Annotated in this window: 55 protein-coding genes and 2 pseudogenes (2 of these 57 only partly in view); 29 read left to right on the top strand and 28 right to left on the bottom strand. The window is 71.6% G+C overall.

The features are described from left to right. Together GD880_RS12175 and GD880_RS12170 are read right to left on the bottom strand one after the other, a co-directional pair. A protein-coding gene (locus tag GD880_RS12175; RefSeq protein ID WP_152231883.1) for an MFS transporter crosses the window boundary here: on the bottom strand, nt 1-695 show its 5' portion. 616 nt of this gene lie to the left of the window's left edge; the window shows 695 of its 1,311 coding nt (coding positions 1-695); its start codon is at nt 693-695; its stop codon lies beyond the left edge, outside the window. Nucleotides 696-864: 169 nt separating this feature from the next. Then, a complete protein-coding gene (locus tag GD880_RS12170; protein ID WP_152231882.1) occupies nt 865-1,965 on the bottom strand; it encodes a DUF4236 domain-containing protein in 1,101 nt (366 codons plus the stop codon). Between the two features lie 125 nt (nt 1,966-2,090). On the opposite strand from GD880_RS12170, the gene GD880_RS12165 reads away from it, so the two are divergent. Further along, complete coding sequence (locus GD880_RS12165; RefSeq protein ID WP_152231881.1) at nt 2,091-2,867, top strand: hypothetical protein; 777 nt, start codon at nt 2,091-2,093, stop codon at nt 2,865-2,867. Between the two features lie 111 nt (nt 2,868-2,978). On the opposite strand, the gene GD880_RS12160 is transcribed toward GD880_RS12165, so the two are convergent. Further along, on the bottom strand, nt 2,979-3,569 hold the full coding sequence (locus GD880_RS12160; RefSeq protein ID WP_152231880.1) for a GNAT family N-acetyltransferase: 591 nt from the start codon (nt 3,567-3,569) through the stop codon (nt 2,979-2,981). Between the two features lie 98 nt (nt 3,570-3,667). Beyond that, nucleotides 3,668-4,354 (bottom strand): winged helix-turn-helix transcriptional regulator, encoded by a 687-nt coding sequence (locus GD880_RS12155; RefSeq protein ID WP_152231879.1) that lies wholly within the window; start codon nt 4,352-4,354, stop codon nt 3,668-3,670. Nucleotides 4,355-4,507: 153 nt separating this feature from the next. On the opposite strand from GD880_RS12155, the gene GD880_RS12150 reads away from it, so the two are divergent. From GD880_RS12150 to GD880_RS12140, 3 genes are all read left to right on the top strand, one after another. Then, complete coding sequence (locus GD880_RS12150) at nt 4,508-5,401, top strand: class I SAM-dependent methyltransferase (RefSeq protein ID WP_152231878.1); 894 nt, start codon at nt 4,508-4,510, stop codon at nt 5,399-5,401. 143 nt (nt 5,402-5,544) lie between these two features. Next, nucleotides 5,545-5,904 carry a DUF732 domain-containing protein gene (locus GD880_RS12145; protein ID WP_152231877.1) on the top strand — a complete coding sequence of 120 codons (360 nt, stop codon included), beginning with the start codon at nt 5,545-5,547 and terminating at the stop codon, nt 5,902-5,904. Nucleotides 5,905-5,964: 60 nt separating this feature from the next. Then, nucleotides 5,965-6,795, top strand: coding sequence for a hypothetical protein (locus GD880_RS12140; RefSeq protein WP_226909610.1), 831 nt, complete (start codon nt 5,965-5,967; stop codon nt 6,793-6,795). Nucleotides 6,796-6,806: 11 nt separating this feature from the next. On the opposite strand, the gene GD880_RS12135 is transcribed toward GD880_RS12140, so the two are convergent. Next, complete coding sequence (locus tag GD880_RS12135; RefSeq protein ID WP_152231876.1) at nt 6,807-7,535, bottom strand: competence/damage-inducible protein A; 729 nt, start codon at nt 7,533-7,535, stop codon at nt 6,807-6,809. Nucleotides 7,536-7,953: 418 nt separating this feature from the next. Beyond that, nucleotides 7,954-8,301: an iron chaperone gene (locus GD880_RS12125; RefSeq protein ID WP_152231875.1), complete on the bottom strand. Its 348-nt coding sequence runs from the start codon at nt 8,299-8,301 to the stop codon at nt 7,954-7,956. A gap of 163 nt (nt 8,302-8,464) precedes the next feature. Here GD880_RS12125 and GD880_RS12120 point away from each other — a divergent pair, with 163 nt between their 5' ends. Beyond that, on the top strand, nt 8,465-9,469 hold the full coding sequence (locus GD880_RS12120; protein WP_152231874.1) for an endonuclease/exonuclease/phosphatase family protein: 1,005 nt from the start codon (nt 8,465-8,467) through the stop codon (nt 9,467-9,469). Nucleotides 9,470-9,548: 79 nt separating this feature from the next. Here GD880_RS12120 and GD880_RS12115 read toward each other — a convergent pair whose 3' ends face one another. Further along, on the bottom strand, nt 9,549-9,947 hold the full coding sequence (locus GD880_RS12115) for a YybH family protein (RefSeq protein WP_152231873.1): 399 nt from the start codon (nt 9,945-9,947) through the stop codon (nt 9,549-9,551). 168 nt (nt 9,948-10,115) lie between these two features. Here GD880_RS12115 and GD880_RS12110 point away from each other — a divergent pair, with 168 nt between their 5' ends. After that, complete coding sequence (locus GD880_RS12110; RefSeq protein WP_152231872.1) at nt 10,116-10,658, top strand: dihydrofolate reductase family protein; 543 nt, start codon at nt 10,116-10,118, stop codon at nt 10,656-10,658. A 93-nt stretch (nt 10,659-10,751) separates the two neighbouring features. Then, nucleotides 10,752-10,877, top strand: a complete 126-nt coding sequence (locus tag GD880_RS21035; RefSeq protein ID WP_264372282.1) for a hypothetical protein — start codon at nt 10,752-10,754, stop codon at nt 10,875-10,877. Between the two features lie 93 nt (nt 10,878-10,970). Here GD880_RS21035 and GD880_RS20740 read toward each other — a convergent pair. Beyond that, nucleotides 10,971-11,115: pseudogene (locus GD880_RS20740) on the bottom strand (Txe/YoeB family addiction module toxin); the annotation flags it as partial. Between GD880_RS20740 and GD880_RS12095 the strand changes: the two are divergent. Beyond that, nucleotides 11,111-11,587: a rhodanese-like domain-containing protein gene (locus GD880_RS12095; RefSeq protein ID WP_193314478.1), complete on the top strand. Its 477-nt coding sequence runs from the start codon at nt 11,111-11,113 to the stop codon at nt 11,585-11,587. The pseudogene GD880_RS20740 and the gene GD880_RS12095 sit on opposite strands and share 5 nt — an antisense overlap. Before the next feature lie 85 nt (nt 11,588-11,672). On the opposite strand, the gene GD880_RS12090 is transcribed toward GD880_RS12095, so the two are convergent. The 3 genes from GD880_RS12090 to GD880_RS12080 form a co-directional block, all read right to left on the bottom strand. Further along, the gene (locus GD880_RS12090) at nt 11,673-13,211 is read right to left on the bottom strand and encodes an MFS transporter (RefSeq protein ID WP_226909608.1); all 1,539 of its coding nucleotides are present in this window, start codon (nt 13,209-13,211) and stop codon (nt 11,673-11,675) included. Nucleotides 13,212-13,419: 208 nt separating this feature from the next. Beyond that, entirely contained in the window at nt 13,420-14,091 is a 672-nt protein-coding gene (locus GD880_RS12085) for a response regulator (RefSeq protein ID WP_152231869.1), read from the bottom strand. After that, complete coding sequence (locus GD880_RS12080) at nt 14,088-15,851, bottom strand: sensor histidine kinase (RefSeq protein ID WP_152231868.1); 1,764 nt, start codon at nt 15,849-15,851, stop codon at nt 14,088-14,090. The genes GD880_RS12085 and GD880_RS12080 overlap by 4 nt, the downstream gene beginning before the upstream one ends. Nucleotides 15,852-15,939: 88 nt before the next feature. On the opposite strand from GD880_RS12080, the gene GD880_RS12075 reads away from it, so the two are divergent. Continuing rightward, entirely contained in the window at nt 15,940-16,368 is a 429-nt protein-coding gene (locus GD880_RS12075; RefSeq protein ID WP_152231867.1) for a hypothetical protein, read from the top strand. 81 nt (nt 16,369-16,449) lie between these two features. Here GD880_RS12075 and GD880_RS12070 read toward each other — a convergent pair whose 3' ends face one another. The 3 genes from GD880_RS12070 to GD880_RS12060 form a co-directional block, all read right to left on the bottom strand. Then, a complete protein-coding gene (locus GD880_RS12070; RefSeq protein ID WP_193314477.1) occupies nt 16,450-19,890 on the bottom strand; it encodes a BTAD domain-containing putative transcriptional regulator in 3,441 nt (1,146 codons plus the stop codon). A 90-nt stretch (nt 19,891-19,980) separates the two neighbouring features. Continuing rightward, nucleotides 19,981-21,423: an FAD-binding oxidoreductase gene (locus GD880_RS12065; RefSeq protein ID WP_226909607.1), complete on the bottom strand. Its 1,443-nt coding sequence runs from the start codon at nt 21,421-21,423 to the stop codon at nt 19,981-19,983. 115 nt (nt 21,424-21,538) lie between these two features. Beyond that, a complete protein-coding gene (locus GD880_RS12060) occupies nt 21,539-22,300 on the bottom strand; it encodes a DUF554 domain-containing protein (protein ID WP_152231865.1) in 762 nt (253 codons plus the stop codon). 171 nt (nt 22,301-22,471) lie between these two features. Between GD880_RS12060 and GD880_RS12055 the strand changes: the two genes are divergently transcribed. From GD880_RS12055 to GD880_RS12045, 3 genes are all read left to right on the top strand, one after another. Next, complete coding sequence (locus tag GD880_RS12055; protein WP_152231864.1) at nt 22,472-24,376, top strand: DUF2075 domain-containing protein; 1,905 nt, start codon at nt 22,472-22,474, stop codon at nt 24,374-24,376. Nucleotides 24,377-24,527: 151 nt separating this feature from the next. After that, on the top strand, nt 24,528-25,691 hold the full coding sequence (locus tag GD880_RS12050; protein ID WP_152231863.1) for an AAA family ATPase: 1,164 nt from the start codon (nt 24,528-24,530) through the stop codon (nt 25,689-25,691). 44 nt (nt 25,692-25,735) lie between these two features. Continuing rightward, nucleotides 25,736-26,614: a hypothetical protein gene (locus GD880_RS12045; RefSeq protein WP_152231862.1), complete on the top strand. Its 879-nt coding sequence runs from the start codon at nt 25,736-25,738 to the stop codon at nt 26,612-26,614. A gap of 110 nt (nt 26,615-26,724) precedes the next feature. On the opposite strand, the gene GD880_RS12040 is transcribed toward GD880_RS12045, so the two are convergent. Next, nucleotides 26,725-27,633 (bottom strand): aldo/keto reductase, encoded by a 909-nt coding sequence (locus tag GD880_RS12040; RefSeq protein WP_152231861.1) that lies wholly within the window; start codon nt 27,631-27,633, stop codon nt 26,725-26,727. Between GD880_RS12040 and GD880_RS12035 the strand changes: the two genes are divergently transcribed. Further along, nucleotides 27,523-28,128 (top strand): PH domain-containing protein, encoded by a 606-nt coding sequence (locus tag GD880_RS12035; protein WP_452176741.1) that lies wholly within the window; start codon nt 27,523-27,525, stop codon nt 28,126-28,128. The two genes, GD880_RS12040 and GD880_RS12035, sit on opposite strands and share 111 nt — an antisense overlap. A 103-nt stretch (nt 28,129-28,231) precedes the next feature. Here GD880_RS12035 and GD880_RS21030 read toward each other — a convergent pair whose 3' ends face one another. Next, nucleotides 28,232-28,360 (bottom strand): hypothetical protein, encoded by a 129-nt coding sequence (locus GD880_RS21030; RefSeq protein WP_264372281.1) that lies wholly within the window; start codon nt 28,358-28,360, stop codon nt 28,232-28,234. Between the two features lie 231 nt (nt 28,361-28,591). Here GD880_RS21030 and GD880_RS12025 point away from each other — a divergent pair, with 231 nt between their 5' ends. From GD880_RS12025 to GD880_RS12010, 4 genes are all read left to right on the top strand, one after another. Next, nucleotides 28,592-29,638: a substrate-binding domain-containing protein gene (locus tag GD880_RS12025; RefSeq protein WP_152231860.1), complete on the top strand. Its 1,047-nt coding sequence runs from the start codon at nt 28,592-28,594 to the stop codon at nt 29,636-29,638. Between the two features lie 58 nt (nt 29,639-29,696). Further along, entirely contained in the window at nt 29,697-30,689 is a 993-nt protein-coding gene (locus GD880_RS12020) for an ABC transporter permease (protein WP_152231859.1), read from the top strand. Nucleotides 30,690-30,895: 206 nt separating this feature from the next. Then, nucleotides 30,896-31,618, top strand: coding sequence for an ATP-binding cassette domain-containing protein (locus GD880_RS12015; RefSeq protein WP_152199750.1), 723 nt, complete (start codon nt 30,896-30,898; stop codon nt 31,616-31,618). A 133-nt stretch (nt 31,619-31,751) separates the two neighbouring features. After that, nucleotides 31,752-32,222: a PPOX class F420-dependent oxidoreductase gene (locus tag GD880_RS12010; protein WP_152231858.1), complete on the top strand. Its 471-nt coding sequence runs from the start codon at nt 31,752-31,754 to the stop codon at nt 32,220-32,222. Between the two features lie 49 nt (nt 32,223-32,271). Here the strand turns inward: GD880_RS12010 and GD880_RS12005 are convergent, their stop codons facing one another. Then, the gene (locus tag GD880_RS12005) at nt 32,272-32,646 is read right to left on the bottom strand and encodes a DUF2255 family protein (protein ID WP_152231857.1); all 375 of its coding nucleotides are present in this window, start codon (nt 32,644-32,646) and stop codon (nt 32,272-32,274) included. Then, a complete protein-coding gene (locus tag GD880_RS12000; protein WP_152231856.1) occupies nt 32,646-34,052 on the bottom strand; it encodes a DHA2 family efflux MFS transporter permease subunit in 1,407 nt (468 codons plus the stop codon). The genes GD880_RS12005 and GD880_RS12000 overlap by 1 nt, the downstream gene beginning before the upstream one ends. Nucleotides 34,053-34,240: 188 nt before the next feature. Between GD880_RS12000 and GD880_RS11995 the strand changes: the two genes are divergently transcribed. From GD880_RS11995 to GD880_RS11975, 5 genes are all read left to right on the top strand, one after another. Beyond that, complete coding sequence (locus tag GD880_RS11995; RefSeq protein ID WP_152231855.1) at nt 34,241-35,182, top strand: helix-turn-helix domain-containing protein; 942 nt, start codon at nt 34,241-34,243, stop codon at nt 35,180-35,182. A 195-nt stretch (nt 35,183-35,377) separates the two neighbouring features. After that, nucleotides 35,378-36,586, top strand: a complete 1,209-nt coding sequence (locus GD880_RS11990; RefSeq protein WP_152231854.1) for an acyl-CoA dehydrogenase family protein — start codon at nt 35,378-35,380, stop codon at nt 36,584-36,586. 61 nt (nt 36,587-36,647) lie between these two features. Beyond that, on the top strand, nt 36,648-37,229 hold the full coding sequence (locus GD880_RS11985; RefSeq protein ID WP_226909605.1) for a flavin reductase family protein: 582 nt from the start codon (nt 36,648-36,650) through the stop codon (nt 37,227-37,229). Nucleotides 37,230-37,242: 13 nt separating this feature from the next. Further along, a complete protein-coding gene (locus GD880_RS11980) occupies nt 37,243-37,977 on the top strand; it encodes an alpha/beta fold hydrolase (RefSeq protein ID WP_152231853.1) in 735 nt (244 codons plus the stop codon). 164 nt (nt 37,978-38,141) lie between these two features. Further along, complete coding sequence (locus GD880_RS11975; protein ID WP_152231852.1) at nt 38,142-38,945, top strand: isocitrate lyase/PEP mutase family protein; 804 nt, start codon at nt 38,142-38,144, stop codon at nt 38,943-38,945. Nucleotides 38,946-38,988: 43 nt separating this feature from the next. Here GD880_RS11975 and GD880_RS11970 read toward each other — a convergent pair whose 3' ends face one another. The 7 genes from GD880_RS11970 to GD880_RS11940 form a co-directional block, all read right to left on the bottom strand. Further along, a complete protein-coding gene (locus GD880_RS11970; RefSeq protein WP_193314476.1) occupies nt 38,989-40,530 on the bottom strand; it encodes an ABC transporter permease in 1,542 nt (513 codons plus the stop codon). Then, nucleotides 40,527-41,348, bottom strand: coding sequence for an ABC transporter ATP-binding protein (locus tag GD880_RS11965; RefSeq protein ID WP_152231850.1), 822 nt, complete (start codon nt 41,346-41,348; stop codon nt 40,527-40,529). The genes GD880_RS11970 and GD880_RS11965 overlap by 4 nt, the downstream gene beginning before the upstream one ends. Then, nucleotides 41,345-42,100 (bottom strand): 5-formyltetrahydrofolate cyclo-ligase, encoded by a 756-nt coding sequence (locus tag GD880_RS11960; protein ID WP_152231849.1) that lies wholly within the window; start codon nt 42,098-42,100, stop codon nt 41,345-41,347. Before GD880_RS11960 ends, GD880_RS11965 begins: the two co-directional genes overlap by 4 nt. A 4-nt stretch (nt 42,101-42,104) precedes the next feature. After that, nucleotides 42,105-43,043: a 5-formyltetrahydrofolate cyclo-ligase gene (locus tag GD880_RS11955; RefSeq protein WP_152231848.1), complete on the bottom strand. Its 939-nt coding sequence runs from the start codon at nt 43,041-43,043 to the stop codon at nt 42,105-42,107. Continuing rightward, the gene (locus tag GD880_RS11950; RefSeq protein WP_193314475.1) at nt 43,040-44,029 is read right to left on the bottom strand and encodes an ABC transporter substrate-binding protein; all 990 of its coding nucleotides are present in this window, start codon (nt 44,027-44,029) and stop codon (nt 43,040-43,042) included. The genes GD880_RS11955 and GD880_RS11950 overlap by 4 nt, the downstream gene beginning before the upstream one ends. A gap of 195 nt (nt 44,030-44,224) precedes the next feature. Next, nucleotides 44,225-44,596, bottom strand: a complete 372-nt coding sequence (locus tag GD880_RS11945; RefSeq protein WP_226909604.1) for an ArsR/SmtB family transcription factor — start codon at nt 44,594-44,596, stop codon at nt 44,225-44,227. Next, nucleotides 44,586-45,038: an SRPBCC family protein gene (locus GD880_RS11940; RefSeq protein WP_193314474.1), complete on the bottom strand. Its 453-nt coding sequence runs from the start codon at nt 45,036-45,038 to the stop codon at nt 44,586-44,588. The genes GD880_RS11945 and GD880_RS11940 overlap by 11 nt, the downstream gene beginning before the upstream one ends. Nucleotides 45,039-45,249: 211 nt before the next feature. Here GD880_RS11940 and GD880_RS11935 point away from each other — a divergent pair, with 211 nt between their 5' ends. Further along, nucleotides 45,250-45,918 carry a DNA alkylation repair protein gene (locus GD880_RS11935; RefSeq protein ID WP_226909603.1) on the top strand — a complete coding sequence of 223 codons (669 nt, stop codon included), beginning with the start codon at nt 45,250-45,252 and terminating at the stop codon, nt 45,916-45,918. 160 nt (nt 45,919-46,078) lie between these two features. After that, nucleotides 46,079-46,369, top strand: coding sequence for a hypothetical protein (locus GD880_RS11930; protein ID WP_152231845.1), 291 nt, complete (start codon nt 46,079-46,081; stop codon nt 46,367-46,369). Between the two features lie 31 nt (nt 46,370-46,400). Here the strand turns inward: GD880_RS11930 and GD880_RS11925 are convergent, their stop codons facing one another. Then, nucleotides 46,401-46,697 (bottom strand): hypothetical protein, encoded by a 297-nt coding sequence (locus GD880_RS11925; RefSeq protein ID WP_152231844.1) that lies wholly within the window; start codon nt 46,695-46,697, stop codon nt 46,401-46,403. A gap of 302 nt (nt 46,698-46,999) precedes the next feature. Here GD880_RS11925 and GD880_RS11920 point away from each other — a divergent pair, with 302 nt between their 5' ends. Together GD880_RS11920 and GD880_RS11915 are read left to right on the top strand one after the other, a co-directional pair. Continuing rightward, the gene (locus tag GD880_RS11920) at nt 47,000-47,656 is read left to right on the top strand and encodes a hypothetical protein (protein ID WP_152231843.1); all 657 of its coding nucleotides are present in this window, start codon (nt 47,000-47,002) and stop codon (nt 47,654-47,656) included. A 312-nt stretch (nt 47,657-47,968) separates the two neighbouring features. Continuing rightward, entirely contained in the window at nt 47,969-48,778 is an 810-nt protein-coding gene (locus GD880_RS11915) for a hypothetical protein (RefSeq protein WP_152231842.1), read from the top strand. On the opposite strand, the gene GD880_RS11910 is transcribed toward GD880_RS11915, so the two are convergent. Next, nucleotides 48,779-50,152, bottom strand: a complete 1,374-nt coding sequence (locus GD880_RS11910) for a hypothetical protein (protein WP_152231841.1) — start codon at nt 50,150-50,152, stop codon at nt 48,779-48,781. Between the two features lie 498 nt (nt 50,153-50,650). Between GD880_RS11910 and GD880_RS11905 the strand changes: the two genes are divergently transcribed. The 3 genes and pseudogenes from GD880_RS11905 (at nt 50,651) to GD880_RS11895 (ending at nt 53,919) form a co-directional block, all read left to right on the top strand. Beyond that, a complete protein-coding gene (locus tag GD880_RS11905) occupies nt 50,651-51,382 on the top strand; it encodes a hypothetical protein (protein ID WP_152231840.1) in 732 nt (243 codons plus the stop codon). Nucleotides 51,383-51,839: 457 nt separating this feature from the next. After that, nucleotides 51,840-53,501: pseudogene (locus GD880_RS11900) on the top strand (IS1634 family transposase). 73 nt (nt 53,502-53,574) lie between these two features. Next, nucleotides 53,575-53,919: a hypothetical protein gene (locus tag GD880_RS11895; RefSeq protein ID WP_152231839.1), complete on the top strand. Its 345-nt coding sequence runs from the start codon at nt 53,575-53,577 to the stop codon at nt 53,917-53,919. Nucleotides 53,920-54,643: 724 nt separating this feature from the next. Here GD880_RS11895 and GD880_RS11890 read toward each other — a convergent pair. Then, nucleotides 54,644-56,185: the 3' portion of a family 20 glycosylhydrolase gene (locus GD880_RS11890; RefSeq protein WP_193314473.1), read on the bottom strand. It continues 24 nt past the right edge of the window; only the last 1,542 of its 1,566 coding nucleotides appear in the window; its start codon lies beyond the right edge, outside the window; its stop codon occupies nt 54,644-54,646.

Here is a 56,185-nt window from a genome sequence, read left to right as displayed (position 1 = left end):
TAGGCGAAGCCCTCGCGCAGGTCGCCGACCATCGCCCGCATCGGGTGGGTCTTCCCGCCGGCCGGCCTCCGAGGCGTCGCCTCGACCCGCAGCAGGCTGAGGCCGACGACGGCGAGCACCTGCGAGCCCGCGACCGCCACCAGGGCGAAGCCGGGGGAGCCGGCGGCGAGCGCGGCGCTGGCCAGGGCCGGGCCGGCGGCCTGCATGAGCGCCGGGCGCATCATGCCCTCGACGCCGTTGGCGGCCAGGAGCTGGTCGGTCGGCAGGATGGTCGGCAGCATCGCGGTGAAGGCCGGGTAGAAGAACCCGTCGGTCGCGCCCACGACGACGGAGAGCACCACCATGTGCCACAGCTCCAGGTGGCCGGTGAGCGAGAGCCAGGCGGTCGTGCCGATGAGCACGGCCTTGATCGCCTCGACGCCGAGGAGGATCCATCGCTGCGGCACCCGGTCGGCGAGCACGCCGCCGAACAGCACCGCCACCACGGCGCCGAGCGCCGCGCCGGTGGCCACCTGGGACAGCTGGACCGGACCGCCGCCGAGCGCGATGACCTGCCAGACCACGGCGACGAGCCACATGCCGGTGCCCAGCAGCGAGAGCGTCAGGGCGCCGATGAGGGTGCGGTACGCGGGGACGCCGAACGGGCGCAGCGCGCGGGGGAGCTCCCGCCGGCGCGGCGTCTGGGCCTGGGACATGATGCTTCTTTCGTGCGCGCGCCGCGCGGGCGCGTGATCCGGGGGAACCACCAGGGTGCGGCCCGGGCGGTTCGCCCGTCCATGGAATTTTCGGCGACGGCGCCGCCCGCGCCCGGGGCGGGCGAGCCGCGGGGGTGACCTACGGCTGATCGAGCAGCTCGCCCTGGACCTACGGCTGGTCGAGCAGCTCGCCGATGTCGACGGCGGCCAGCAGCGTGGCGAGGTCCTCGTGCCTGCTCGTGTCGATGGCCCCCAGCGCCTTCGTCGCGCCCTCCCTGATGACGAGCTCGTCGGAGGTGTCGGTGACGATGGTCGGCGAGTCGGCGGTAGCCCACTGGACGCCGTCGAGCGCCGCACGCCGGAAGTGCGCGGCCAGGACGACCTCGGTGCGCGGGCGGCCGTAGGCGTCGTCGCCGGTCACCCGGACGGCCGCGACCCGCGCCCCGGCCAGGGCGGGCGCCACCGCGAAGGCCTCCTTGACCGTCACGAGCACGTGCCCGCACACCACCACCTTGTAGAAGTCGGCGGCCTCCCGCTTGGTCAGCTTCTTCAGCGAGAGGTTGCCGGCCGGCGTGGTCGTGGGCCTGCGCTCGGGGACGGCCGCGGTGTCGGGCACCAGCACGAGCAGCGACACCTCGTCGTCGGCGACGCCGACGGCGGCCGCGGCGGCCTCGTTGTCCTCGAACGCCTCGGCGAGGGTGGCCAGCACGACGTCGGGATCGTTCCTCAGGAGGCGCTGCCAGAGGGCATCGAGCTCGCGCTGCTGGGTCTGGCGCTGCTCGGCTCGCTGCCGCTCGAGGGAGACCGCCTCGTGGTCGGCCGCCGCCTCGGCGGCGGCCGTGGCCTGCCTGCGTGCGGCGCGCGCGAACCAGCTGATGCCCTTGGTCGCGGCCTTCCGGTGCCGCCGGCGCAGAGCCTCGCGATCCACCGGCGGCGGGGCCGGCGCGACCGGCGGCTCGGCCGCGGCGAAGTGGGGCCGGTGCAGGTCGCTGATGGCCTGGAACGCGGCCAGCAGCTCACGGGCCTGCTGGGCCTTCTGCGCCGCCGCGAGCGACCGTGTCGCCGTCGTCGTGGAGGTTCGAGGCGACCTCGACCTGGTGGAACCACCTCCGAGCGACGTGTAGAACCCGACGGGGCCGGCACCGGTGGAGAATCCGGTCCGGCCGGCGCCGACGTGGATGCGTGCGGCGCGCGGACCGATGCTCGTGCGGACGCCACGGCTCGAGGCGCGCACCCGGACACCGGGAGCGATTCTGATCGAGAAGCCCATGTCCGAAAAGTACGCCCGAGTGGCGCTCGTGGTGACGGCGTCGCTCATCGGCAACTCGGGGACACGGCGAACCGGCACCGGCATTGTTGGTGCATGGGGGCGCCCGGGCGGATGAGGAGCGAGTCATGTCACTGATGGGGGAACGGACCCTGACCCGTGAGAGGGACGCGGCTCCGCTGTCGTTCGCGCGGACCCTCGCCGCGGGCGCGATCGGTGGCGGGCTCGTCGGTCTCCTCTTCGGTGGTGTGCTGGGGCGGCTGGTCATGCGGCTCCTCGCGGTGACGTCGCCGGCGTCGGTGCAGGGGCGGCTGACCGACGACATCCAACCGGTGGGCCAGGTCTCGTTCGGCGGCACGCTGCAGCTGTGCGTCACCACCGTGGCGCTCGGCGCGATCGCGGGTCTGGTCTACCTGTGGGTCCGGCGGGTGCTGCCGCGCTCGCGGCGGGCCCGGTCGGGGCTTTTCGCCTTGTTCACCGGCAGCATCGGCGGCGCGTTCCTCGTGCACGACCACCCGTCGTTCGACTACTCGGTGCTGCGCCCGGAGTGGCTCGCCGTCGCCTCCTTCGTCGCCATCCCCACCCTGTTCGGACTCCTCGCCCCGCGGGTGATCGACCGGCTGGAAGCGCCCGGCGGCTGGGCGCGGCGCGGGCCCGCCTGGCTGGTGATCGGGGCAGCGGTCGCCGTGCTGAACCTTGCCCTCGTCGTCGTCGCGCTCCCTGCGGCGGCCGCGTTCGGTATCGGCCTCTCGGCCCCGGCCTTTCGGCTCTGGCACAGCTACGCCGTCACCGTGGCGGGCAGGGTCCTGTTCGTCCTCATGGTCGTGTGGGGGTTCTACGGGATCGCCGCGGACGTCGTCTCGATCGCGACGAACACGCCGTCGCCGGCGCCGTTCCACCCCTGACTGGCCCGCCGCGGCGGCGAACTCCGGCCCGTGCGCCGCCCCGGCACCGACCGTCTGACCGGTGCGCCACGGCGGCGGCGGTGACGTCGGCGACGGGCCGCGCCGGAGTGATCAGCGCCGCCGGCGCCACTCGTCGGCCAGCAGGGCGTAGCCCATGCCGTCGACCCACCCCTCGGACCGGTGCAGGGACTCCCGGACGGTGTACAGCTCCCGGCGCATGCCGACGCGCTCCATCAGCCGCCACGACGGCTCGTTGGGGGCGAAGCAGTTGGCCGTCACCCGCCGCAGCGCCAGGTCCTCGAAGCAGAGCCGCAGCAGCTCGCGCACGGCCTCGGTGGCGTACCCGCGGCCGGCGTGCTCCGGGTGGAAGGCCCAGCCCAGCTCGGCCTGCACGCCCCGGGCCTGCTCGGCCACCTCGACCTGGGCCCAGGCGTCCTCGACGGCGACCATGAGGTCCCCGACGACGTCGTCGTCCCGCTCCACGACGAGCGTCTTGGCCAGGGCCGCCGGCGTCGCGAAGTGCCCGCGGTAGTCCGCCAGGGTGAGCGGGGCGCGGGAGAGCCAGCGGTGCACCGGCTCGAGCCGGCGGTACGCCCACGTCGTGACGGCGTCGTCGGGCGTCGCCGGCCGGATCAGCAGGCGGTCGGTGAGCAGGGGCCACGCGACGGACGCGAGCGGGGACCTCTCGCTGGTTTCGGCCATGTGGCACAGCATCGCAGGCCCGCCCGGGTGGATCAGCGGCCACCGCGCCGGCGTGGTCACGCCTGACGTCAGATCCCGATCAGGGCCAGCGCCGCGGGTCACCCGCCGGTCGCCGTCAGGCGCGGGACGGCGGCGAAGCTGCCCTGCCCCACCCACTCGGGTACCTGACGTCGGACCGCCGGCGCGGCGTCGACGCGGACGGTGTCCGTGCGCAGCGCCGCGGGCCAGGAGAGGTCGCCGCGCCAGAGCCGGGTGAGGTCCCGCAGGCTGGTCCGGACGGTCGCGGCGACGTCGTAGCCCGGGTCGACGTCGCACAGGTCGACGGCGCCCTCGGCCACGACGAGCCACCACCGGGCGCCGCGGGACTCGACGCCGTCGAGGTGGAACGCCATGACCGTGCGGGCCCGCGGCCACCGCTCGACGGGCACGGTGCGGCGGATGTCCCACATGAGCAGGTGGGGGTCGAGGTCCTCGTCGCCCAGCTCGCCGATCCACCGCATGCCCCAGTTGCCGAGCGCCTCGACGACCCCGGACAGCTCCCGGCCGGCCGCCGTGAGGTGGTAGCGCGCGTGGCCGTCCGCCTCACGACGGGTCACCACCCCCGCCCGCTCGAGCGTCCGCAGGCGCTTGGAGAGCAGGGCCGGCGACATCCGCGGGAGGCCGCGGCGCAGGTCGTTGAAGCGGGTGCTGCCGGACAGCAGCTCCCGGATCACCAGCAGCGTCCACCGCTCGTCGAGGACCTCCATGGCCTTCGCGACCGGGCAGAACTGGCCGTACGTCGTCATCTCCACCTCCGGGCGGGCACCCCTAGTACACCCCCGACCGGTCCGGTGCACCAGTACAGATCTTGTACCGCGGTCGGTACAGAGCCGGCACTGGAGGCGCCGCGTCCGGGGCCCGACGCTGGAGCTCTCCCCACGACAAGAAGGAGCTCTCCCATGAGCCAGCTCACCGCTGACGACACCGACCGGGCGCTGAAGGCCAAGCACGCCGCCATGTGGGCGCTCGGCGACTACCCGTCCGTCGCGACCGAGGTCATCCCGCAGCTGGGCCAGGCCCTGGTCGACGCCGCCGGGGTGCGGCCCGGCGACCGGGTGCTCGACGTCGCCGCCGGCAGCGGCAACGCCGCCCTCCCCGCCGCCCGCACGGGCGCCGAGGTGGTGGCCACCGACCTGACGCCCGAGCTTCTCGCCGCCGGCCGGCACCAGGCGGAGCGCGAGGGCCTCGCTCTCGCGTGGCGGCAGGCCGACGCCGAGGCGCTGCCGTTCCCCGACGCCTCCTTCGACGTCGCCCTCTCGTGCGTGGGCGTCATGTTCGCCCCGCACCACCAGCGGGTCGCGGACGAGCTGGTCCGGGTGGTCCGGCCCGGTGGCACGATCGCGCTCGCGTCCTGGACCCCCGCGGGCTTCATCGGCCAGATGTTCGCCACCATGAAGCCCTACGCCCCGCCGCCCCCGCCGGGGGCGCAGCCGCCGCCGCTGTGGGGCGACGAGGACCACGTGCGTGAGCTCCTCGCCGGGCGGGCCAGCACCGTCGTCAGCGAGCGGCGTGGCCTGCTCGTGGACCGCTTCGCCGCGCCCGAGGAGTTCCGCGAGTACTTCAAGGCGCGGTACGGCCCCACGATCGCGGTCTACCGCGCGCTCGACGAGGAGCGGTCGGCGCAGCTGGACGGCGCCCTCGACGAGCTCGCCCGCCGGTTCGGCCTGGGCGACGGCGCGTCCCCGTCCGCCACGGGCGCCGGGGTGACGGACGCCGACGGCGCGGGCGCTCATGCGATGGAGTGGGAGTACCTCCTGGTCACGGCAACGGTCCTCGGAGGCCGCAGGGAGTGACGGGCGGCGTCGTGCAGCAGCTGCCGATGGCGCCGTGCACCAGCTGTCGGTGGCGCCGTGCACACGCCGGCGGCAGAGGCGCAGGCGCGTGAGCGAGCCGTCCGCGCGATGATGGTGACACCGGGCGATGGCACCATCGGACCGTGAGCAGAAGTGACGCGCGCCGGCGCTCCCGCCGCGCGGGCGTCCTCTCGCTCACGACGGTGCTCGCGCTGGCCGCGTGCGCCGCCGTCGCGGCCCAGGCGGCCCCGACCCTGCTCCCGCCGTCGGAGGAGCGCTTCCCCGGGCAGGTCCGGCGGATCGCCTCCGGGACGAGCGCCGAGGACCAACCGGACCAAGAGCTGGTCGCCTCCGGCCAGCGGTTGTGCGCCGAGCTCGACGCCGGGGCCACGGCGGCGTCCTTCGCCGCGGCCGCCGACACCTACGACGTCGACCAGGCCGTGTTCGACCGGCTGCTCGAGACCTCGGTGGCGACCTTCTGCCCCGAGCACGCCGGCTTCTGAACGTCCCCGGCGCCCGCGCGGCCTCCGTCGAGGGCCGGGCCGCCACCTAGACTGCCGCTCGTGAACGTGTTCGAGTTCATCGGGAGCTACTGGTGGCTCGTGTTCCCCATCGGCGGGGCGCTGGGCGGCACCATCAACTCCATCGCGCGCAACGCGCGCACCTGGGACGAGCGGCGCCGGCAGGACAAGATCGAGCTCGCCCGGATCAAGTACGGCGCCCGCGCCGCCGCGGCCGAGCAGGCCAAGATCACGCAGAGCGAGATCGATCGCACGCTCGCCCGGCACCAGGCCGCCAACAAGCGGTGGCTGGACTACGAGCTCGACGTCGCCAAGCTCATCGACTACCCGCTCATGACCGACATGCGCGAGCCCCTCACGCTCGACTTCCACCGCGCCAGGCGCGACGCCGACGCCCTGCGGCCCGACGACCCTGACGAGCTGAAGGAGCCCACCCGGCTTACCGAGTACCGCGACGCCGTGCGCCGATACGAGACGGCTTTCGACCTGGCCGAGCAGGAGGCCCGCCGGCGTCGCGCGTCGGACTTCACAGTGGCCGAGCAGCAGGCGCTCATCCGGGCGAAACGGTTCATCGCCCTCGCGGATGACCCGGCGGCCACCTACGCCGAGCGGCAGTCGGCCTACCGGCGCGCGACCCGCGAGCTCGAGGGCCTCGTCGTGCTGCCGACCGCCACCACCGACGCCTTCGAGCAGCGCATCGCGGGGGCCATCGACGCTCCACCACGCCAGGAGGGCACCGGCCGGCGGGCGGCGGACACCGGCCCCGACGCCACGGGCCGGCCGGCGGCGGACACCGCCCCGGACGCCACGGGCCGGCCCGAGGCGGACACCGGCGATGACGGCGCAGCACACCCGAACCCCGGCCGCGGCTGACTGGCTGAGTCTCAGGCCACGGTCGCGCGCAGCTCCTCGAGCCGGGCCACCGCCTCGTCAAGGAGGGCCGGGTCGGTGCCGCGCACGACGATGTTCGTGCCCCGGATCTCGCCGTCGCGGAACGGGTAGGAGCCGATGCTCAGCTGTGGCATCTCCTCGGCGAGCCCGCGCAGCGGCGACGCGATCCGGCCCTCGCCCACCTCGAACCGCACCTCCCGGGACAGGCGCGGGGTGCCCGCCGCGAGCGTCGGCAGCACGATGGCCAGCATCGCCACGAAGATGCTCGGCACCCCGGCCATGACGTGGACGTTGCCGATGCTGAACCCCGGCGCCCCGGAGACGCCGTTGACGATGAGGGCGGCGCCGTCGGGGATGCGGGCCATGCGCAGCTGGTCGGCCGTGGCCACGACCCCGCGGGCGGCGAGCGCCTTCTCGATGAGCGCGCGGGCGTCGTCGCGCACGTCGATGCCCACGCCGAAGGCCGCGGCGACGGCGTCGGCGGTGATGTCGTCGTGGGTGGGCCCGATGCCGCCGGAGGTGAATACGTGGGTGTGGGCCTCGCGCAGCGCGTTGAGGGCTTCGACGATGACGTCGTGGTCGTCCGGCACGACCCGGATCTCGCGCAGGTCGATCCCGACCCGCGCCAGCTCGCCGGCCAGGTGGTACGCGTTGGCCTCGCGGGTGCGTCCGGAGAGGATCTCGTCGCCGATGACGAGGATCGCGGCGGTGGGGTTAGGCATGTCGGCAGCCTAACCACGTCGCGCGGGCGGTCGGGCCATCGGGTCACCGTGCCCATCTCCGCGCTCATCGGGCACGCCTTCGCTAGAGGGCGACGGCTGGTATGGCGACCTGTGGCCGCTCCCGAGGTCCGACGCCGTGGCCGCGGCCGTGGCCGCCACCGGCGCCACGCCGCACCATGCAGCGCCACAACTGGGGCTGGAGTGACGAAAACGGGCTCGCAGCGCTGTCACATGCGCATCATGGGCACCAGTTGTGGCATCTCACGTGCGATCGGGGGCGCCGCACCGCGTCCGTACCCGATATGTCGGGCGCAGCCGACATTCAACGGTCCTCGGCAGGCAGCACCTCCGGCCCGGCCTCCGCCCGCAGCCCGGCCTCCGCCCGCAGCCCGGCCACCACCCGCTGCCCGGTGACCGCCTACGTCCCGGTGATCTCCGCCAGCCGCGCCCGCAGGAGGCGTTCGATGACGCCATCGGGCAGCGGCTGCTCGGCGGAGAAGCGCACCGTGCCCTTGGAGAGCGAGTAGCCCGCCAGGTCTGCGCGCACGGTGTCGATCGCCGCGGAGGAGTACGGGTAGAGGGACAGGTGCTTCGCCGTGGCGACGACGCTGACGAGCGGCTTGCCCCCCACTTTCAGCGCGGGCATGCCGTAGCTCACGCCGTCCTCGGCGTCCGGGGCGAGCCGGAGGGCGATGGCGATGACGTGCTGGAGGGCCTCGCGAGACGGCGAGGGAACCGCGGCGATGGCCTGGTCGACGGTGGTCACGCGTTCATCTTCCTGGACGATCACCATTCCGGAACTGATTTCGCCGGGTGACGAAGGCTCACGACATGCGGTTCTCACGACCAATGACACCGGCCACCAGGGGTTCCTCGGGAGTTGGGTAAACGCTGGTTAACCGTTTACGAGCGCTCCCTACGTTGGGGGCATGACCACAACACTTCGCAGAGTCGCCCTCGCCAGCCTGCTCACCAGTGCGGCTGTCCTCGCCGCCGCCCCCGCGATGGCCACACCGCCCGCCCACGCCGGCAAGCCGACCGACGTCCGCGTCCTGGCCTGGAACATCTACCACGGCGGCCTCGACGACAACTGGGACGACGTCGAGAACCGCCAGGAGGTCATCGACCAGATCGTCGAGGTCAACCCGGACGTGTTCTTCTCCGTCGAGACCTACGGCGCCGGGGACGCCATCGTCGACGGGCTCGAGAAGGCCACCGGCAAGGACTGGGCCGGCGTGCAGATCACGCCGAGCTCGACCGGCAACGACAACCTCTGGCTCTTCACCCACTTCGACGTCGACGAGGTCTTCCCCGCCCCGACCGGCTACCAGGAGACCGGCTCGTTCCACCTCGGCGGCGCCCGGGTGATCGCCGACGACGGCCGGGCGATCAACGCGTTCACCATGTGGAGCAACTACACCAACCCCTGGGTCGGCGACCTCATCGAGACCAACGCCGAGGACGTCGCCGCCGGCCGGGAGCCGTCGGTCCCCGCCCAGGAGATCGTCGACGCCGACCAGCGCCAGACCCGGACCGTCGCCGAGTTCCTCGACTACGTCGACACGCACGCCGCGCCGGGCGAGCCGGTCCTCATGGGCGGTGACCTCAACACCATGCCCGGCGCCGACTGGACCTCGCAGTGGGCCGGCTGCGCGGATCACTTCGGCCTGTCCTACGACCTGGTCGCCACCGACCAGTTCACCGACGCCGGCTTCGTCGACACCTACCGCGCTGCCAACCCCAACGTCTGCCAGGAGCCCGGCATGACGTGGAGCCCGCGGCTGGACATGATCACCCCGGACCGCATCGACTTCATCTTCGCCCGCGGCCAGGTGGTCCAGGTCAAGGACTCGTACACCATCGCCGAGCAGCCCGGCGCCGAGCAGTTCTCCTCCGACCACTCGGCGGTCGTCTCGGACGTGCGCATCAAGTGACCCAGGGGCGCTGAACCGCGCGCCGGCGCCGGGGGCCGGACACCACCACGGGGTGGGTCCGGCCCCCGACGCGTCACGGTCACTCGGCCACGGTGTCCGCGTGCCGATGAGCCACCTTCCAGGTGCCGTCCTCGCGGCGGTACACCTGGGTGGCCCGCAGCGTGTAGCTGCGCGGCCGGCCGTCCATCGAGACGGAGGTGTGCTCGAGCCCGGCCGTGTAGGCCATGTCGCCGTCGACGTCGTAGTCCTGCAGCTCGAACGTGTATGAGGTGCAGTCCGAGAAGGACCGCTCCAGGACGGCGAAGAGCTCCTCCACTTCCTGGCGTCCGTGGGCGTTGCGCAGCGCGCCGAGGATGCTTACGGGCTCCTGCCGGGACCACAGCGCCCGCCGAGGGCCGGCGTCGCCGTTGTGCAGGGCGAGCTCCGCGTCGTAGAGCGCCGTCTTGACCCAGGTGAGGAAGTCCTCGCGCTCACTCATCCGCCCAGGATGCGCCCGGCGGCGCGGCCGGCAAAGACACCCATCGTGGGTACAGGGCTAGGGTGCCGCCGCCCGGGTTCGGGAGGACGACGGCGGCGGGAAATGTCCTTGACGGCACCGGAGCCTATGGGAGCCTGGGCGCTCAACCACCAACGAAGGGGCGGTTCCATGGGCACGATCACGGTGCACGAGTTCATCTCGCTCGACGGGGTGTACGAGGACCCGAGCTGGACGTTCGAGCATGGCTTCGACCCGAGGATGGGTGAGACGCTCGGGGCGATCACGGGCGCGGCGACGGCGATCCTCCTGGGCCGTCGGACCTACGAGATGTTCGCGCCCGCCTGGTCGACCCGCACCGCCGAGGAGGACCCCGGCGCCCCGTTCTTCAACGACACCCACAAGTACGTCGTCGCCTCGCGCGAGCCCAGTACGGACTGGGGGCCCTCGACGACGCTCCCGTACTCCCAGGACGCCATCCGCGGCCTGAAGGAGAGCACCGACGGCACGATCTACGTCTCCGGCAGCGGCACGCTGGTGCGCGCGCTCCTGCGTGACGGCCTCGTCGACGACCTGCACCTGTTCGTCTACCCGGTCGCGCGCGGCACGGGCGCACGGCTGTTCGACGACGGCGGCGCCCCCACCAGCCTGACGCTGAAGGCCCACGACGTCTACGACAACGGCGTGGTGCACCTGGACTACGGCCCCGCCTGACCCTGGTGCTTCTTGGCACAATGCCCGGCATGCTCATGCCCGCCGACGTCGAGCGCCCAGCAGTACCGGAACGCCGCGCGCCGGCTGGCGAGGATGCGCAAGCTCGCGTCCCGGTCGGCGCAAGCCGACGACGTCGACGAGCTCATCGCCACGCTGCGCGCGACGCATCGCCGGCGGCCGCGCCTGCAGCAGGAGTTTGACCGTGCGGGGCTGCCTTGAGCCGACGTCGCTCGCGACCGCTGACCGGGATCCTGCCCGGGGGTGACGTGCTGCCGGGTTGCCCTACCTCGGCCAGCGCCGGTCGGGCCCCCGTCAACGTCCGTAGTGATAGCGGCACGCGGCGATCCGGATCTCGTCGCCCGCCAACGACCTTGTACACGAGGCGGTGCTCATCGGTGATCCGCCGGGACCAGTACCCCTGGAAGCCGTGCTTGAGCGGTTCGGGGGTGCCCATGCCAGAACCCTTCGAGGCGGACCCCCGGGCCACTGTTGCCTCGCGCGGCCACCGGGAGAGGCGCGATGCTGTGCCGGTGGGCATCGACGACGTACTCGCCGTGGCACGTGCCGGCGTCAACCGGCTCGAGCCGCTGGAGGTGATGGCGGCGCTCGCCGCCGGCCGCGCGCTGCTGGTCGACACCCGCACCGAGTCCCAGCGACGCGAGCAGGGTGAGCTGCCGGGGGCGCTGGTGATCGACCGGACCGTGCTGGAGTGGCGCCTGGACCCGGCCTGCCCCTGGCGAATCCCCGAGGCCACCGACTACGACCTGCACGTCGTGGTGGCCTGCCGGCACGGGTTCAGCTCGAGCCTGGCGGCGGCGTCGTTGCGTGCCGTCGGTCTGCACCGCGCCACCGACATGATCGGCGGGGTGGAGGCGTGGCGGGCCGCCGGCCTGCCGATGGGCGAGGGCCCGGCCGACGTCCGCCGGTGACGACGGCCCGGCAACCCCCGAAGGACCTACGGCACCGCCGGGGACAGGGCCGAACCTGGTGCGTGCGCCGTCGTCGACGCCACCGTCAGGGGGCCTCCACCGCCATGGGGCCGTTGCCGGACACCTTCCGGTCGCGCACCGCGGCCACCAGCGAGACCAGCAGGCACACGCAGATCGCCCCGAACGCGGCGGCGAACCCGTGCTCCCACGCGGCCAGCCCGACTACGCCGAAGAAGATGGCGGTGATCATCGCGTTGCCGATCGCGGTGCCGATGCGCTCGGCCGTCGACTTCACCCCGCCGGCCGTGCCGCCGTAGGTGGTGGGCACGTCCTCGAGGGAGAGGGTCTGGTTCGCCGAACCCAGCGCGCCCTGGCCAAGCCCGACGAGCATGAGCGGCAGGGCGAGCCACCCGAAGCCGATCCCGGCCTGCTCGATGAGGACGGCGACCACCACGCTCAGCGCCGAGCCGGTGATCGCGCACACCAGCGCCCCGACGACGATGCTGCGCCCCTTGATCAACGCCCGGCGTCCCGCCCAGGCCGACGAGAAGGCGGAGACGACGGCGTTGGGCAGCCCCACCAGCCCGGTCTCCAGGGCGCTCGCCCCCAGGCCGTTCTGCAGGTACAGCGCGACGACGACGAAGATCGACGTCGACCCGAGGAAGTATGTCCCCGCCACGAGGGTGCCGTTGGAGAACGAGGTGAAGGAGAACAGCTCCAGGTCCACCATCGGCGCCCGGCCGCGCGCCTTGTAGTGCCGCTCCCACATCGCCCACAGGGCCACGAGGACCAGCCCGGCCGGCAGGAGCAACCAGATCGCCCCGCCGGTGCGGGACATGAACGGCAGCATCACGCACAGCACGGCGATGGCGAGGACGACGGCGCCGACCGGGTCGAGGTCGATCCGCTCGCGCACCAGCCCGGGCGTGCCGAGCCGGCCGGGCCCCCGGTTCCGGCGCGCCAGCCGCCGCGCCTCCCGCAGCGCCTTCTTGGCCGCCCGTCGCTGGCGCTCCTTGCCGAAGGGGAACCAGCGCAGCGCCAGGACGCAGCCGATCAGCCCGAGCGGGAAGTTGATGAGGAAGGAGGCGCGCCAGCCGATCTCCGGACCGAACGCCTGGATGATGAACCCGGCCAGCACCGGGCCGATTGCCACGGAGACGGCGACGACCATGCCGAACAGCGCGAAGGCCCGGGCGCGCTCCATGCCGCGCCAGTACTGCTGGATCATCCCCATCGTCTGTGGGTTGTACAGCCCCGCGCCGATGCCTTGGGCGAACCGGGCGACGTTGAGGAACTCCGGGGTCGGCGCCAGCCCGCAGGCCAGCGAGGCGACCGAGAACAGCAGCAGCCCGATGACGAAGAACGCGCCGCGGCCGAGCACGTCGCCGGCGCGGCCGGCGGGCACCAGGCTGATCCCGAAGGTCAGCGCGTAGCCGGAGAGCACCCACTGCAGGTCGGTGTCGGTGGCGCCCAGGCCGCGGGAGATCGACGGCAGGGCGACGTTGATGGACGAGACGGCGACGAGGGCCATCGCGATGGGGATGAGGAGGACGATCAGGATCCGGCCGCGGTGGAAAACACGGTCGGTGCCTTCTACACGGATCAGGTTCGGATCGTCGCTCACTACCGATATTTACGCCGAACCGGGGCAGGTGGTCCAGTTATTGACACGCCGGTCGGCGTGTATGAGACGAGAATCGCACCGCCACGCGTCAGAGGGGTGACCGGCGTCGCTAGCGAGGCGCGTACGAGGAGGCCCAGCAGCGCGGTCGAGTGGCCCGGCAGCGCGGTCGAGGTGGCCCGGCAGCGCCGTCGAGAAGGGGTCGCACCGATCAGGACGGAGCGTCCTCGCCCGGGCGCACGAGGCCCGACTCGTACGCCGCGACTACCGCCTGCACCCGGTCCCGCAGCCCGAGCTTGGCGAGGATGCGCGCCACGTGGGTCTTCACCGTCTGGACGCTGACGTACAGGGTCGCCGCGATCTCGGCGTTCGACAGCCCCTTCGCGACGAGGACGAGGACCTCCGCCTCCCGCTCGGTCAGCGTGTCGTGACCGGGCGGCGGGCCGGTGCGGCTGCGGGTGAACTCCTCGATGAGCCGGCGGGTGATGCTCGGCGCCAGCAGCTCCTCGCCGCGGGCCACCGCCCGGATCCCGCCGACCAGCTGAGTGGCGGGCAGGTCCTTGAGGAGGAACCCGCTCGCCCCGGCCAGCAGGGCGTCGTACACCAGCTGGGAGCGGTCGAAGGTCGTCAGCATCACCACGCGGCTCGACGGGCACTGCGCAGCGATCCGCCGCGTGGCGTCGATCCCGTCGACCCGCGGCATCGCGATGTCCATGAGGACGACGTCGGGCCGCTGCTCCCTGACGAGCGCGACGGCCTCGGCGCCGTCCTGTGCCTCGCCGACGACGGCGAGCCCGGGCTCGGACTCGATGATCATCCGCAGACCGGTGCGGACCAGCTCCTGGTCGTCCACCAGCAGGACGCCGACCTCGGGCTCGCTCATGCGACCACCGCCGCCTCTCTCGCGGGAAGGGGCAGCGACACTCGCAGGCGGAAGCCGCCGTCGGGGTCCGGCCCCGCCGCGACCACGCCGCCGCGCGCCCCGAACGCCTCGGCCAGGCCGGCGAGGCCGGTGCCCGTCCCGGTGACCACCGGGGCCGACGGCGCGACCGGGCCCTGGTCGGTGACCTCCACCTGGACCCGGTCGCGCCCGGCGGTCAGCTCGACCCGAGCGGGGGAGCCGGGGGCATGCCGAGCGACGTTGACCAGGCCCTCGCGCACCGCGCGGGCGAGCAGCGCCTCGGTCGCGGGGGAGAGTGCCGGCTCTCGAGGCGCGGTGACCAGGGAAACCTCGACGCCCAGCCGGCGGGCGTCGTCGACAACCGCCTGCAGCGAGAGGTCCGGCGGACCGTCGAGGCTGTCCAGCCCGCGGCGCAGCTCCGCCATCCCCGCCCGCGCCGCCTCGGCGATCGTGCTCAGCGCCTGAGCCGCGCGCCCGGCGTCGTCGCCCACCCGCTGCGCGGCGGAGGCATGCAGGCAGACCACCGTCATGGCGTGCGCCACGGAGTCGTGCAGGCTGCGCGCGATCGCCTGCCGGTACTCGGCCACCGCCAGGCGCGCCTCCGCTTGACCGCCGCGCTCGACCTGGCGCAGCAGGTGGTCGAGGACCTCCGCGCGCGCCGACCACGTGGCCGCGACCACGCCGGAACCGACCACGAGCCCGCAGATCACCGTCGCGGCGACGACGGCGCCGATCGTCGGGACGCCGACCATGAGGACCGTGCCCAGCACCAGGACCACAGCTCCGGCCAGGCGGCGCACCCCCGTGGCGTGGGCGCCGACGGCGAAGCCCAGCAGCAGGAGCCACACGATGGTTGTCACCATCACCGTCGGCGGGGTGAGCGCGACCTCCATGAGCACGGCCAGCGCCATGCCGGCCGCCGCCGTCGTCACCGGCCGCTGGCGGCGCACCACGAGCAGCGCCCCGAGCGCGAGGCAGCAGGTGGCGGTCGGCCACGCCGGGCCCAGGGAGGAGGCGACGGCGATGCCCTCCACGGCCATGGCGACACCCCACAGGCCCATGACCACATCGGTGCGGCCGATCGCACGGGTGTCGCGGCGGGGCGGCGGATCCTCGGCAGAGGGTACGAGGTCGGCGGGCGCGCGCAGCACGCCGACGGCGGCGCGCAGGTCGTCGAGGGCCTCCCGGGCGGTGGTCTCGATGGCCGCGAAGCCGGGGGGCGGTGAGCCGGCAGGCTGCGAGAGGCTGCCGGCCGCCTGCAGCGCGATCGCCCCCATGCGCTGGATGATGTCGTGCTGGACCAGGGTCTCGACGCGGTTCTGCTCCTCGAGCCGGGCCGCGCGGACCTCGGCGGTGCGCTGGGCCAGCCGTTGCTCGGACAGCTGCCGCAGCCGGCGCACCTGCGTGCGGCGGCCGGCGACGACGGCACCGGCCAGCGCCGGCCCGCCGACCGCCGCGGCGAAGAAGACGAGGTCGTCGAGCGGGGCGTAGTCCTGCGGGGCGGCGATCTGGTTGGCCGCGGCCAGACCCACCGCCGCGACGGCGCACCCGACCGCCCCCGGCACCGGTCGGCACCACAGCCCGGCCAGCGCGCCGGTGAGGGCGGCCGTCGGGACGAGCGCCGCGCCCTCGCCCAGGTGGGAGCCGACGAGGGCGGCCGCCACCACGACCGCCGCGCCGGCGCCCAGCACGACGAGCACGATCGCCTCGCGCCACCTTGTGCGCCTCGTCTGCGCCGTCACGGCAGGGAGCATAGGGCCGGGAGGAATCACCGGACGTCACTCTCGAGAGGGACGCGTCGGGACTTCCGGCGCGGCCAGTCTTCTCGCCATGAACACCACTCGAATCGCCCTGACCACCGCCCTGCTCGCCGCCGGCGCCTGGACCGCCAAGGCCGTCGCCATCGGCGTCGCCGGCGGGCTCGACAGAAGCCCGCTCGAGAACCCGCTCTTCTTCCTGGGCCTCGCTGCCTGGATGGCCGCCCTGGCCACCTGCGGCGCCGCCCTGGCCCGTGCCGCATCGACCCCTGTCAGGTTCGCGGCAGGCCTGGGGGCCGTCGTGGCCGGCTGGCTCGCCGTCGTCCTCATCGGCGCGCTGGTGGGCGACCGGGCCGCCGGACACTGGGCGTGGACCGAGCTCAACCTCTGGGTCGTCGGCGCGCTGACGCTCGGCCTCGCGGCCTGGCTGGGCCGTCGGACGGACCCGGCCGACCGCCGGAGTGAGCTGACCGACCGCCGGGGGGAGCGGGTGGTCCGCTGAGGAAGACTCGCCGACGGCGGCTGCCATGCCGCCGGCGGCGTCCTGGTGCGAGGTCCGCCCGGCCGACGAACGAGCCCCGCCTCAGAACCCGTGCCGCTCCCGGTGCCGCCGCAGCCGGGCGGCGGCCAGCGGAATCTCCCACGCCGCGCACAGCTCCTCCGCCCGGTCCGCGTGCGCCATCGCCTCCTCGAAGCGCCCGGCCGCGAACGCCGCCATGGCCAGGTACATGTCCACCGGGCCCGAGGCGTTGCCGCCCCCGGCGCAGCAGACCTGCCCGGCGTACGGCGCCAGCTTGGCGTGGGCCGCGGCGCCCAGCTCGGCGTCGCCGAGCCCGAGGGCCGCCTCGCCGGCCATGCCCCAGTCGAGCATCGAGAACCAGGTGTCGTGCTCGAGGGTCACCGGGTGCGCGGCGAGGTGCGCCCGCGCCCGCTCGCGATCCCCGGCCCGCAGGGCGTGCACGAGCACCGAGGCGGTCACCGGCAGGTACCCGCCCTCCAGCCCCAGCAGCAGCGGGGCGATCTCGGCGCTGCGGTCCTGCCAGATCCGCAGCGCGATGCGCGTGCCGGCGACGGCGGCCGACGTCAGCGGCAGGGAGACGGCGCGGTGCCGGGCCTCGATGTCCGCCATCCGCTGCTCGGCCTCGTCGAACCGCCCGCCCATCGCCAGCCAGGGCAGCTCGAGGTTGTCGAGCACGAGCAGGGGGAAGGGCAGCCGCAGCCGGGTCGCGTGCTCGCGCGCCGCCGCCACCGTCCGCCACATCTCGGCGACCAGGCCCAGCTCGCCCTGCACCGCCGCGAGCAGGCAGGACGCGAGGACGACGGCGCGGTCGTCGCCCAGGCGGGTGGCGAGCTGGGCGGCCGCGGTGGCCCAGCCCAGCCGCTCCTCGCGCGTGGCGGGGTGCCACAGGGCGACGAAGGCGATCGGGTAGGCGTCGAGGAGCAGCGCGTCGTCGCCGAGCCGGCGCGCCATCGCCAGGGCGCCCGCGACCAGGTCGCGCCGCTCGGGCACGTCCGCGGCGTAGTACAGCTCGGCGGCCAGGCTGAGCATCACCCGGCAGCGCGGCGCCCCGTCGCCGGGTGGCAAGGCGACGAGGACCCGCCGCAGCGTCGCGACCGCCAGCGCCGAGACCATCCCGGCCTCGGCCAGCTGCCACAGCGCCCCCGTGGTCGGCGCGCACGCCGCCCGGGCCAGCAGCTCGACGTCGCCGAGCTCCTCCGCCACGGCGGCCGCATCCCGGGAGGCGGCCGCCAGCCCGGCCCAGTCGCCGGCCCACCGGTGGGCCTCGGCCAGCGTCATGAGGACGGCGTAGCGGTCCCGCGCGGTGGCGCCCGGGTCGGCCGCGAGCGCCTCCCGGGCGGAACGCAGCAGCTCGGCGGCGTCGTCGTGGGCATGCAACCGGCGGGCGGCGGCGGCCGCGGCGACGGCGGCGCGCCACGCCCGGGCGGCATGGTTCGGTCCGGCGCGCAGCCAGTGGTGCGCCGTCTGCGTCTCGTGCCCCGGCGCCGGCTCGAGGTGGGCGGCGACCCGGGCGTGCACCCGCGCGCGGCGGGAGGCGGGCAGCGTCGCCCACAGCGTGTCGCGGACCAGGGCGTGCGCGAACGCGAAGGAGTCGACGCCCTCCTCGCGCACCAGCCCCGCGGCCAGGGCCGGCTCGAGCGCGTCGAGCAAGTCGTCCTCCGCCGTGCTGGCGGCCGCGGCCGCTGTCGCGAGGTCGAACCGGCGCCCGACGACGGCGGCCGCCCGCAGCGCGGTCATCGTCGTCTGGGGCAGCCGGTCCAGGCGGCGGCGCAGCACGTCGCGCACCGCCGCGGGCGGGTCCGGCTCGGCGAGCAGGGCGGCGAGGTCACCCCTTTCGCCGGCCAGCCGGGCGTACTCGACGAGGAAGAACGCGTTGCCGCCGGTGCGCTCGCACAGCGCCGCCGTCGCCGCCGGGTCGGGCGCGGTGCCGGCGACGGCGGTGACCACCGCGGCGGCCGCGTCCCGCTCCAGGCCGTCCAGGTGCAGGCGGACCGCGTGGCGGCGCGCGAGCGTCTCGGCCACCGCCGCCAGCGGCTCGCCCGTCGCCTCTTCGCGCCAGGTGGCGAGGACGAGCAGCCGGCCGGTCTCGACGGTCTCGCCCAGCAGGCGCAGCACCCGCAGGCTGGCCGGGTCGGCCCAGTGCAGGTCATCGAGGACCACGAGCACCGGGGCGTCGGCGGCGGCCGCCGTGAGCGCGGTGACGATGCGCTCCCAGGTGCGGAAGGCCGCGCCCTCGTCCTCCTCGCCCACGCCCAGCGGCAGGTCCTGGCCCAGGCCGCCGAGCACCGCCGCCCACGGGTACAGCGGTGGTGCGCCGTCGTCCTGGGAGCAGCGGCCGATAAGGACCCGGGCGCCGCGGGGGCGGGCGTGTCCGGCGAGCTCGGCGACCAGGCGCGACTTGCCGATGCCCGGCTCGCCGGTGACGACGGCGAAGGCGGGCGTCCCGGCGCCGGCCTGATCGAGCAGGTCGGTGAGTGCTGCGAGCTCACGGTCGCGGCCGGCCAGGGGCCAGGCGTGCGGGAGCGGGGCGGCGGCCGGTGCGGTCGCGACTGCCGCCGTCCGCGATCTGGCCTGCCCGGTGGCGTCCTGCGTGGTGACGGTTCCTGCGGCGGCCTCGCTCGTCGCCACGGGCTGCGCGGGTCCGGTGTCTTTCGTGGTGGCGTCGCTGTTGCCGCGGCTCTTGGTGGCGGGCGGCGTCCAAGCCAGAGCCGGGTCCTGGCGCAGGATCGCGGTCGTCAGGTGGCGGAGCTCGGGGCCGGGCTCCAGGCCGAGCTCGTCGGCGAGCAGGTCGCGCACCTGGCGGAGCGCGGCGAGGGCGTCGGCCTGGCGGCCGGCGCGGGTCAGGGCCACGGCGCGCAGCGCCCAGAGCCGCTCGCGCAGCGGGTGCGCGGCGGTGAGCGCCTCGAGCTCGGCGGCCGCGGCGCCGTGCTGGCCCTGGGCGAGGCGGGCGACGGCGAGGTCCTCGACGGCGAGCAGCCGCAGCTCCTCCAGCCGGGCCCGCTCGGCCAGCACGGCCGGGGCGTCGTCGAGCTCGGCGAACGGCGTGCCGCGCCACAGCGTCAGCGCGTCCTCGAGGCGGCCCGCGGCGTCGTCGAGAACGGCGCCGGTCAGGCGCGCGGCGGGAGCACCATCGGGGATGGGGGAGGCACCGGCGAGCGCGCGGTGCGCCTCGGCCGCCGCCTCCTCGAAGGCGACGACGTCCAGGTCGGCGGGGTCCAGCTCCAGGGCGTAGCCGGGCCCGCGGGTGACCAGCACGGTGGCCGGCGCCCGGGCGGGCCGGTCCGGCTCGAGGCCGCGGCGCAGCCCGGCGACGTAGGCCTGCAGGGTGCCGGCCACCCCGGGCGGCGGGGTGTCGCGCCACAGCAGGTCGACGAGGGTGTCGACGGGCACCGGGCGGCCGCGGTGCAGCGCGAGCGCGGCGACCAGGGCGCGCTGCTTGCGGGTGCCGAGGTCGACCGGGGAGTCGCGGTGCGCCTCCACCGGGCCGAGCACGGCGATCCTCACGCGCCGGAGCATAGGGCCGCGCGGGGAGGGACGGCGGCGCTTTCGCGTCCCGTCCCGCCCCGCGCGGGTGGCCTGTCTTGAAGTGATGCGTCAGGAGGTGGCCGGCTCCCGGCCGACCGCGTGGTTAGCCACGAACATCCCGCCCGGGTCCACCGAGGCGCGGATCGCCGACAGCTTCGCCCAGGTGTCGGCGTCGAACCCGGTGCGCGGGTCGACGACGTTCTCGGCGTAGTTGAGGTACTGGCGGCCGTTGGCCCAGGGGGACAGTGCGCCGATCAGCGCGCGGGCGTCGTCCGCGCCGGCGGCAGCCATCTCCGGGGTCGGGGCGATCGCCACGCCGTAGGCGGTGAAGGCCGCGTCGAGCCGGTCGAGCGCGCCGCCGCCCTCGTGCCGGCGGCCCAGCGCCCCGCCGAGCTGGCGCAGCTCGGCCATGAGCAGCGTGGACGTCGAGCCGGGGCCCATCTGCGCCAGCAGGCCGTCGATCGCGCCGTCCGGTGCCGAGCCGAGCAGGGCGGCGTCCGAGACCGATGGGGTGGGGCCCTCGGGGTCCATGTGGATGCGGGTGACGGCCGGGGCGGGGATGCGGGCGAAGGTGTCGATCTCCGGGCGCAGGGCCCGCAGCTCGGCGAGGAGCTCGGTGGCCCGCTCGTCGGAGGCGAGGACGGCGCCGTCGACGACGGCGAGATGCCGGCCGCGCACGGGCTCGGGCAGCTCGGGCAGCGGCGGGAGCTTCAGGAGCCGGAAGGCGGTGGTGATCTCGTCGGGGGCGGTGGGCGCCCAGGCGGCCCAGGTGCGCAGCACCTTCTCGGCGTCGGCGACGTCCCACATCAGCATGCCCGCGTAGGCGGAGTCGATGGGGTAGAGGCGGAACTCCAGGGCGGTGACGGCGCCGAGGCCGCCGCCCCCGCCGCGCAGCGCCCAGAACAGCTCGGCGTTCTCGTGCCGGTCGGCGCGGACCAGCTCGCCGTCGGCGGTGATCAGCTCGACGGCGGTGAGGCTGTTTGCGGCCAGGCCCAGCTGCCGGGCGTACCAGCCGATGCCGCCGCCCAGGGAGTACCCGGCGAGGCCGACGTCGGGGGAGGAGCCGTGCAGGGCGGCCAGGCCGTGGGCGGCGGCGGCCTCGACGGCCGGCTGCCAGATGACGCCGGCGCCGACGCGGGCGCGGCGGGTGGCGGGGTCGATGGTGACCTCGTCCAGGGCGCCGGTGCGCAGGAGGACGACGTCGCTGAGGTCCTGGGCGGCCAGGGGGCCGGCGTTGTGGCCGGTGCCCTGCGGGGCCACGCGCAGCCCGGCGGCCGCGGCGCGGCGCACCACGGCGGCGACCTCGGCGGCGGTCGTGGGCGCGGCGACGGCGGCGGGGCGCTGGTCGTGGCCGATGCTCCAGGGCTGGCGGGCGGTGTCGTAGCCGGGGTCGCCGGGCAGGTGGACGGCGCCCGCGCCGGGGGCGCGCAGGTCGGTGGCGGTGGTGGTGCCGGTGGGCATGTCGGAGGACATGAGCTCGCTCTCGGTCTGGTGGTGATCGGGTGGGATCACCGTGGCCGAGGACGCTTGGGCGCCACTTGGGGTTCGCTTGGGAGGGGTTCGGTCGCCACTGAACGGTGGCGGCGGCCGGGCGCGTTGGGCGACGCCCCGACGGCGTGGCCGGGCGTCAGCGGAACAGCACGACGACCTGCGTGAGTAGTGGGGCGACGGCGAGCGCCGGGAGCATGTCTGCCACCGGGACGTCGCGGATGCGCAGCAGACGCAGGCCGATGCCCACGAGCATGAGCCCGCCGGTGGCCGTCAGCGCCGCGACGTGCGCCTCGGGGACGACCGAGCCGAGCAGCATCCCGACGACGGTCAGGGCACCCTGGTACACGCCAACGGATACCGCAGAGAGCAGCACCCCGACGCCGAAGGTGGAGGCGAAGGCGAGCGCGGCGAAGCCGTCGAGGACGGCCTTGAGGACGAGCTGGTCGATGCCGAGGCCGAGGCCGTCGGAGATGCTGCCGAGCACCGCCAGCGGGCCGACGCAGAAGAGCAAGGTGGCGGTCAGCCAGCCGTCGATGAATCGCTGCCGCGCGCCGGAGGCCTCGAGCCGGACAGCGCCAGGTCGGGTGGTCCAGGCATGGACCCGGCCGGCGAGGCCCTCGAGTCGGTCGGCGATCCGCAGGCCAGAGCCCACGATGCTCCCGATCAGGAGCGCTCCGAGAACGATGAGGGCGGCGCCGGAGCCGACGGCAGCGGAGAGCGCGGGGTCCGCCACGCTCATGGCCGACTGCGCCGCTACGAGGAGCGTGACCAGTCCGAGACAGTCGGTTACGACGTCGCGCACGCGCTCCGGGAGGCGCTGGCCGACGGCCATCCCGAGGAGAGCGCCGACAACGATTGCGCCGACGTTGATGAGAGTGCCGAGGCCCGGGTAGTCCACGGAGGGTCACCGTATCTCCATGCTCGCGGCCGTCCGTCGCCGCGTCCGCTTATCAGATGCGCGACGGGTCAGCCGCAAAAGCCGATAGCCTGGTCCGAAAGCGGTTCGACGGACTTCTGCACGCAGATATGTCCCCTCCGCACGTTGATTCGTGCTGCTCAGGGGACATTCGTGGGAAACGTTCGCCTTGCCGCTCGTGCACTGAGTGACGGTGCTCGCAGCGACTTCTCCGTCATCGAGGACACGCTGGAGAATTACCTGGTGGTCGAGGGAGCGGGGCGCCCAGGTCCAGGGGAGCGTCGATCCTGGCGCGGTAGTCTCCCCGTCCTTGCTCGGGACCTCGACGATGCGGGGCTCACGGACGTTGAGGTGATCCTCGAGTACCGGCTTCCCTTGTCGAGCAAGCGCGCTGATGCCATTCTCGCCGGCGTTCATCCCAAGACCGGCCGTCCCAGCTACGTCGTGGTGGAGCTCAAGCAGTGGAGCGCCGCCACACGTTGGGAGGACAGTGACACCCTCGTGGACGTGGTGGCGGCGCCCTACCGGCCCTCGCTCCACCCGGGACTTCAGGTCGCGGGGTATGGCGGCTACCTATTCGACTTTGTTCGCGCCCTCGCTGAGGAGCCCGACCCGCTCGCCGGTGTGGCTTACCTGCATAACGCCACGGACGGCACGGTCGCTGATCTGTGGGAGCGCCCTCAGACGCCCATGAGCCGTGTGTTCACCGGACAGCGACGCGGAGACTTCATCGAGTTCCTCAGGTCGCGGCTGGCGCCTGAGCCCGGACGGAATGCGGCCGACGTCCTGCTCTCGTCGTCCATCGCTCCGTCGAAGCAACTGCTCAGTGTTGCTGCGAAGGAGATTCAGGAGCGCGAGCAGTTCGTGCTGCTGGATGAGCAACGTGTGGCGTACGAGCTCGTCCTGCGCGCCGTGGAGAGGGCACGGCGTGCCGATCAGAAGAACGTCGTTGTGGTGACGGGTTCACCCGGTAGTGGGAAGAGCGTCATCGCTCTCTCGCTTCTCGGTGAACTCGCCCGGCAGGGCCGGACCGTTCTGCACGCGACAGGATCGAAGTCGTTCACGCAGACGATGCGGCAGGTGGCGGGCAAGGGGTCGACTCGCACGAAGAGCCTGTTCAAGTACTTCAACTCGTTTATGGAGGCGGAGCCTAACGACCTCGACGTCGTCGTTCTCGACGAAGCCCACAGGATTCGTGAGAAGTCAGTGAATCGGTACACGCCCAAGCAGCTGCGCGACCGTGCGCGCCCCCAGGTTGAGGAGTTGCTCGATGTCGCGCGGGTGCCCGTCTTCCTGCTTGACGAGCACCAGGTGGTGCGACCAGGGGAGATGGGTACGGCCACGGACATCAAGGCGCACGCCGCCGCGCGTGGCATCCCGGTGACTCAGGTCGATCTGAACGGACAGTTCCGATCAGGCGGGAGCGATAAGTACCTCGAGTGGGTACATGTGCTTCTGGGGCTGCGCAGCGAGCTCGATACCCAGGCCGACGGGTCGCCGCCTGTCTGGCGTGATGAGCCCACGTTTTCCGTTGATGTCGCCAACTCAGTCGAGGAACTCGAGGGCCGGCTGCGGGCACGCTTCGACGCGGGCGAGAACGCCCGCATGACTGCTGGCTATTGCTGGCCGTGGAGCAACCCCAACAAGGATGGTTCGCTCGTCCCTGACGTCAGAATCGGTGCGTGGTCAAAGCCGTGGAACCTCAAGAGCGACCGCGCGATCGCTGGTGCACCGCCGTCCTGGCTGTGGGCGTACGATCCCGCAGGTTTCGAGCAGGTCGGGTGCGTTTACACCGCACAGGGCTTCGAATACTCGTGGAACGGCGTCATCATTGGGCCGGATCTCGTGTGGCGAGAGGACCGATGGGTCTCTCGACGCGAGTTCAACAAGGACCCCGACTTCAAGTCGCGTAAGACAGTCGATGACGCCACATTCGATCGTCTGGTAAGGCACGTGTACAAGGTCCTACTGACGCGTGGCCTTCGAGGCACGCTCCTGTACTCGGCCGATTCTGAGACGCGCGATTACCTTCGGTCTCTTGTGAACCCGACAATCTAGCGTACGAATCGTACTCAGTCTGTCGAGAGGTCGCTCAACACACACGGCAGATCGCGCGTGTCGGCTTCAGCCCGTGCCTCCAGCTCTGATAACTTTTGGAAGTCTCATTCTAGGCTTCGTCTTTGGTCCCTCCCTGTTAGGTAGTGTTGACATGACCCGCATTCTCGAATTCAGAATTGATGGCTTGGCGGGTCGTAAAGATCCGGTTTCGATCCATCTGAATCCTGACGTGAACGTGTTCTGGGGAATGAACGGGTCGGGAAAGACCTCGTTGCTTCGCATACTCCATAGCGCACTGACAGGGGACGCGGCACCCCTTGTCAGGGTCCCATTCGAGAAGGCTACTGTTGTATTCCATTCCGAATTAAGAGGTCGCGTCGTACGTAGTGTAACGAAATCAAAGCGAAAGTTGCGTGAGTTGGATAGGCTTGAGGATGCGCTCTCCGGCCGCGACGATCCAGAACTGTATGCTAACGCGCAATTTGAGTTACTTGAATCAGCGAACAGTCTGCAATGGGCGACGGAGCCGGAAGAGCTGGACGGTAGAGGGTTTTCGCACGGGTATCTCCCGATTTCTCGAATAACCGAACGAGGAAGTGGTTTCGGCGACAGGCGCCCACCTCGTCGGGAACTACTTGATGAGGCGGCATACGATCAAGCATTCGCGGACGCTATCGATTCGCTATGGCAGAGGCATGTTGCGCGATCGTCGATGGTCATTAGAGAGGTACAACAACGCGGTCTCGCCGACGTCCTCGATGTTGTGCTGAACCCGGACGAGCGGGATGATCAAACTCCTCTCGTGGACCCGCGTGCCGGTTTCACGCTGGTGACAAACTTCTTGCAGAACCATCGACTTAGAACGTCCTTCAACAGGAAGGATTTTCTTCAGCGATATGGGGAAGATGGCCAATTGCGCGCCATTGTGGGCAGGATTTCGGAGGTGCAGCGCGGGATCGAGATCGCAAATCTTCCTCAGCGTAGGTTGCAAGACATTCTGTCCGCAATGATGTCTGGTAACAAAGCAATCGACATCAGTGGGCGACGCCTAACCATCCGCGCCGGCGACGTAGAGATTCCGGTCACCGGGCTCTCGTCTGGCGAGAAGCAACTCCTGCTGCTACTACTGGAGACGGCCAATGCGCGGCAGAATTCCGTAATAGTCGACGAGCCGGAGTTGTCACTCCATGTCGACTGGCAGCAGGACCTCATCGAAAATATGCGTGTGTTGAATTCAGAGGCGCAAGTGATTATAGCGACTCATAGTCCAGAAGTTATGGCAAATGTGCCGGACAGGGAAATCTTCGAGCTATGAGGCGTCTGATGCGGTCGAAGGCATCGCTCGCGCGTAGGATCGGCATGTCGCGGAAGCGTGCATTCCTGATTGTGGAAGGCCGTGAAATCGATCCGTCCTTTTTCGGCGCTCTCGCGGGTGCTGACCCTCGGTTGGGTGATGGAACGTACGAAGTCTATGTCATCGATCAAATTTCAGGGTTGAGGCATACAAGGGGCAAGGCCGGTGTCATAGAGTTTCACGACTATCTCCGTCGCCGTCAAATGTTGTCCCAAGAGAATCGTGTTACAAAAGTTTCGGTCCTCTGTTGTGTCGACCGAGATTTTGATCATGTCTTAGGTCGGGTGCGTCGCCGGTCTCCTCATCTCGTGTATACGAAAAATTACAACGTCGAGGCCGAAGTGTTCATGGTGGCCGACAGTGTGCGCGCAATGTCGGGAGCGCTCTCGCTGACTAGAATTGAGGCCGAGGCGCTCGTCACTGCGCTTGGTGACTGGCAGGAGCAACTTGGAGAGCTTTGGTCTGACTGGATCGAGCTATGCATCCTGGACGCAGGGCTCCAGGCTGGTACGGGTGCCGCGCCCTCCCGAAAGTCGGCAGTCAATGCAGGCACGTATGGTCGTGTAGACGCCGCTGGCATAGCTTCTGCTTTGCAAACCATACGTGTGAGGTCTCGCGTGCAAAATGCTATTGACAGAGAGAGGTATTTGCGCGCAAGGTTTCGTAACGTTACCCGTTCCGATGGCTTCGCATCCGTGGTAAACGGAAAGCACTTTCCGTCGTATTTCGAGCACCGTGTCAAGGGCTACTATACGGATGATCCTATAGCGTTGACTGGGCTTAGTTCTCGTCTTCTGTCATGTTTTTTAATGGCGGTGGACTTCACGGCGCCGTGGTCTTCGCACTACGGTCGACAGTTCTCGCGAGCGTTGGCAGCCCGGTAACCGTGGGTTGGGGCTGGCTATCCATCGTGCTGGTCAAAAGTTCCGGAGCGAATCGGCGAAGCAGTGGCCGGGTATGAGGGAACGGAGCACGGTTTAGTTTGGCGACCGTCTCAGGGCAGCGGCGCGCCCCGGGCAGCGATCCAGAGGTCGTACCACTCCTCGTGCGTCAGCCGCGGCTGTCCGGTGACGGCGTCGCGGCACGCGCGGATGCGGTCGGGGTTCTTGGAGCCGATCACGGGCGCGATGCCGGCGGGGTGCCGCTGCAGCCACCACAGGACCACGGTCTCCGGGGTGGTGCCCTTCGCGGCGGCGAGGGAGGCGACGAGCTGCGCGGCGTTGTCGTCGGCCGCGGTCTCGGGCCGGCCGGTATAGCGGCCCTGGGCGAGCGGGCCCCACGCCTGCAGGGCGATGCCGTGCTCACGGCAGTACTCCAGTGTGCCGAGCGGGAAGCCGTTGCTCGTGGCCTCCGCGGTGTTGACCAGGACCCCGGCCTCGAGCCAGTCGCGCCGGTGCAGGCTCATCTCGAGCTGGTTGGCCACCAGTGGAAGGTCGAGGTGGGCGTGGAGGTGGCCGATCTGCTGGCCGCTCATGTTGGAGACACCGAACTGCCGGACGAGTCCCTCCTCGTGAAGGAGCGTCAGCGCTCCGGCGATCTCGGCCGGATCGGCGAGGGGGTCGGGGCGGTGCAGGAGCAGCACGTCCAGGTAGTCGATGCGCAGGCGCCGCAGGCTCTCGCGCACGCGCTCCAAGATCGTGTCGCGGCGGACGTCGTACAGGCCTGGACGGTCACCGCCGGGCAGGCGGATGCCGCACTTGGTCTGGATGACGATCCGCTCGCGCAGTCCGGGCCAGCGCGCGACGACCTCTCCGAAAACCGCCTCTGCCTTGCCGCGTCCGTAGATGTCGGCGTGGTCGAACCAGGTGAAGCCCGAGTCCAGCGCCGCCTCGAGGGCCGCCGCGGCGCGTTCGATCTCCGCCGTGCCGTACTCCGTGGTGTCCCAGGTGCCGCCCAGCCCCATGCAGCCGTACAGGGCCGTGGGGTTGGGGTTCGGAAGCTCGACCATGGCTGGCATGTTCTCGCGGCCGGAGGCGAGCCGCGAGCGATACGGTTATGCCCTCACCAAAATGGAGGAGCACCCGTTATCGACTTCCAGAACGCGTCCTACATCAAGCTCGGTGCGTGGGACGTTGCCACGGCGCGGGAAGAGCTCGCGCCGATCCTCATCGAGAACGAGGTCGTCCACCTCGCCTTCAAGGGGATCCGCGATTCGGTGACCTTCACCAACAAGCGCCTCATCGCGCTGAACGTCCAAGGCATGACCGGCAAGAAGAAGGACTACACCTCCCTGCCGTACAGCCGGATCCAGGCATTCTCCGTGGAGACCGCCGGCGTCTTCGACCTCGACTCCGAGATGGAGCTGTGGTTCAGCGGGTTGGGCCGGGTCAAGCTCGAGTTCGCCCGTGGGGTGGACATCCGCGGCCTCAACCGGCTCATCGGCGACCACGTTCTCTGAGGCCACCGCTGCGGTGCCGCCGCGCTGCGCACGACGCGGCGCCGACGTCCTCCCGCAGCGACGGCGGCGCAGGGAACGCATCGCGAACGAGGACCGATGAGCCTCAGTGTGCGGTCTGCCCGCCGTCGACCGTGAACACCCCGCCGGTGGCGAAGCTGGCCCGGTCGGAGGCGAGGAAGATCCCGGAGATCTTCTCCGGCTGCGCCGGGCTATGCACCTGAATCGCGGACATCAACGCGCGGTGGAGGTTCTCGTCCCAGAGCACTTCTCCCGGGTGTTCAAGGAGCACTTCGGTCACACGCCGTCGGAGGCCCGCGGCGGGGGCTGGCCGACCGCTGGCGTCAGCGCGCCGGGCTCACCCAGTCGTCCACGGCAACACTTGTTGACCAATTCCCCGGCCAGGCCTACCTTGACGGCCAGGTCCTGGGCAACGGCGCCCGGGAGACCACGGTCGGGGGCCGCCATGTCGCACGCTCGTCGGTTCAACGCAGGACGCCTTGTTCGGGCCGGCGGCGGTGCGGTCCTCGCCGGCACACTCTTCCTTGCCGCGTGCTCCGGGTCGTCGACCCCGTCCTCCTCCCCGAGCGGGGGTAGCGCGAGCGGCGGTGGCGGCGGCGCCGTCGTCGGGCTGGTCACCAAGACCAACACGAACCCCTACTTCGTGAAGATGAAGGAGTTCGCGCAGAAGGAGGCCGACGCCGCGGGCCTGAAGCTCGTGGCGCTGGCGGGGCAGTTCGACGGGGACAACGAGGGCCAGGTCTCCGCCATCGAGAACCTCGTGTCCCAGGGCGCCAAGGGCATCCTCATCACGCCGAACAACTCCTCCGGGATCCTCGCGGCCATCAAGCAGGCACGCGACCAGGGCGTCGTCGTCATTGCCCTCGACACCGCCACCGACCCCGCCGACGCCGTCGACGCGACGTTCGCGACCGACAACCGGATGGCCGGGGAGCTCCAGGGCAAGTGGGTCAAGGCGACGCTGGGGGACAAGGCGCCCAAGCTGGCGATGCTCGACGGGACGCCAGGCGGCACCGTGGACACCTTCCGCCACGAGGGCTTCCTCACCGGGATGGGCCTGCAGGAGAACTCACCGGAGATCGTCGGCAAGGAGAACACCAACGGCGACCAGAACAAGGCGCAGGCGGCGATGGAGAACCTCATCGCCCGCAGCCGCGACATCAACTCCCTGTACACGATCAACGAGCCCGCGGCGCGCGGCGGCTACCAGGCGCTCAAGGACGCCGGGCTGGCCGACCAGGTGACCATCGGCTCGATCGACGGCAGCTGCGCGGGCGTGCAGGCCATCAAGGACGGGCAGATCGGTGCCACGGTGATGCAGTTCCCCGGCCTCATGGCCACCAACGGCGTCAAGGCCGTCGCGGCGTACGCCAAGGACGGGACGAAGCCGTCGGGGTTCAACGACACCGGCGCACAGCTCATCACCGACAAGCCCGTCTCCGGGCTCGACTCCAAGGACAGCGCCTGGGGCCTCGAGAACTGCTGGGGCTGACGACGAGACCGTGCCACCCGACACGACGCCTTGACCGTCGCGGCTGAGCGGAGACCACATGAGCGATCCGGCCCTGACCCCGTCCGGGACGGCGCGCGGGCGCGTCAACCTGGCGATGGTGCTGCGGAACCCGCTGATCGGGCCGCTCGCCGCGCTCGTCGTGGCCGTGGCGGTCTTCAGCCTCGCGACCGACACGTTCCTGACCGCCAACAACCTGTCCCTGATCCTCCAGCAGTCCGTCGTCATCGGCATGCTCGCCGTCGGGCAGACGCTGATCATCCTGACGGCGGGCATCGACCTGTCGATCGGCGCGCTGGCGGTGCTGGGCACCATCCTCATGGCCAAGGTCTCGCTGGACCAGGGGCCGGTGGGCGGCCTGGTGGCCGCCGTCGTCGTGCTCGGTGTGCTGGGGCTGGTCAACGGCACGGTGGTCGCCGCGCTGCGGCTGCCGCCGTTCATCGTGACGCTGGGCATGCTCACCGTCGTCTACGCCGCGACCCAGCTGTATGCGGGCTCGACGACGTACGCGGTCCCGGACGGACTGCTGACGGCCCTGGGCAACCGGATCTCGATCGGGAACGCGTCGACGACGTGGGGCGTGGTGGTGATGCTCGGGCTCTACGTCGGTGCCTGGTACGTCCTCACGCAGACGTCCGCCGGGAAGCACCTCTACGCCGTCGGCGGGAACCCGGAGGCGGCGCGTCTGTCCGGAATCCGCGACACCCGGGTCCTGGTGTCCGTCTACTTCTCGGCGGCCCTCATCGCCGCCCTGGGCGCGTGGGCGGCCCTGGGCCGGATCCCGAACGCGGACCCGAACGCCTACCAGAACGCCAACCTCGAGACGATCACCGCCGTCGTCATCGGTGGCACGAGCCTCTTCGGCGGCCGCGGCGGGGTGGTCGGCACCCTCGTAGGCACGCTCATCGTGGCGGTGCTGCGCAACGGACTGACGCAAGCCGGCATCGACAACCTCTACCAGAACATCGCCACCGGGATCCTCGTGGTCGCCGCTGTGGCCCTCGACCAGGTGGCGCGCAGGAGGACACAGTGAGCCAGGCGACCGGCCCCGGCGCAGGCACCGAGTCCGCCCCGGACGCCGGGCCCGCCCAGGCCACCGGGCCCGCCCCGGCCGCCGAGCCCGCCCCGGGCACCGAGCCCGCCGGAGGCACGGGGCCCGCCGGGGGTACGGGACCCGCCGCGGGACGCCCCGTCCTCACGGCGACGCGGCTGACCAAGCGGTACGGCAGCGTGACGGCGATGGACGAGGCGGACTTCGAGCTGCGCGAGGGCGAGGTACTTGCCGTCATCGGGGACAACGGCGCGGGAAAGTCGACGCTCATCAAGGCGCTGTCCGGGGTGGTGGTCCCAGACTCCGGCGAGATCCGGATCGACGGCGAGCTCATGCGCTTCCACTCCACCCGTGACGCGCGGGCGCACGGCATCGAGACCGTGTTCCAGGACCTCGCACTGGTGCCGGCGCTGGACATCGCCAGCAACCTGTTCATGGGCCGCGAGGCGCGCCGACCCGGGGTGCTCGGCGCGGTGTTCCGACGGGTGGACAAGGCCCGCATGCGGCGGGAGTCGGAGGAGCTGTTCCGTTCCCTCAAGATTGGCATCCGGTCGGTGACCCAGCCGGTCGAGACGCTCTCGGGCGGCCAGCGCCAAGGCGTGGCGGTGGCCCGGGCGGCGGCGTTCGGCCGGCGCGTCATCATCATGGACGAGCCCACCGCCGCGCTCGGCGTTCGCGAGTCCGGCACCGTCATCGACCTGATCAAGCAGATCCGGGACAAGGGCATGCCGGTCGTGCTCATCAGCCACGACATGCCGCACGTCTTCGAGGTGGCCGACCGGATCCACATCCACCGGCTGGGCAGGCGGGCCGCGGTGGTCAGCCCCCGCGAGCGATCGATGAGCGAGGTGGTGGCCCTGATGACCGGGGCGACGCAGCCGACCGAGGAGGAGCGGCTCGGGGGCCGGTGACGCGGCGGGGTGAGCGTTGACGAGGGCCTCCACGGCGCAGCGCCCGCGGAGCTCGGGCCGGGACCGGCGGAGCCACCGGACCTTCTCGGCCTGCCCCCGTGGCGGGACGTCGCCCCCGTATACGATCGGCGCCATGCCACGCATCGCCACCGCCGACCGGGTCTCCCGCGAGGAGCTGCTCCAGTTCCTGGGCAGCCGCCACCGTCTCGTCCTGATGACGACCCGCTCGGACGGTCGCCCCCAGCTGTCTCCCGTCACCGGCGGCGTCGACGACGCCGGGCGGCTCGTGATCTCGACCTACCCCGACCGGGCCAAGGCGGTGAACCTGCGGCGCAACCCGTCGGCCTCGGTGCTGGTGGTCTCCGACGACTGGGACGACGCCTGGGTGCAGGTCGACGGCACCGCCGAGGTCCTCGACATGCCCTCGCAGGAGGCGGAGGACGGGCTGGTGGAGTACTACCGCTGCATCGCCGGCGACCACCCCGACTGGGCCGAGTACCGCGCGGCCATGCGCAAGCAGGGCAAGTCCCTGATCCGCATCACCATCACCGGCTGGGGGCCCGTCGCCACCGGAGGCTTCCCGCCCGACCGCGCCCCGGCCTGACCGTTGTCACCTTCGCGGAGCAGGGCTCGGAGCACGGGGTCGACGGGGTTCAGCCCGGGATGAGCTGCAAGGTCGACGCGGCGGCGTCGTCGCTGACCATCGGGCCGACGTAGGCCTCGCCGTAGCGGCCGTACTTGCTGCGGTAGGCCCGGTCGACGGCGGCGCGCAGCCCGGCGTCGGCCTCGGCGAACCGGACCTCCCGGTCGACCCCGCCGGCCCGGATGCGGCCCCGGCCGGTGGCGCGCGCCCGCCGGTACCAGGCGCCGGAGACGCCGTGCCAGGAGCGGACGAACAGGTCGTCGCCGACCCGGACCACCCAGATGGTGGTCGGCCGGCTGTCAGACCCGTTGGCTCGTCGGGGAGAGATGGCGAGCTCGTCGGCCTCGCCGATGCCGACGAGGTCCTCCTCGGTCCAGGTGCTCATCACGCCTCCCGTGTCATGGGTCGGAGCAGCAGGGCGGCAGCCGCGGCGGCCAGCGTGACGACGGCGGTGATCACGAGGCTGGTGCGCAGCCCGGGCAGGAATCCGCTCGCACCGCCCAGCAGCGCGCCGCACACCGCCACCGCCAGCGCTCCGCCGACCTGTCGGCTCGTATTGAACACCCCGCTGGCGGTGCCGGCGCGGTGCGCGGGGACGTGGGCGAGCATCACCGCGGTCGTCGGCGGCATCACCAGCGGCCCGGACAGGCCGACCGGGATCAGCAGAACCGCCAGCAGCCACACCGGGGCGTGGGCGGGCACCGCCGCCAGGGTCAGCGCGCCGGCGACGGCGCACAGCAGGCCGGCGACGATCGGGATCCGTGGGCCGACTCGCTCGGCAATCCGGGCGGAGAACGGGGTCAGGCAGGCGCTGATCGCCATCATCGGGACGAACGCCGCCCCGGCGCCCAGCGGTGAGAGTCCGCGAACCTGCTGGAAGTACAGGCTGAACAGGAACGGCGCGCCGTAGAAGCCGACCATGAACGCGAACCCGATGGCGACCGTGACGTCGAACGTGCGAGAACGGAAGAGCTTCAGGGGCATCATCGGATGCCGGGCACGCGCCTGCACCAGCCCGAAGCCGACGAAGGCCACGGCGGCGACGGCGAACGCGGCCAGCACCCGCGGCGCGGTCAGGCCGGCCGTGCCGGCGTCGATCGCGCCGTAGGTCAGCCCGCTCATCGCGATCATGGCGGTGAGCTGCCCGGCCCGGTCGAACGGATGGGAGTGGTGCGGCGACCGGGCGGCACGGGTAAGCAGCAGCAGGGTGACCGCGCCGACGGGCAGGTTGATGAGGAAGATCAGGCGCCAGGTGGCCAGGCTCAACAGCCCGCCGAGCACCGGGCCGGCCGCGGCGGCGACCGCACCGCCCATGGCCCACATGCCCACCGCGCGGGCCCGCGCGGCGGGGTCGGCGTAGGCGTGGCGGATCATCGCCATCGACGCCGGCGTCACCATCGCCGCACCGGCGCCCTGGACGAACCGGGCGGCGACGAGCACGGCGAGGCTCGGGGCCAGGCCGCACGCCAGCGAGCCGAGCAGAAACAACGCCAGTCCCGCGGCGAGGGCGCGCTTGGCGCCGATGCGGTCCGACAGGGCGCCGGCGGACAGCAGCAGCGCGGCGAACATGAGCGTGTAGCCGTCGACGACCCACTGCAGGCCGGCGATGCCGCCGCCGAGGTCGCCGCGGATGGACGGCAGCGCCACGTTGACGATTGTGGCGTCGAGCGTGATGACGAAGAACGCCAGCACCGCGGCGGCCAGGGTCGCGCGCGGGCCGGCGTCGGGGCGCGTCCCGGTGACCGGACCGCGGGCCGTGACGGACGAGGTCGAGACGGACGAGGTCGACATGGGAACGAAGCTCCTGGAGGTGGTCGAGAACGCGCACCGGCCGATCAGGGTGGGGGGCTGGCCCTCGCCGTTTGACCGTGCTGCGCACCCTCAAGAGAACGCCGGCCGGGAACGGGCAACCAGGCCACGCTCAGACGGGTCACGACAGAACCCCCCTGGGGCCGGCGGGCGGCCGTAGCGTGGTCGATGTGGACATCCGTGAGGAGGTGCGGCAGTTCCTCGCCACGCGCCGGGCGCGGCTCAGCCCGGAGCAGGCAGGCGTGCAGACCTTCGGCGGCAGGCGGCGGGTGCCAGGGCTGCGCCGCGAGGAGGTCGCCCAGCTCGCGGGGGTGTCGACCGAGTACTTCACGCGACTGGAGAAGGGCAACCTCCGCGGCGTCTCGGACGGCGTGCTGGCTGCTGTGGCCCGCGCGCTGCAGCTCGACGAGATCGAGACGGCGCACCTGTTCGACCTCGCCCGCGCCGCCAACGGGCCACGCGAACGGACGTCACGCCGGCCGGCCCAGCAGGTGGTGCGCCCCAGCGTGCAGCGCCTGCTGGACTCGGTGACCGGCGCCGCCGCGTTCCTGCGCAACGGCCGCCTCGACATACTGGCGACCAACCCGCTCGGGCGGGCCCTGTACGCGCCGGTGCTCGACGACCCGCGCCGGCCGGCGAACCTGGCCCGGTTCATCTACCTCACCCCGGAGCGCGCCGCCGCGTTCTACCGCGACTGGGAGGGCATCGCCCTCGACGCCGTCGGCAGCCTCCGCGCCGAGGCCGGCCGCACGCCCGACGACCCCGAGCTGGCCCGGCTCGTGGCTGAGCTGTCGCTGCACAGCGAGCCGTTCCGCGTCCGCTGGGCCGCGCACGACGTGCGCGCCTACCGCACCGGGATCCAGCGGTTCCACCACCCCGTCGTCGGCGACCTCGACCTGGGCTTCGACGTCCTGGAGCTGGTCACCGACCCGGGTCAGTTCCTCGTCGCCTACACCGCCGAGTCCGGCTCACCGTCGGCGGAGAAGCTGGACCTGCTGGCCAGCTGGTCCGCGTCAGTCACCCGGGAGACGGCCGCACCCGACCGCCGCCGGCCGCCGGGCCCATCGGCCGACGGCGGCGACACCGCGGAGAGCGCCGCGGCGGGTCGGTGACGCGCGGCGCGCTGCCGCACCCGGCTTGTGGCCGCGCCCAGCGTGCGGCCGGGCCGGTTCGACGCGGCGGTTGTCTCCCGGCGTCACCCGTCTTGCCCACCTTGGCCACAAGCGCCCGACCGTGCCCCGACCGCGCGGCACCGGGGACAGACTCCGTCTCGAACCGCTTCTCATGCGACCCCAAGGACGAGGACCATGACCCAGGACCTGCTCGGCACCGCATCCGCCCTCCACGTCAGCGACGAGTTCGAGCCGCTCATGGACCGGCTGGAGGCCCTCGTGCCGCTCATCAAGGCCAACGGCGCCGCCAACGAGGACGCCCGCCGGCTGGGTGACGACGTCGTCGCGGCCCTGCACGAGTCCGGTGTCTTCCGGATGGGGATCCCGGTCTCGCTCGGCGGCTACGAGTGCTCCCCGCGCCAGGTCATCGCCGTCATCGAGAAGCTCGCCTACGCTGACGCCTCGACCGGCTGGTCCGCCATGGCGCTGCAGATGGAGTCCGGGACGACGGCGGCCTACCTCAGCGACGAGGCGACCGAGCAGCTCTACGCCGACGGCGGCTACGAGCTCATGGCCGGCCAGGGCACCCGCCCCGACAACGGCCGCGCGCACAAGGTCAAGGGCGGGTACCTGCTCAGCGGGTCGTGGAACTTCGCCTCCGGCGTCCCGCACGCCGGCTACATCCACACCGCCGCGCTCGTCGAGGGCACCGGCGAGGCCATGATCTTCACCCTGCCCAAGGCGCAGACCACCGTGGTGGACAACTGGAACGTCATGGGGCTGCGGGCCACCGGCAGCCACGACTACATCATCGAGGACGCGTTCGTGCCGGACGCCTTCGTCTACCCGGTGGGCACCAAGGAGCCGCTGCACGGCGGGGCGCTGTACTCCGTCGGCCTGGCCAACATGGCGGGCATGAACCACGCCGGCTGGGCGCTGGGCGTCGGCCGGCGGATGCTCGAGGAGATGGCCGCCCTGGCGCGCAGGAAGTCCGGCGCCCCGGGCGCGGGCGTCGACACCGCCCAGTTCCACGCCGACTTCGCCGAGGCCGAGGCGAAGCTGCGCGCCGCCCGCGCCTTCGTCATGGACGTGTGGGCCGACAACGAGGCCGCGCTGGCGCGCGGGGAGCTGCTGAGCACCGAGCAGGAGACCCTCACTCGGCTCGCCCTCAACCACGCCACCTGGTCCGCCCACGCCGTCGGGATGACGGTCTACACGTGGGCCGGCACCGCCGCGCTGCGCACCGGGGACCTGCAGCGCTACTTCCGCGACCTGCACGCCGGCACCCAGCACGTCACGTCCGGGCCGGTGGTGCTGCAGCAGTGCGGCAAGGCGCTGGCCGGCCTGGCGAAGAACCCGGCGTGGCAGTTCTTCAGCCTCGTCGAGCGCGGTGAGCGGGCCTAGCGCCCGCGGCCCGCGCGGCCGGTCCCGCTCCACCGTGCGCGACATCAAGCAGGAGACAGACATGACAGCAGACGTGGCCGACCTGGCCGCCCGCCCCGGCACCCTCACCGAACGGCGGACCGGCGGCTTCCCCGGGATGGTCACCCCCGCGGAGTTCAAGGCCGTGTTCCGCAACTACCCGGCCGGGGTCGCGGTCATCACCGCCGACGCCGGCGACGGGCCGGTCGGCCTGACGGCCACCTCGGTGATCTCGGTGTCCGCCGAGCCGCCGCTGCTCGTGTTCTCCCTGGCCTCGTCGTCCTCGGCGACGGCGGCGCTGCGGCGGGCCGACACCGTCGTCGTGCACCTGCTGGGCGCGGCCCAGCTCGACGTCGCCAAGGTCTTCGCCACCAGCGCCATCGACCGGTTCGCCGACACGAGCCTGTGGGACCGGCTGCCCACGGGGGAGCCGTACCTGGTCGGCGCCGCGACGTGGCTGCGCGGGCGCATCGTCAACCAGATGAGCGCGGGCAGCTCCGTCGTCCTGGCCGCCCAGGCGGTCGAGACCCACGCGGCGATCCCGGCCGACGTCGACGAGGAGCCCCCGCTCGTCTACCACAACCGCACCTGGCACGGGCTGACCCACCGCTCGAAGATCGCCTGAGGAGGCGTCCCCGATGACCCGTTTCCTGCTCGTCCACGGCGCGTTCAGCGGCGCGTGGTGCTGGGAGTCCACCGCCGCCGAGCTGCGCGCCCGCGGCCACCGGGCCGACGCCATCGACCTGCCCGGCTCGGGTGACGACCGCACGCCGGTCGGCGCCGTCACGCTCGACGCCTACGCGACGCGGGTGGGCGAGGCGCTGGCGGCCGACCCGGAGCCGGCCGTGCTGGTCGGGCACAGCATGGGCGGCGCCGTGATCACCCACACCGCGGGGCGGTGCCCCGAGCGCATCGCGTCGCTGATCTACGTCGCGGCGTTCCTGCCCACCGACGGGATGAGCCTGGTGGCCATGACCCAGCTGCCCGAGGGCGCCGGCGACGGCGTGCAGGACACGATGGTGGTCAGCGGTGAGCCGCCGGTGGCGACGATGTCCGACGAGGACTCGCGCGAGGTCTTCCTCGGCGAGTGCGACGAGGCCGAGGTCGCCTGGGCGCTGCCGCGCTTCCGCCCGCAGCCGCTCCAGCCGTTCCTCGACCCGGTGCGGCTGCCCGGCGGGGCGCTGACCCGGCCCCGGGACTACGTCCTGGCCACCAAGGACCACGCCATCCCGCCGGCGCTGCAGCGCCGCATGGCGCGCGAGGGCGGCGTCGAACGGGTCGTCGAGCTCGACGCCGACCACTCGCCGTTCTTCTCACGGCGCGGGGAGCTGGTCGAGGCACTCGACATGTTGGCGGCCGGCCGGGCCGGCTGACCGCCGGCGCGGCGGCCCGGCCCGGCTGACCGCGGGCACAGCCGCCGGCCGTCGGGCCCCGCCTTGCCCTGGTGGCCGTACCTGTGCTGCGCCGGCCTCCGGCAGACTGGGTGATGCGGCGTCCCGCAGGGAGGACACGCACCCGACGAACCGCAGGAGCCACCATGGCAGCCGAGCCCGACGACCTCGCCGAGCAGTTCCTCGCCCTGCACCGACCCGGCTCGCCGCTGCTGCTGCCCAACGCCTGGGACGCCGGGTCCGCGAAGATCCTCGCCGAGCTGGGATTCGCGGCAGTCGCGACCACGAGCAGCGGCTTCGCCGCCACGCTCGGGCGGCACGACGGCGCCGTCACCCGGGAGGAGGCGCTGGCGAACGCGGCCGACCTGGTCCGGGCGGTGGACGTGCCGGTGTCGGCCGACCTGGAGAACGGGTACGCCGACGCACCGCGGGAGGTCGCCGAGACCGTGACCGCGGCCCGGGCGGTCGGGCTGGCGGGCTGCTCCATCGAGGACTACACCGGCCACGAGGACGACCCGATCTATGACGCCGGATTGGCCCGCGAGCGGATCGCGGCGGCAGCGCAGGCGTCCGGTCCGCTGGTGCTCACGGCCCGGTGCGAGAACTACCTGCACGGCCGGCCCGACCTGCGCGACACCCTCGCCCGCCTGCAGGCATACCAGCAGGCAGGCGCCGACGTCCTCTACGCGCCGGGGCTGGTCGACCTCGACCAGATCCGCACCGTCTGCGCGGAGACCGACCGGCCGGTCAACGTGCTGCTCGTCCGGGGCGGGCCGACGCCCGCGGAGCTGGCCGACGCCGGCGTCGCCCGCATCTCCGTCGGGGGCACCTTCACGTGGAACGCACTCGCCGGGCTCATCCAGGCGGCGCGGGAGCTGCTCGACGGCGGCACCGCTTTTCTCGACCGCGCCGGGCCCGCACGCAAGGTCATCGACGCGGCGTTCGGCTGACGGCCGGCATGCGGCGGCGGCCGCCGCCGCATGCCGGCCGTCCTCAGGCCCGGCGCCGCTGGACGACCCGCTCGGCGCCCTCCGCCGCGGCATAGGTGAGCACCGCGACGACGGCGACCACCGCGGTAATGACCCACATCATGCGGTAGTCGAGGTAGCCGCGGGACGCGCCGAGCAGTCCGCCCAGGCCGGTGCCGGTGACGAACTGCTCCGCCAGGAGCACCCCGACCAGCGCCCGCGGCGCCGCCAGGCGCACCGAGGCGAGGAGGTACGGCGTCGCGTTGGGGATGGTGACCAGCCGCAGGGTCGTCCACCGGGAGGCGTCGACCGAGCGCAGCACGTCGAGCTGGCCCTGCGGCGCCTTGGCGAGGCCCTGCTGGATGGTCACCAGGGCGGGGAAGAAGGTCACGGAGATCGTCACGACGACGACCGTGAGCGTCCCGCGCCCGAACAGCAGGGCGATGAGCGGCACCAGCGCGATGATCGGCATGGTCTGGCTCAGGAACGCGAACGGCATGGTGACGCGCGCGGCCGCCGGGACGAGCGTGAGCGCCACGGCGAGCAGCCAGGCGACGGCGATGCCCGCGAGCGATCCGACGACGGCGGCCAGGAGGCTGCCGCCCAGCGCGGGCAGCAGCGACTCCCGGGTCCGCGCGGCGTTCTCCCCGCTGACCAGGTTGTGCCACACGTCCAGCGGCGTGTTCATCACCGTGGTGGGCAGCCCGGTGGACCCCACGAAGGCGTACCAGGCGCCGAGCAGCACCACCACCCCGGTCAGGGCCAGCAGCACCCGGGCGGCGGGCCGCGCGGCCGCGCCGGCGCCGGAGTCGGTCGGGTCCGCGATCGGCTGCACGTCGTGGGCGCCGAGCGAGCGCCGCACCAGCCCGAGCAGGCCGTAGGCGGCGGCGGAGATGCCCGCCGCCACGAGCCCGATGGCCCACAGCGTCGCCGGCTCGGCCCGGCCCATGGACCCCAGCAGGTACACGCCCAGGCCGCGCCGGCCGCCGAGGAACTCGCCGAGCAGCGCGCCGAGCATCGCGGCCGGCGCGGCCACCTGCAGCCCGGCGAGCAGGTCCGGCAGGGCGTGGCGCAGCCGCACCAGGGCCACGGCCCGCAGGCGGCCGCCGCCCGAGGCGCGCACCACCTCGACGGCGCCCGGCGGCACGGTGCGGAGCCCCACCAGCGTGGAGATCATCGTCGGGAAGAACACGGCCAGGGCGGCCAGGATGATCTTCGGCCAGTCCGAGTGGTAGGCGATGCCCAGGATCGGCGCGACGACGACGATGGGCAGGCAGAACAAGGTCACCAGCAGCGTGGAGGTCACCCGCTGCAGCACCGGCACCAGCGCGAAGGCCAGCGCCAGCACGATGGCGACCGCGTTGCCCAGGACGAAGCCGGTGCCCGCGGCGCTCAGCGTCGCGGCCAGGTGCGGCGGGTACACGGCCCAGCTCTGCACGAGCGAGGCGGCGATGGCGGACAGCGACGGCAGCGCGCCGTCGGCCACCAGACCCAGGCGGCCCACGACCTCCCAGACGAGGACCAGGCTTGCCAGCGTGGCGAGGGTGCGGCGCCGCTCCAGAGTCACGCCCCCACCCCCGCCGGGGCGTGCGCGCCCGCCGGGGCCGCCGGGGTCGTCGCCTCGCCGCCGATGGCGGCGGCCAGGCGGGCGGAGACCTCGTCGCACAGCGCGTGGTAGTCCGCCGAGCGCAGCAGCTCGGCGTCGCGCGGGCGGGGGAAGGGCACGTCGACGACGTCGACCACCCGGCCGGGCCGGGCGCCCATGATGACGACCCGGTCGGCGAGGAAGACGGCCTCGCCCACGGAGTGGGTGACGATCACCGTGGTGCTGCGCTGCTCCAGCCAGATGCGCTGCAGCTCGATGTTCATCTGCGTGCGCAGCAGCTCGTCCAGCGCCCCGAACGGCTCGTCGAGCAGCAGCAGCTGCGGCCGCAGCGCCAGGGCCCGGGCGATGGAGACCCGCTGGCGCATCCCGCCGGAGAGCTGGCCGGGCCGGGCGTCGGCGAAGCCCTCCAGCCCGACGAGCCGGACGAGGTGGTCCACCTCCGCCCAGTCCACCTTCCGGCCCGACGCCCGCACGGACAGGGCGATGTTCTTGCGCACGCTCTGCCAGGGCAGCAGGGCGGCGTCCTGGAACGCGACGCCGATGCGGCCCTGCCGGCGCAGCTCGTGCGGCGGCCGGCCACCCACGAGCACGCCGCCCGTGGTGGGCTGCTCGAGGTCGCCCAGCAGCCGCAGCAGCGTGGACTTCCCGCAGCCGGAGGCGCCGATCAGCGCGGTCATCGAGTGCTCGGGCAGCTCGAGGTCCACGCCCTCCAGCGCCACCGTCTCGCCGTGCCGGCCGGCGTAGACCTTGGAGGCCCCGCGCACCGAGATGCCGCTCATCGGCCGGCCCCGGCGCTGGCTCGAAGCTCACGCAGCTCGACGATCGGGGGGATGGTCTCGTGCTCGGTGCCGGGCACGAGGTCCCAGAACACCCGCCCGGGCTCCCGGGCGCCGTCGAGCTGGACGTGGACGGTGCGCGTGGGGGTGACGATCCAGTCGACGGCGACGTCGTGCGGTTCGCCGGCGAGGTCCTCGTCGACCACCTGCTCGTCGTGGACGATGTCGACGATCTCGGTGGCCGGGGAGGTCAGTCCGATCTCGGAGAGCATGGCCCACTCGAGGTCGAAGTAGCCGTGGCCCTTGCCGAAGCGGATGCCGTTGCGGCTGATCGCGGACCCGCCCGTGATGAGCAAACCGAGCGGCTCGCCGCCGCGGAGGTCCGCCAGGCTGACCGGGCGGGCATAGTGGTCCAGCCCGTCGAGCGTCGCCGCGTAGCTGACCTCGTCCGCGGGCACGCGGCCCGGCTCCAGCTGGAGGAAGCCGCGCCGGATGCCGTAGGTGGTGACCAGGAGGGTCTTGCCGGCGCGGATGGCGGCCCGGCGCAGCAGCTCGGTGGAGTTGTCCGGGGTGATGAACACCCGGGAGGCCCGGTCCCAGGCGTCCAGGGCGAGCACCCGGTCGGTGGCCGCCTCGTTGCCCTCGAAGTCGGCGATGAAGGACGAGAAGTCCCAGTGGAAGCGGGAGTCGGGACGGCCCACGCGCCGCAGAGAGTCCCAGATGCGTTGGCGGTACAGGTCGGTGGTGTCGGTCACGGGGTCACTTCCTCAGGGTGGGGCGACGGAGCTCGCGCAGGTAGGGCAGGTGGTCGAGGGCGCCCCCGGCGGGGAGCGGGCGGGCGCCGGTGGGCCGGGCGAAGGCCCGGTGGGTGTGGATGGTCTCGGTGGGGGTGAGGACGGTGTCGACGCCGAGGTCCTCCGGGCCGGGGGACAGGTCGATATCGAGCACCTGGATGTCGTGGACGACGGCGACGATCGGCGTGGCCTCCTCGACCAGGCCGAGGTCGGCGAGGATCGCCCACTCGAGCCCGAAGAAGCCGCTCTCGCCGCCGATGTGCAGGCCGGCGCGGGTGAGCGCGGTCGCCCCGGAGACGATGAGATCCACCGTCCCGACGGCGCGCAGCCCGTCGACGTCGAGGGTCCGGCCGAACCGCTCCAGCCCGTCGAGGGTGGCGGCGAAGGCCCGGTCGGCCAGGGCGACGTCGTCGAGCAGGACGATCCCGCGCCGCAGCCCGTAGGTCGGGACCAGCACGGCCTTGCCGTCGTCGAGGGCGTGGTGGACCGCCGCCTGCAGGCTGTTGTCGGGGGTGATGAACACCGTCCGGGCCGCGCGGTAGGCGGGCAGCTCGCGCAGCGCGCCGTGGCAGCGCTCGGAGCCCTCGAAGTCCGGGACGAACTTGCTGACGTCGAGGTGCCAGCGGCTGTCCGGCCGGGCGATGGCGCGCAGCCCGTCCTCCATGAGCAGGCGGATCTGGGTCTTGCGCACCACGAAGGTGCCCCGGCCGGGCTCGGAGCTGAGCAGGCCCTCGCGGACGAGCTCCTCGGTGGCCCGGCGCAGCGTGCCCCGGCTGACGCCGTAGTGCTCGGCCAGGTCCTTCTCCGGCGGCAGCGGCCGGTCCACCGCCCACGGCTGCGCCAGGGCGAGCTCGCGCAGCGCGGCGGTGACGTGGACGTAGCTGGGGGTGCGGGGCGGGGTCACAGCTCGTCGAGCAGGGACAGGTCGAACATGTCCTTGTCGGCCTGGATGCCGATCAGGGCAAGGGTGTCGATCGTGTCCTGGACCTGCTGGTCGGTCAGGGCGAAGATGCCGCTCTCGGACTCGATCAGCGGCTTCTGCGCGGTGTTGAAGTAGGTCTCGTTCTCCACCGTGCGCCCCGTGCCCCGGAACCAGGTGTCGGCGAACTTCGGCGGGTAGGCGGCCGGGTCCTCGAGCACCTTCTCCCAGCCGCCGCGGCTGGCCCGCAGCCACGCGAGGAGCTCCTCGCGCTTGTTCTCGAGGGTGTCGCGGGTGACGACGACGGTGTCGTTGGGGATCTTGTACCCGACGTCGTACAGCAGGAACGAGGACGGCTCCTCGCCGGCCTGCTCGATGGTGTACGGCACGTTGGTGACGAAGTCGATGGTGGCATCGACCTCGCCCTGCAGCAGCGGTGTCGGGTCGTAGGCGTAGGGGACGACCGTCACCGAGGCGGGGTCGACGTCGTTGATGGTCAGCATCGCGTCGAAGGCCAGGCGGTTGACGTCCGGGACGGCGATCGTCTTGCCGACCAGGTCGGCGGGCTCGTCGATCCCGGAGGAGGCCAGGGACACCACGCCGAGCGGGTTGCGCTGGTACTGGGTACCGATGATGACGAAGTCCGCGCCCTGGTCGACGATCGCGTTGATGGTGGTGTCCGGTGTGGTCAGGGCCACGTCCGCGGCGCCGGAGAGCAGCGAGCTCTCGGGGATGACGCTCGGGCCGCCGGAGAGGTACTCGAAGGAGATCCCCTCCGCCTCGTACAGCCCCTCGTCCATGGCGGCGAAGTAGCCGCTGAACTCGGCGTCGTTGATCCAGGAGGACTGCATCGTGATGTCGGCCTCATCGGCCGCGGGGCCGGAGGAGGCGGCGGAGCACCCCGCCAGGAGGACGGCGACCGCGGCGACGGCGGCGCCGGACGTGAGGCGGGCAGGAGTGCGCAGGGGCATGCGAGTTCCTTCGGTGGGGCTGGTGTCCCGGCCCGGCGGAGAGGGCGGGGCGGGACGAGCGACGCGACCGAGTAGAACATCTGGACATTTGGCGCCCGGCATCCGTATCACGATGTGGCGAAAAGTGTCCGAATGGTGATACAGCCATAAAGCTGCAGGTCAGAGATCTGTGAAGCGTGCCGGGCGTGCCCGGCGTCACGGTCGGGTTGTACCCGAGTCGTCCTTCTGTGCCTGGGCCTTCAGCCGCGCGAGGCGGCGGTCCCACCCGGTCGCGACCGACTCGATCGCCCGACCGACCCGGCTCAGCTCGGAGCCGACAGCGGCGAACCGCACCTCGCGGCCGACGCGCTCGGCCGCGACCAGCCCGGTGTCTCGCAGCACGGCCAGGTGCTTCGCGATCGCCTGGCGCGACACGGGCATCTCCGCCGCCAGCGCCGAGGCCGACGCCGGCGCGGTCCCGAGCCGGGCGAGGATCGCCCACCGCGTCTCGTCCGCCAGTGCCGCACAGACGGCGGGGATGGACGGCACCGCGCCTGCGGCCGCGGTGGGGCGCCCGTCAGCCTTCACGGGCCGCCACGCCCTCGAGGTGCCGCTTGGCCAGCGCCAGCTCGAGGTTCCAGCCCTCGGTGTTGCCGTCGAACTGCTTCCGCCGCTCGGCCGCGGTGCCGGGTAGGGAGGCGAAGCCGCTCTCGACGACGCGGAGCAGCACCGCACCCGGCGAAGTCTCCTCGACGAAGAACTCCACCAGCGTGGAGGCGGTCTCGGGCGCCGCTGGGTCGGCCACCCAGCGGAACGCGGCGTAGCGGGGCGCGTCGAGCGCGACCGTCTCGATGGCGAAGGCGCCGTGGACGGGGTCGTGGACGATGTCGAGGTCGCCGTCCCGCTCGATCCGGTGCTCGACGATCTGGTTGTCGTTGATGAACCAGCCCGGCTCGCTGATTAGTGTCCACACCCGCGATGCGGGTGCGTCGATCTCGATCTGCTTCTCGATCTTGTCCAGCTGGTCCACGGTGCGCCGTCCCTTCGGCTGTGATGTCGCGTGCAACCGTAGAGTTGCACCAACCGGGCGGCGGTGCAACCCTCCGGTTGCACGGTGCAGCGCTGACGACGGCGTGCGCGTCGCCGTCCAGACATGGCGCCGTAGGCTGAACCGCTCGGGAGAGGGACGGGAGACGCACGTGGCGCAGACGGCGGAGAGTCGGGCACCTGTGGCGGAGGTGATGGCCGAGCTGGCCGCGCTGGATGACCCCAAGGCCCGCGCCCTCAACGAGCGGCACGGCGACGACCACGGGGTCAACCTCACCAAGCTGCGCGCCCTCGCCAAGCGGCTGAAGACCCAGCAGGACCTCGCCCTGCAGCTCTGGGGGACCGGCGACAGCGCCGCCAGGCTGCTGGCCCTGCTGATCTGCCGCCCGAAGGCCTTCGAGCGCGACGAGCTGGACACCATGCTGCGCGAGGCGCGCACGCCCAGGGTGCAGGACTGGCTCGTCAACTACGTGGTGAAGAAGACCCCCCACGCCGAAGAGCTGCGCCTGGCCTGGTCCGCCGACCCCGATCCCATCGTCGCCAGCGCCGGCTGGGCGCTCACCGCCGAGCGTGTGGCGAGGAAGGCCGAGGGGCTCGACCTCACGGGACTGCTCGACGTCATCGAGGCGGAGATGAAGGACGCGCCGGACCGGCTGCAGTGGGCGATGAATCACTGCCTGGCCCGGATCGGGATCGAGCACGCCGGGCACCGCGCCCGCGCCCTCGACATCGGCGAGCGCCTGGAGGTGCTCAAGGACTACCCGACGCCGCCCAACTGCACCTCGCCCTACGCACCCATCTGGATCACCGAGATGGTGCGCCGCCAGTGTCGGGTGTCAGCCGTGGTGAGAGTTGGCCGATGAGAGTGAGACTCAGGTGAGAGTCGTGCAACGGGCTTGAGAGTGGACGGATTGCGCCCCGAAGGTGGTCTGGCTTGCGGGCACACTTGAGGGCAGGCTTTCGACCGTCGCCGACAGCCGTTGCATCCCGTCCCGGGCAAGAGCGGTGTCAGTGTGGCGGTGGGTGGCGCCCCTGGCGGGAGCGCAATCTTCACCGACGGAACTGGGCATATTCCAGGGGCTTATCGGCGGGCTGAACACAATTGGTGACAACCATGACGGCGAGCGATTCCATCCCCACTATCTCTATGCTGACAATGTCTCCATCAACGACTCACCAGAACAGCCTAACCACTTCGAGTTCGGGGAGGCGCTGCGCCTAGAGGACGCCCACGGGGATCGGATGGTCGTCCGCGTGATATTGGTGGTCAGGAGGACCGCGCTGCTCGACTATGAACGCCCTGAGGTGGGGTGACGCATGCGCGCAACTCGTCCCGGTTGGCCGCCTAGGCCGGGGGCGTCGTTACGCCAGAGCCGCCCCGGCGATCTGGATGTCTGCTTGTTCTGTCGTCGCCGCGGTGGCCGTCCTTCTCTCGGTCGTGGTCCCAATCGCCCTTCCAGCCGTGGTCGTGGTGCCCGTGGTTGCCGTTGCCGTCGCGGTCCTGGCTGGTCGCGTGGAATGCGGAGCCCTTGTGGCCATCGTGTCCGCCATGACCGGGCGCTGCCGCCGCACCGGAGGCGCCGCCGATGATGGTCGCGGCCGACAGGCCGCCGACGAGCCAGAGCTTCTTGGTGCTGTTCAAGGGAGCCTCCCTCTCTCAGTCCTGCCGGCCACGGTGACCGGCAGCGCAGCAAGCTAGATACGGACGCCACCGGGCGAAGGTCGTGGGCGACGCCGTGAAAGAACAGAGGCGGCGTTCCCAGCGCACGTACGACAAGCGGAGGGCATTCGGAGCGTGGAGGTCGGGCGCGCCGACAACGCCGGTGCCGCTCTCACGGCGGCTCGAGAGTCCCTGTCGGCTGTGTCGTGGCGGGAGTCTCTATGTCCTCCCTCCCCCTGATCAGCCGCTGACGGCCGTTGCCTCGCGTCGCTAAAGTGCGATCCGTGCTCGAACTTCCGCCGGCTGTCCTCTGGGACGGCATCTATGGCGCGGTGCTGTCTGCCGCGGTCGCCGCGCTTGTGGCGGTTGGGGCGATCTACCTGAGCACGCGAGCCAGCCAGCGCTCGTGGTATCACCAGCGTCAGATCGAGTCCTACCGAAATGTTCTCGATGCGATAAGCGACTGCTGGCATGTGGCTGCAAGAGATGACGATGCCTATCCACTCCCTTCGATGGAAGCCGGCCTCGAGGGGGAGGGGCGGAGCAGGGCCATACGTGTGGCGCAGGAGCGAGAGCTATTCACGGCGACCGACGCCGCCGAACGCAGCATCGACTTGTGGGCCCTGTACCTGCCACCCAGAAGTGGAAAGCAGATCGAGTTGGCTCTCCGACGAGCCCTCACCGTTCTTCAAGGTGAGTGGCGCTACTCGTCGTACGAGGCGCGCGGTACCTTCGCGCTCGTGATTCGTGATGAGTTCAGCGAGGAGTGGGAGTCGCTCGTGACGCTCACGCGCCGCTGGCATCGAGTTACTTCAAGCGTTTCGCGATGGCTAATCTCGCGCAGGCTACGACGTGCGTTCATGATGAGGCCGCGCGGGCTCGAGAACATCATTGAGGACTTTCCAACAGACCTTTTAGAGGGACGCATTCGGCTCGACTAGGGGATGCGGAATGTGAGCAGCAGGGCGGTTTCGACAGCTGCAGCGGGGCGGCCGCGTCCGAATTTCGTAGCGCCACCGCTCCAGTTGTCGGCCCTACCGACGAGCAGTCCAGGCGTTCCGCGGCAGAAGGCCCGCCGATTCCCACTACAGCGGCCTCTGACCGAAGATGCAGTCGCACAGAATCGGTGAGAGCTTGTGCCGGCGGCTAAATGCGCTGATCGTGGAGTCGCAAGAGACTTGGAGGGGCGGCAGGTGCCAGCATCGGGTCCGGAAACTCAGGTGGGCGAGCGCTGGGCCTACCGTGCAAGGGCGGTGGATCCGCTGACCGAGGTCGTCGTCGAGAAGCTCGGCACGACCCGCCCTGCGCGGGTGAGGGTCCGTTTCGTGGCTGAGCAGTTCGAAGCACGCGAGGAGTGGGTGCCGCCCGCCCGACTCAAGGTGCCCTGGAGCCAGGTGTCGGCCTACGAGGCGCGCGAAGCGCGCTGGAAGGCAGTAGCGAGTGAATTGGATCGCCGTGACACACCAGAGGAGCTCGCCGCTTCCACGGTTTTCGACATGCTGATCAACCATGAGCTCGTCAGCCTTGAGCACAGGTCAGCCACCGAGGGCGTGTCGGTCATTCACGACCTCGAGAAGCTCGCACAGTTTCTGGCACTGGAGCCGCAAGATCTCACGGGCTCGTCGCTCGCGTTCAAGGACGATAACGGCTACGTGGTGCCCTGGAGTGTGACGGAGCTGATCGCCCGGACCGCTGCGGCCCGCGACCCGCAGCCCATCCTCTCGCACGTTGACGCGGACGAGGCCGAGGCAACCCGCAACAAGCTCTACGGCAAGCACTACGTCGGCCAGGACGGCCGTACGAGACTTCTCGAGCCGGAGTACTACCAGGAGCAGGACGAGAGCCATTTCGGGCGGCCGTATCGGGAGGTTTTGCGGTCGTGGTGCGGTCAGCAGGCCGTCGAGCGACGCGACGAACTGAAGGAGCTGCGTAAGGAAGTGGCGCGACTAAGTGATCTCGTTCTCGCCGCCACAGCCGCGCTGAGGCGGGCCGGCGATGATCGGGAGGCTCGGCGGATCGAGCGGGCTGTGGGAGTCACGGTCGAGGAGCTGCGCCGGCGGTGATCAGTCCCATCCCCCCGGTTCGTCACCGGGGGGATGGCGGACCGTCATCCCTCGTGGCATGTACTTATCCATGTCATAGGGGGTGATCGCCTCGGGCACCTCAAAGCCGACCGCCTCGAGTTGGGTGAGCGGGTCGATCTGTGCCGCCTCCCGCTCTACCCAGCCTGCCCAAGCCGACAAGCGACGAGTGAGCGGCCGGTGCTCGGCTTGAGAGGCCACGTTGCGCACCGCGGCGGCGTACTCGCGGAGCTTCTTCGCCTCCTGCCATGACGCTGCCTGCTGTGAGGCGCGCTCGGCGTTGAGGTGCTCGAGGAATCGTCGACGGGCCTGCGGCACGGCCCGTTCCCACAGCAGCCGCCGTTCTCGTCGTTCACGTGCCGCGCGGTCGCGGTTTGCACGCGCAGCGGCAGCCTCACCTTCTACATAGGTGAAGAGGTCGAGTAGCTTGTCCTCGAGGGACCAGCGCTTCCGGTCCGCCCAACTCACTGGCGGGTAGGCCGCGCCGAGGGCGCGGATCGAGAGCCTGCCCGAGGCGACGGTGACCTTGGTCAGGCTTACGCGTTGCCAGGGGTACTTCTTGCTCGCGACTTCCTCGTCGGGGTACGTCTCCACGGTCGCGTCCTCCTCACTCATGGCGAAGGCAGCCGCGTCCTCGCCGATTGAAATGCGGAAGTGACCGCTGTCGCCTACGGGCGGGCCGAACACATATCCGCGCCGCGCGCATTCGCGCGACACGCCCTCCAGGATCCGGGCCGCTCGGGGCAGTGCCGCGTCGGAAATGGCCGGTCTGTGGTCGCGGACCAGGTTCCGGACGGTCGCACCAACTTCCCGCATGTCGTCGGGGACGGGGATGGGCTCGGGCCGTGGCCGTGCGGTGGGCAGGTCACGCAGCGGGATGAGGCGGATGACCAGATCGCCCCGGTCGCGGCCGGTGTGCTTAAGGGCGAAGCCATCCGGGACTGCTCCTGAGGTGAGGGCCAGGCTAATCGCCCGGCGGAAGGCCGCTCGCACAGTCGCGTCGGGGTCGCTTACTCGCAGTGTGCCGCCTGCGTCTTGAACCTGCTGAATCAGGTTCTCGATCGCTGGGCTCTTAGGAGCCGGGCGCATCGCCGTGCCTTGCCGGCCGCCCGGGGATCGATGCGCCGGTCGGTCCTCGGGCGGCAACGTTCCACCGGCCTCTAAGACCCGCCGGCCGGTCTCGGTTATCGTCGCGGACCAGGCCCCCCGGCGTCGGTTCACGGTTGCGAGCCCACGGGCCTGTAGCGCCAGCGCGGAGGTCCTGTAGCTGTAGTCGGGCCAGTCGCGTGGTGGGCAGCCCTGTCCGAGCCACGCAAGGACGGCAAGTTGGCGGTCGTTGAGGCGCGTTCGCTTCATGGACTCAGTCTCGGGTTTTGGCACGGACCGACCAAGCCTGTTCGCGTGCTTCGCCGGTTGCGCGCCGCTGCGGGCTCATCCGCGACGGCGGCGCCGGACCTGCAAATCCCGAGCTAGCCGACGGCGGAGTGACCTACGTGGAGAACTTCGGCTTCCACCGGCAACGCTGCAGGCTGGTGTCGACAGCTGCGGACGCCTGCTATCGATTCGACTGTTTGAGCGGGGCAAATCCATGGGAGGGGACGAGCGCCCTATTATCGGACAATGGAAGCGGTGCCATCCATGGAGGACCCGGAGGCGGTAGTTGCATACCTCCGCCGCGGCGCAGAACGGGGACGACGACTCGCTGCGGCACGTCCGAGTTGGACTGATCTAGGGAAGGCGCTTCATGCACTTCATGCTGCCTACGTCTCAGCAGTCTGGGGCGGTCCGCGCCGGTCGCGCCTCGACGAACGCCCGCTCGGCCCCCAGCCGGGCTCTGTCGGTGAGTCGGCGAACATGTCGGACCTCGATAAACTAGTTTTAAATACCGTCAACGAGTACGCCACAGCAGTGCGTGACCACCTTGAGGCTCTGGCACTCCTCGCAGAATCCGGCGCTCCTTTTCGGCCCATCCTTGCGCTGTGCAGAGTGCTCTTGGACGCCGCAGCCCATGCTCGCCTTCTGATGGATGCGGAGATCACCGACTTGCTCCGCAAGTCCCGGGTGGTCAACCTCAAGTTGAGAGCAATCCGGGAGGAGATTATGGATCCGCACCCGCCGGGTGGGGAATCCACGCGCCAGAGACTCGTGCGCCAACGCGAGCAACTGATGGCCCTGGCAATCCAGGGCGGATGTACTCAGGCGGTCACCAAGCGGGGCGAGCCAGACTGGGCCGTTGAACCGAGACTCGCACACAACGAAGCAATACACGCACTACTTGGTCCGTGGGGTGAGCAGCCATGGCGCTACCTTTCTTCGGTTGCTCATATACAGGAGCGATCGATGATTCGCTTCGCTCTCGGAATGGAAGGCATCGCTCCAGGTCCGCATGCTGGTGCCCAGGCGGCTGTGCAGGCATTTCCAGCGATCCTCGTTTGCGTCGAAGCGGTCGTGGCCGCCCAGACGTTCTTTGGGGTTGCGGGCCAGCGAATTCCCGACAGGCTTCCCGACCAAGTTCGTGCGGTCTGGGCTGCAGCTGCCGGACTGCGGGACGACGTCTTGAGGGTCCGGCTGGGCTTCGATAGCTAGTTCTTTCTCTGGGCTGTCCCTGGACCGGCCTCCGTGGCTGCTGTGTGCAACGGTCTCCGTTACTCGTGGTGAACGGTTTGCCATAGCAGGCCGTTCACCACGAATCGTGGCTCATTGCTGCTGTGGGCGGTGACCGACATCGACTATACGGATGCAAGCGACGAGATCCGCCGCGCAGGGTACGGCCTCCTCCACTTCGGGCAGTAGGGGGCGCTACGACCTGACCCTTTCCATCCGCGGGTACGGACCTGCACGGTGACACGGCGGAACTCGGCGCCCTCGCAGCGACCCTGATATGCCCAATCAGTAGTGGGGAGAGGACATTTCGGCTGCGGCCTACTTCCGCCTGAGTTTGGTCACCGCTGCGCGATCCAGGATCGCGCACCTCGCTGACCTGCGGTGATGGGTGCGTGGGCGGTGGTTTTGAGGCACTAATTGGTGCTCTACCGTGGGGTTCGTGGCGTGGATTCGGCGCGTGCGGACGGCCTCGGGAGCGACGGCCGTGCAGATCGCTGAGTCCGTCAACGGCCGTCGGCGGATCGTCGCCCATGTCGGGTCGGCGCATACCGAGGCCGAGCTCGGGCTGTTGCTCGAGCGGGCGCGGGAGTTGCTGGACGACCCGGGCCAGGGCGCGCTCGACCTGGGCCTGGCGCCCGCAGCGCCCCGGAGGCCGCTGATTGGCCGGCCCGGGGTGCCCGCCCTCTTCGGCGAGCCGGGCACGGCGGTGGGTGAGCGGGGGCCGGTGGCCCCGCCGCGGGTGGTGGGAACGTCCTCGCGGGTGCTCTACGACGCGCTGGCCGCGGTGTTCACCGATCTGGGGTTCGACGCGCTCGATGACGGGGTGTTCCGGGACTTGGTGATCGCCCGGATCGTGGAGCCGACCTCGATCCTGGACACCGCCCGGGTGCTGACCGACCTGGGGGTTCGGCCGGCGAGTTAGAAGACGATGCGCCGCACCCTGGCCCGGGCCGCGGCCGGCGAGGGACCGGGCGCCTACCGGGACAAGGTTGCCGCGTTGTGCTTCACCCACGCGGTGGCCAGCGGTGATGTCTCGCTGTGCTTGTATGACGTGACGACGTTGTACTTCGAGGCGGAGAAGGAGGACGACCTGCGCAAGGTCGGCTACTCCAAGGAACGCCGCGTCGACCCCCAGATCGTCGTCGGTCTGCTCGTTGACCGGCACGGGTTCCCCCTCGAGATCGGCTGCTACGAGGGCAATCAGGCCGAGACGGCGACGATCGTGCCGATCGTCAAGCAGTTCCAGGACCGGCACGGCATCGAGGACATGGTCGTCGTCGCGGACGCCGGCATGCTCTCGGCGGCCAACCTGGCCGCCTTGGAGGAGGCGAACCTGCGCTTCATCGTCGGCTCCCGGGTGACGAAGGCGCCGCTGGACCTGGCCTCGCACTTCCGCTGGCACGGGGATGCGTTCACCGACGGGCAGGTCATCGACACCATCACCCCCAGGACCGGGCGGCACCGCAGCGAGAACAACGAAGCGGTCCGGGCTGAGCCGGTCTGGGACCCCCAGCAGCATCCCGGGTCGTGGCGGGCGGTCTGGGCGTACTCGGCCAAGCGGGCGGCCCGGGACGTCAAGACGTTGACGCTCCAGGAGAACCGGGCCCGCGCGGTCATCGCCGGGGAGAAGGCCACCCGCACCCCGCGGTTCGTCAAGACCACCGGTGACGCGCGCAGCCTGGACGAGGCCGCCCTGGCCCGCGCCCGGCGCCTGGTCGGCCTGAAGGGCTACGTCACCAACATCCCCGCCCGGCTCATGCCGGCCGGCGAGGTCATCGGCTCCTACCACGAGCTCTGGCACGTCGAGCAGTCGTTCCGGATGTCCAAGACCGACCTGGCCGCCCGGCCGATGTTCGTGCGGACCCGGGACGCGATCGAGGCCCACCTGACCATCGTGTTCACCGCCCTGGCCGTCTCCCGCGAGGTCCAGGCCCGCTCCGGGCTCGCGATCCGCAACGTCATCCGCCAGCTCCGGCCGCTGCGCTCGGCGACCATCACCGCCAACGGCGCCACCCAGACCATCCCGCCCCAGATCGACCCCGACCGACGAGCCATCATCGACACCCTCACGACCGGGAAATCTCAGGCACTAAGCGAATGACCGAACTCAGGTCGGTCACGTCAGCCACGGACACAACTCGACCGGAACGCCTCCATTCCGCCACCATGAGGCCATGGCAAAGACCGCTGCGTCGCCGTCCATCGAGCCCGTCCCCGAGAGCGAAGGCCAGCCGGTGTATCAGGCCGCCGTCGACGCCAAGCAGCGCGGCGCCCGAATCTTCACCTGCGCGGTGATCGTCGCCTACACCGAGGGCGGGGGACTCGGCCTTGGCGCCAAGCGCACCACGACACTGAAGCGCTGGGACCCCTCAGCGCTCCTAGACGCGATCGAGGCCCTCGGTTGGCGGCTGGAACACCTCGACCATGTCTGGGCGCAGACCGCCGCCAACGCCTCCATCGGGAACAACGCCATCGTCAAGGGTCTGACGCACGCGCATTACCTCTTCCGCGCACTCTGACACCGATGGCCGCTAGGTTCCAGAGTGCCGAAGTGGCGCCCTAGGGCTATCACCACTGCGCCGCATGACAACAGCTGCCGCCAGGACCGTGAGTGGTGCGACGAGCGACGCGAGGAGGCGCCGAGACATGAGGACCGCCTATTGGGGGCCGGTGGCTGCCGCCTGTGATCCTCGTAGCCGCACATGCGCGGGTTGCTTTCCGGCGGCAGTATTCCGGCCAGTCTCGGTTGGCGTCCCGATTCGTATAGAGCAGCTGATTCAGCGACTGCTCCCGCTATCGGCAAGCCGACCCACACGGTCAACGCGGACGAGCATGCGGTGCCGAATCGCAGCGCTTGCTACACGCTCGCCCTTGCGGCCTCGACCCCGAGGCAGCGGGTTGGCGCAGAGCGTAACCAAGAACCTCGAGAGATTCGGCGCGTTCTTTCCCCAACCACGCGGATCCGCCCCACGAGCGCGGATCGGAGCAGGTCGGTGACACCATAGACGTTAAGCAAAATTGTCTGCCCATGGTCCAACACGCATTACGTTGCAAGTAGCGCGACATCCGAGCCAGTCAGATCGCAAGAGCCTTCGACCAAGGTCGGTGCATGTGTCATGCGGGCGCACGCTCTCACACCCACTGGCGAGGAGCACGGCCTCACTCCCCTCTGGAGGGGCATAGCCGCAGGTCCAGCGATGGTTGACTCTCGCGTCGGCTGGCAACCGACAGCCAGCAGGACGGCTAAGCGGTTCTCGACGGCGGACCGCTCTCAGCCTCGCGGCCCGTGTGTGCAGGTTCGTCGACCTCGGCCGCCCGGTCCCACGCGACCCCGGGCGAGCGGTGCCACACCAGCCCGCCTCGCCCCCAGACCCGGCCCAGCGCACCGACCCGCGTGGCGAACCCCGACCAGTCGCGCCCCGACTGCTGGCTCCACGCCACCTCGGCGACGGCCGCCAGCCGGGGCAGCAGCATCACCAACAGCTCCTCCCGGGTGGTCAGCGTCTCGGTGAACACGGCGGCCTCGACCCCGACGATGTCCTCCTCGCGCACCCCGGGCACCACGCCCGCGGGGTCCCACTCGTAGGCGTCCTGCAGCTCCGTGTGCCCGGCCCACTCGAGGCCCAGGTCGAACCCCGGGTGGTACTTCATGTCCAGGTACGCCCGGGTGGCGGGGGAGAGCAGCAGGCGGGCGCCGGCCCCGATCGCCGCCACCACGTCCTCGGTGGGCTCGTCCTCCTGCCAGAACTGCACCACCGAACCGGGCGGCAGGCTCGCCCGCGCGGCCTCTTGCCACGCCACCACGGCCTTGCCCGCCGCCACCACCTCGCCCGCGGCCGCCTCCATCAGCCCGGCGTACTCGGCCCGGTCCATCTCCGGCGGCTCGTCGCCGCCGATGTGGACCCACGGACCCGCCGTCATCGCGCCCACGTCCGTGAACACGTCGCGGAGGAACGTCGCGGTGGCCGGCAGGGCGGCGTCGAGCGACGAGAACCCCACCTCGATCCCGGTGTACGCCTCGGGCGCGACGCCGGACCGGTTCAGCGCCGGCACGGCGTGGAGGGCGGCGTTGGTGTGCCCGGGGACGTCGATCTCCGGCACCACCGTGATGCCCCGCCGTGCCGCCGCCTGCTGGATCTGGGCGTAGTCGCGCGCGGTGAAGTACCCGCCCCGCCCGCCGCCCACGGCCGAGCCCGACGAGCGCTCGGCCAGCTCCGGCCGCGACGGCAGGTCCAGGCGCCAGCCCTGGTCGTCGGTGAGGTGAAGGTGCAGCACGTTCAGGCGCAGGTCGAACATCAGCCCGAGGACCTCCGTCACCTCCTCGACGGTGAAGAAGTGCCTTGCGACGTCGAGGGAGAGCCCGCGCCAGGCGAACCGCGGTGCGTCCTCGATCGTCACGGCAGAAAGGACGGGACGGGAGGGGGCGGATGAGGAGGGGCCGGGCGCCGCCGGCGCGGTCACGGCGAGGGCCGTCAGCTGCGTGAGGGTCGAGATCCCCGCGAGGATGGCCGCTTCCCGCGCGGCCGTGAGCGTGACCTGGTCCGCGGTGACTTCCAGGCGGTACGCCTCGCCGGCCGTCGATGCCGACTCGTCCACGGCCAGCAGCAGGGGCACCGGACCGGCGCCCACGCCGAGGTCGGCGAGCAGCTCACGCAGCAGGCCGGCCGGGCCGGCGAGGGCGGCGGGGTGGCGCAGCGCGATCCCGGGCGACAGGTCCAGGGTGCCGGATCCGGCCGCGCGGACGTGCCGCGGTCGCGGTACCAGCGTGATGTCCTGCAGCGCCGG

The sequence above is a fragment of the Georgenia ruanii genome (genome assembly GCF_009193175.1).
Lineage (GTDB): Bacteria > Actinomycetota > Actinomycetes > Actinomycetales > Actinomycetaceae > Georgenia > Georgenia ruanii.
The sequence above is the reverse complement of the archived record's forward strand: the minus strand, read 5'-3'. Positions and strand labels throughout refer to the sequence as shown.

Coding starts and splice junctions, on each gene's coding strand:
- GD880_RS12010 (WP_152231858.1), top strand. CDS start 31,752: ATGCCACGCATCGCCACCGCCGACCGGGTCTCCCGCGAGGAGCTGCTC.
- GD880_RS12085 (WP_152231869.1), bottom strand. CDS start 14,091: ATGAGCGAGCCCGAGGTCGGCGTCCTGCTGGTGGACGACCAGGAGCTG.
- GD880_RS12155 (WP_152231879.1), bottom strand. CDS start 4,354: ATGACGACGTACGGCCAGTTCTGCCCGGTCGCGAAGGCCATGGAGGTC.
- GD880_RS12045 (WP_152231862.1), top strand. CDS start 25,736: ATGTCGCGGAAGCGTGCATTCCTGATTGTGGAAGGCCGTGAAATCGAT.
- GD880_RS12025 (WP_152231860.1), top strand. CDS start 28,592: ATGTCGCACGCTCGTCGGTTCAACGCAGGACGCCTTGTTCGGGCCGGC.
- GD880_RS12050 (WP_152231863.1), top strand. CDS start 24,528: ATGACCCGCATTCTCGAATTCAGAATTGATGGCTTGGCGGGTCGTAAA.
- GD880_RS12075 (WP_152231867.1), top strand. CDS start 15,940: ATGAACACCACTCGAATCGCCCTGACCACCGCCCTGCTCGCCGCCGGC.
- GD880_RS12040 (WP_152231861.1), bottom strand. CDS start 27,633: ATGGGGCTGGGCGGCACCTGGGACACCACGGAGTACGGCACGGCGGAG.
- GD880_RS12015 (WP_152199750.1), top strand. CDS start 30,896: ATGGACGAGGCGGACTTCGAGCTGCGCGAGGGCGAGGTACTTGCCGTC.
- GD880_RS11910 (WP_152231841.1), bottom strand. CDS start 50,152: ATGAAGCGAACGCGCCTCAACGACCGCCAACTTGCCGTCCTTGCGTGG.
- GD880_RS12150 (WP_152231878.1), top strand. CDS start 4,508: ATGAGCCAGCTCACCGCTGACGACACCGACCGGGCGCTGAAGGCCAAG.
- GD880_RS11990 (WP_152231854.1), top strand. CDS start 35,378: ATGACCCAGGACCTGCTCGGCACCGCATCCGCCCTCCACGTCAGCGAC.
- GD880_RS11975 (WP_152231852.1), top strand. CDS start 38,142: ATGGCAGCCGAGCCCGACGACCTCGCCGAGCAGTTCCTCGCCCTGCAC.
- GD880_RS12135 (WP_152231876.1), bottom strand. CDS start 7,535: ATGCCTAACCCCACCGCCGCGATCCTCGTCATCGGCGACGAGATCCTC.
- GD880_RS12020 (WP_152231859.1), top strand. CDS start 29,697: ATGAGCGATCCGGCCCTGACCCCGTCCGGGACGGCGCGCGGGCGCGTC.
- GD880_RS12170 (WP_152231882.1), bottom strand. CDS start 1,965: ATGGGCTTCTCGATCAGAATCGCTCCCGGTGTCCGGGTGCGCGCCTCG.
- GD880_RS12110 (WP_152231872.1), top strand. CDS start 10,116: ATGGGCACGATCACGGTGCACGAGTTCATCTCGCTCGACGGGGTGTAC.
- GD880_RS21030 (WP_264372281.1), bottom strand. CDS start 28,360: ATGTCCGCGATTCAGGTGCATAGCCCGGCGCAGCCGGAGAAGATCTCC.
- GD880_RS21035 (WP_264372282.1), top strand. CDS start 10,752: ATGCGCAAGCTCGCGTCCCGGTCGGCGCAAGCCGACGACGTCGACGAG.
- GD880_RS11950 (WP_193314475.1), bottom strand. CDS start 44,029: ATGCCCCTGCGCACTCCTGCCCGCCTCACGTCCGGCGCCGCCGTCGCC.
- GD880_RS12005 (WP_152231857.1), bottom strand. CDS start 32,646: ATGAGCACCTGGACCGAGGAGGACCTCGTCGGCATCGGCGAGGCCGAC.
- GD880_RS11895 (WP_152231839.1), top strand. CDS start 53,575: ATGGCAAAGACCGCTGCGTCGCCGTCCATCGAGCCCGTCCCCGAGAGC.
- GD880_RS12000 (WP_152231856.1), bottom strand. CDS start 34,052: ATGTCGACCTCGTCCGTCTCGACCTCGTCCGTCACGGCCCGCGGTCCG.
- GD880_RS11935 (WP_226909603.1), top strand. CDS start 45,250: ATGGCCGAGCTGGCCGCGCTGGATGACCCCAAGGCCCGCGCCCTCAAC.
- GD880_RS11905 (WP_152231840.1), top strand. CDS start 50,651: ATGTCGGACCTCGATAAACTAGTTTTAAATACCGTCAACGAGTACGCC.
- GD880_RS11965 (WP_152231850.1), bottom strand. CDS start 41,348: ATGAGCGGCATCTCGGTGCGCGGGGCCTCCAAGGTCTACGCCGGCCGG.
- GD880_RS12120 (WP_152231874.1), top strand. CDS start 8,465: ATGACCACAACACTTCGCAGAGTCGCCCTCGCCAGCCTGCTCACCAGT.
- GD880_RS12115 (WP_152231873.1), bottom strand. CDS start 9,947: ATGAGTGAGCGCGAGGACTTCCTCACCTGGGTCAAGACGGCGCTCTAC.
- GD880_RS11985 (WP_226909605.1), top strand. CDS start 36,648: ATGACAGCAGACGTGGCCGACCTGGCCGCCCGCCCCGGCACCCTCACC.
- GD880_RS12160 (WP_152231880.1), bottom strand. CDS start 3,569: ATGGCCGAAACCAGCGAGAGGTCCCCGCTCGCGTCCGTCGCGTGGCCC.
- GD880_RS12165 (WP_152231881.1), top strand. CDS start 2,091: ATGTCACTGATGGGGGAACGGACCCTGACCCGTGAGAGGGACGCGGCT.
- GD880_RS11980 (WP_152231853.1), top strand. CDS start 37,243: ATGACCCGTTTCCTGCTCGTCCACGGCGCGTTCAGCGGCGCGTGGTGC.
- GD880_RS12095 (WP_193314478.1), top strand. CDS start 11,111: ATGCCAGAACCCTTCGAGGCGGACCCCCGGGCCACTGTTGCCTCGCGC.